The sequence below is a fragment of the Gynuella sp. genome (assembly GCF_050297175.1).
Taxonomy (GTDB): Bacteria; Pseudomonadota; Gammaproteobacteria; order Pseudomonadales; family Natronospirillaceae; genus Gynuella.
Window position 1 is genome coordinate 1 of sequence record NZ_JBNKSF010000052.1, and the last position, 57,671, is coordinate 57,671.

Sequence of the window (57,671 nt, forward strand, 5' to 3'; positions counted from 1 at the left end):
TCGGTAGCGTTGTAAGTGCTGTTATCCAGACTGACACTGTGGCCACTGGGCGCGGTAGCATCCAGGGTTGCGGTATCAGTCACCGCCGTCGCGGCATTACCGGCTGGATCGGTCACCACCACAGAAATGGTCAGGGTGCCGTCACTCAGGCCGGAAATGTCTACCCCGGTAATCTGATCGGTTGCGGTGCTGAGCGTACCGGAACCAGTCACCGGCGTGCCGCCACCGGAACTTGAGATGCTGTAGCTGTAGCTCGCCCCCACTTCGGCACTGGCAAATGTAAAACTGGCACTGGCGGCATCGGTGGCGTTGTAAGTACTGTTATCCAGGCTGACGCTGTGGCCACTCGGCGCCGTGACATCCAGGGTTGCCGTATCGGTCACGGCGACTGCAGCATTGGCAGAGGTATCGGTCACCACTACCGACAACGTCAGGGTACCATCACTGAGACCGGATAAATTCAGGCCCGTGATCTGATCGGTTGCAGTACTGAGGGTACCAGAACCGGTAACGTTGGTACCGCCACCGGAACTGGAAACGGTGTAACTGTAAGTGGCACCTACTTCCGCTGAGGCAAAGGTAAAACTCTGACTGGATACTTCAGAAGCATTAATAGTACTGTCATCAAAGCTGACACTGTGACCACTCGGTGCCACATCGTCATTGACGGTAACGGAAAAGCTTTTTTGATAGCTGGTAGTACCGTCATGGGTTTGTATACAGATGTTATAACTACCCGCTGACAGACTGCTGGCTGTTTGCAGGTTGCTGCTGGAAATAGAAAAACTGCTGTTGTTATCATCACCGCTGGCACCACAACTGCCATTAGCAGAAGTACCATTGTTCACCAGGGAATAGGTATGCGAGTCACCACCGTCCGCATCTGTAGTGCTCAAGCTACCCACCGTAGCACCACCGCTCGTTGAACTTTGGTTGATTGTGTTGGCACTAAGGCCAATATTCGTTGGCGCGTTATTGCTACTGAGTGGAGCACCCGTACAAGACGAATCAAACGCACAACTATAGTTATGGGTAGTATCGGTACAGTAACCTGCGGTGCAGGTTGCGGTAAATTGAATTCCCGCCCAAGCACCCGAGCTTTCGCACCAAGCATCAACATCGCCACTTATTGCAACAGACGTCTTATTATTATTACGAATCGTCTTTTTTAACCACTTAACTGCTGAGATGATACTTTCATCTGTTGGTTCGTCTAAAACTGCTGAGCTTGTAGTCGCAACGGAACCAGATACGGAAAATGTGTTGAAACTTCGCCGGCTTTCAGAATAGCTGGACGATATCTCCTCCGTATAATATTTTTTGCGTCCATTGCCACTCCGCGACGAAGAGGCAACACTTATGCCTTGTGCCATCACCGGAGTATTGACGCCCAAGGCTAGAATAGGAACCGCCGCTAACTTGAAGCGACTGCTTTTAGTATGTTTACTTGCCTTAGAATGAAATATCTTGTTCTGACTCATAATTGTCACCTCTCAACATGGGTTGAGGCCGGTTTTTGACTATAGTCCTGGATAATCGAAGATCTGTGCGACTAAAGGATCGTCTATTTGTAATATTTCTGGAAACTTGCACTGAGCTATCACACCAATGTCATATATCTGATGCAAATCATCATTAAAGATCAGTTGTGAAATAATCTCGTTTGAATTCAAATCAAGCACCCAGATACCTGTCTGTGTTTCTTCAAACTCAGTTTTTAAAGGTAGAACGGTTTTGACATCCGAGCTTCGTGAGCGGGAAGTGCCGATAAATACCAGTGGACCATAAAACCCCAGTCCTCTGGTAAATCCGGGTAATTTTTGCAAAGTGGAATTTTCTCCAGTAACTGGATCGTACATACAAAACTCTCCGTAACCGGAGTTGCAGTAATATACTTTCCCACGATAATAACGTGGTGAATGAGGCATAAACAGCTCACTCACTAGAGTTTTATCTGTATCCACATCAATCAGCTGGCCAATCGGCAGCCGTTCTTTGCGCCATGCCGACGAATCATCTCGATCAGTAAAGCAGGTCACATAGCGTGGTTTACCATCGCGCATTGCCATGCCATTAAGATGGCAACGATCCTCTGGTGCCAAAGCACTGATAAAAGGAGGTTTCCATTTGGGAACAAAACTATAACCAGACTGAATCAGGGACAGACAGGAAAACTGAGAATTAACCACCCAGAGGCCTTCATCTCCCCAGGCAATATCGTGAACATTGATCATTCCAGTCACATGGGTACTGCTAGGCACATAGCAGCCGTCAACCAGTCCCACCGGTTCTAAATCTTCCACAACTGATGTGGTAATCCTAAAATCCACCAATTGCGAATAAATACCTAAAGTCAGACGGTTCTGATCAATGGCTAAGCCCATAGGCCGAGGAAAGGTTTTGGTGCTAACATGGAGTTGATTAGCATTGGCACGTACAATAAAAACTCTGCTTGCCTGATATGAGGTCAGCATAATCGCCACCTTCAACTCACTCAGCAACGGCGCAAAATTTCCACTGGCCAAGCAGCTAAAATCAGGTCCCGACCCTGACTCTTGTTTTTCTTCAGAAGCTACTGCTATATGACTCAATCAACTTCTCCTGTCGGTCGATAACCTGATTTTTTCTTATCAGATCTTTGTGCCAATACACTTGATACAGCCTGTTCAGCATTCACCAACCCATAGGGGAATCTGGTGGACACGTTACAGCAGGTCGTGTCATGGAGAAGAGGGTCGGCCGTTCCAATAAGTAAAGTTCTAAGTTCCTGGCTTGTCAATGTGGGATCAATACTGGCCATCAGTGCTAACACACCACTGACAACTGGCGCTGCACCTGAACTACCTGCAATACGGACAAAGTCTTCTGCTGATTTTGGGGAAGGAGTGGGCAACATTGTCGGCGCAGCAATATCGACCTTAACCCCATAATCACCTACCAAAACAGTATTAGCATGATCAACAAAGCCGACTGAAATTACCCAAGGCAAATTTGCCAGCGCTTCAGTGTCGTCATGATTATGACGGTCACGATTTCCTGCCGCAGCGACAAAGACCACCCCTTTTTCTTCATTACCATGATAATAGTAATATTCAATAACATCCTGAACAGGTTGGGTGGTATATTGCAGAGTCCAGCTGATATTAATGATATCCGCACCAGCCGCAATCGCCTGTAAAATGGCATGTATTATTTGTGAGCTCCATCCACCTGCCATCTGTATCGGTACAAAATCTGCTTCTGGAGCAACTCCATGATTCCCGTTCTTGTATTTATGAGCAAAAATAACACCAGCAACAAGACCACCATGATCAGCCCCTGGATGGCTGGGAGCTGCACTATTGAAGGTAGGCACAATATTAACCCCCTCCCAACTTTTATGCTGTAGCCTGAAACCATCATCAATGATTGCTACACTTACAGATTCCCCCAAAGTGAAATTCCAGGCAAAAGGTAAATGAATATCATCGGCCAGACTGAAGCTATTCATCTGATAAACAGGTTTTCCCCGCGCCAGTTGATGAGAAAAAAACAAGTCCGGCTGAGCATAACGAACCCAGTCCATTTCGTTTAAATTCTGACTAGTTTCGATCACCTGCCGCATCGAAAACTGATCAGGGAGTTCAACCAGAAACAGCCCATCTTTTTCACCTAAGTGAGCCAGGGGTTTCCAGTGCCATCCTGAGCTATATTGTTGTATATAGCGGGTTAAGTCGTCGCTACTGGTACGAACGATCAACCTGCGTGCAACGCCCATTCCGGTACCATCAATTAATCGGGCATAAAAGTAACCTGATGAGCCATCATTTCGTTCCGATACGGTTGTCTCAAACGAAAGCAGGCGATCACCATCATAGATTGTTATTGTACTAGCAAAACCATGGGCACTGACGGAAAATATGGCGCCCATACACCATGGTACAAGCTGCCTTGCGAACGACAGAAACTCGAGCATAAATCTATTCACTCGAAACAGGCACTAAATTGTTTATTCAGTGTAGTACCAAAGAGCATGCAATCAAGTAAGGTGATAACAGCTCCGTCTCATCTATTCGTCTCATATAAACTTATTTTCCGAGAACAACGAACACACGAGGCAGAGCAGGTAACGATCAATTACGCGCTGGATACATGCCATCCAGACAAATACAAAAATTAATGCATATAAAAGGCTGCATATTATAGTGCTCCTGATTGCCTCCGGCGAAGCCAATTGCTTTAGGGTGCATATCGGTTTGCTGTGGGCTGGGATCACCAAAAGCATTTGCACGTCCGCCGCCAACGTTCAATGATTGAGACAGCAACGAATCTTGAGTAGCGGTATACGTTATATTCGCTGGCGAGCTAATACCCGTATTTAGCTGCTGATGATCGTGGCTGGGAATTTGTGAAACACTCAAAGATGCGGTATCTGAGCCTGCCTTCTCTCCAACTTGTCTTGACGTTAGTCCTGGACCTGTGCCGGCATGCATTGGAACTCTTTCACTGAGGTTAGGCACTCCAAAAGTATTGACACCGTTACCACCATAAGAAACTCCCAACACACTGTACAGTGCTGCATTATTTCCAATGGTTAATAACTGGCCTGCACAGAATGACCAACCTCGGGGTGCAAAAGTAAAAGCTATCATTCTAACTTCACCAAGAAAAGGATTAGACATGGTTTACTCCTAGTTACGTGCTGGGAAGTCGCCAGTCAAGCAAATGATGAAACTCATGCATTGAAAAGGCATCATATTATTGTGAGCCAGAGAGCCACCGGCCACTTCCAAAGACTCATCTGCCAGTGATGCAGTCGATGTCATATTCGAAGCATCCGCATAATGTTGTTCAGAACCGATCACACTTTCTTGACTGGGTGTATTGACGTTGGCAGTGTTGGGTGAAACATTAAAACTGTGACTGTGTACGGGCATCTCAGTTTCGTCTAGCGTGACGATTTCAGTCCCTTGCTTCATTCCCTGCTGCCAGGGGATTGTCACTCCAGGCCCTATACCCATATGTACGGGTATCCTCCCTCTAAAATCAGGCAGGCCAAAGCTAGTCGTGCCATTACCGCCATAGGTGGTTCCAATTACGGCATACAGAGTGGTGTATTCTTGGATCGACAATAACTGTCCGTCACAAAAAGCCCAATACCTTGGAGCGTAGTTGCCACCAAAGATTCGTATTTCACCTACATAACTATTAGACACAGAAAACCTCCTTAATTGCGAGATGGAAACAACCCATCCATGGCAATGCAAAAGCGCATTCCCAGAGAAGGTTGAATGTTAAAATGACCCTGACTGCCACCTGCATCGGATATCATATTCGGATGAAGTGAGGTTAAACTACTCTGATTCTGGTCATCATAATAAAAGTAAGAGTTACTAGTAGTCACCGGAGTGGTTTGTGACAACATACGGTGAACAGGAACCGTCGTTTTTGATATCGGAAAATTGGTCGTACCGGGCGTCGTGTTAGCTTTTAGCGTATGTGTATGCGACGGCAGGTTACTCTCAGATAATGAAATAGTATCAAAGCCATATCGCAAACCAAGTGAATAGCCACCACCGGAAGATGAATCTCCAAGCGGCGTTCGCCCCCTCATATCTGGTAAAGCGAAAGTGTTACGACCATCTCCGCCATAAATAGCTCCTATTAATGCAGCTAGAGCCTGATTATCAGTAATGGCCAGAATCTGACCATCACAATTAGCCCAGGATCTAGGAGCAAACACAGTTGCCCACATCCTGATTTCGCCATAAAAAGGTATTGACATAGTTAATCTCCAAACTAAACATGAATGAGTAGTTTTACTTTGGATTGGTTATGAACCTTTCTTTCGAGATACGATAATTTCGTATTTATTGATATCATGTGGCGATAAGAACAACACTGCTTCACCAAAAGCATCATGACTGAGTTTATAGTTATTTTGCGGTAAGTGTTCATCCTCGCTGCCTTCCAACAATACACAAAAGGCATCAAATTCATCACCGTCCTGAATGGCCCTTACCACTTTTATCACCACCAGCTGATCAAGTTCATTGTCATGGTCATCACTGGCTTTTACTTTTTGACCAACAATAGACTGCAAAGTGTCATAGTTAAATTTATCCATCAGTTTCCCTCTTTTTAAGTTTAAGGGTGTAAGGACTAAAATTTTCTTCCACGAGTTCCTTAGAAACTCAAAAAACATTCTGATCTTATTTATCAACCTAGTCGGTTAATAATGACTCATGGACGCTTGCAGGTGTCAGATTCACCCCATGGGTTTATGTCCATACGCCCCTTTTTAAAATCGAGAGATTTCGCAGATTTCAAAAGGCGACATTCAAATTGATCAGAAGAACTTATTTGAATGCCTGGTTAATAGAGTCAGAGCCTTCTATAAACCTTCTCTTTTTTCGTACACACCGTGCTACAGGAAAAACATCTAACCGTAGTCACCCGAAAAATACGATAGACTCCCAAAAACATTTTTTATAGCGCCAACTGAACTCCGTTATTTCAGTCAAAACTGCTATAGAATCTTTGTGGCAGAGACAACCTGATATAATGTCTCACTGATGAAATATTTAAAGAGTCAGGAGTATCCAGGTATCGCATATAACCTTACACTAACCAGCTGTCTGTATTTTTTTGGGATACCAAACCATTCTTAGATAAGGTAATTGGACACTTTCAACCATAAAACCCAGTCGTTGATAAAGTCGTCGAGCACCAAAATTTTGTTCTAGCACACAAAGCGAAAAAGGAGTCATTGTTTGTTGGGCACAGTACATAAAGGACTGAATGGCGGCCCCTCCATAACCCAGTCCACGAGCCTTAGGTAACAAGGCAAGATCAACCAGACATATCTCATTAGGACCAAAATCTAACGTGGCGTTACCAACCGACTCGCCTTGTTTTTCGATAATAAAATACATCGCATTTGGATATTGGTCTCCATACCCTTGACTTTGAGCCCGCCATTGGAGATCAAGAATTGACTCCACAAAATCCTGCTCGGCATTGATCTGTTGAAGATCTTCTCTGGTGGATTTATATAACTGTTCAAGAAATGCCTTATCCGTAGGTTTTGAAGGTCTTATACTCAGTCCTTTGGGCAATTTGAGCTTGCTAAATTCCATAAGCTAAATTCCTGTTGTTGTTATAGCATTCCATAATCAGTATAGACAAATTGATATCATCGTAATTAAAAAAGTTAACAATTTTCTCATTCAATAGTAGGAGCCGATATGCAAAGTTTTTTTGTGTTATCAACAGGCCGGTGCGGGACACAGTGGTTATACAATACGCTGAGAAATATTCTGGAAAGTAATTTCTGGATTACTCATGAACCGATACACCTCCAATATGCTCCCTGTCATAACTCTCCTGCGAATCCATTGAATCAAAACAAAGAAGTACTGGAGAAACACCTAAATGCTATTCGTAATCATACTCATAACACTGGTCACTATATTGAATGTGGATTTCCTTCATGGCGTCACCTGGATTGGTTGTATCAGCAATTGGCGACTGATGTAAAAATAATTTATCTCCATCGCGACCCTACAGACACCGCCATTTCGTGGCTGAAACAAAATGCGTTTGTTCCCCCTATTCTTCCCCATATTCCAGAGAAAGAACTCTTCCATCCAGCGTGTGATGGCGCAAAGCTGTCACAATACACTTTTTTATGGTCAAACATGAGTCCATTTGAAAAAAACCTGTATTACTGGGCTGAAGTTCAATTGCAGGCGAAAGAATATAACCAACAATGGCCACAAGAAAACTGGCTGACAATTCGTTTCGATGAACTGTTTAATCACTGCACCATTAATAAAATATTGAGCTTCCTGCTATCAGACACCATGGTTCAAAATATAGACTACGCAGCAGTTGATAGTTTTTCTGGGATTCCTCAAAGCGCTTTTAACCGCAGGCTGATTTACAGGCATCCGGATATTCTGGCGATAGCCAGAGATCTTTCCTATTCTTATGACATTAACTAATTGGAAAAATTATTGACTATGGAGCCTGAAAATATCACTCGTACAATTACTGATTTTCTAAACTTGGTCAAAATTCCTATTGAATATTCTCAGTTATCAACACATACATTTCTACCGGGCATTCTGATTCATCAGGGAAGGTTGATCATCGATCTGGACAAACTGAAATATTCTGGTGATCTTTTACATGAAGCCGGACATATTGCCGTCACACCATCCGAAAAGCGAGAGCACCTGAGCGGCGACGTACATAAATGCGGCCATGGACCAGCAGAAGAAATGGCCGCAATCGCATGGTCGTGGGCCGCATGTACCAAAATCGGACTGGCTGCGGAGGTTTTATTTCATCCGGATGGCTACCAAGGAGGCTCAAAAAACTATATTGAATCTTTTTCCTCTCGTGGTGGTTTTGGCTACCCACTATTAGCGTATTGGCAAATGTGCCAGCCTGATAGTTACCCAACGATGGAAAAATGGTTACGTGATTAACATTGTTAAAACCGTAATACCAGCGGTTTATTTTGCAATCAATGCTGCTCCGGAATTTTGGCATTAGAACTGATAGCCTGCCCGATCAGCCGTCGTTACGCTTTCGTCAATCGCTATGAAAAATATCCAAATACCCCGCATTACGCGGTCATATTGAAATATTGCACTAACCTCGGAGAACGAGCCCGATTGGGACTTGCACCGTGAGGTAAAAACTGATGCCATACCACAAGCGACCCCGCCGGCGCTGCGATATTTTTAACCGTTAGCATACTCAGGTCCTGCTGATTGGGATCGGCACCTGGAGGCAAACCTGCCAACCAGTCTTGTAAATGGTGCTGAAATCCTGGCACACACCTGAACGCTCCCTGATCTTCAGCGACATCAGTCAGATAAATTAGCCCCTGGGTAGCGAATGTTAACGGCTTGGAAAAGTCTATATCCCAATGCAGGCGGGTACCGTGAAAACGAAACTGATCAGTTTCCGGTGGGTTAAAACCCACACGATCTATCGAGCAATTTAATAGATCCGTCTGCCATAAATCTGCAAATACACTTCGGGCTTTTTCAGACCGTCGGTTGGCATCCAGAAGCGGATGCCGATACAGCTGCACCATAATATTCTGCATGGCCGGATGCGGCTCATACCAGCTTCGTGGTTGCTCAGGATGTTTACCCAAAAACTGATATACCAAATCTGCGGTGGCCCGGCATTGCGACTCATTCAAAACGCCTTCAACGACCAGATAACCTTGCTTATGCCAGAATACCAACTGCTCAGAGTCGAGAAAAGACGGGCTACGTTTTTTAGGTGGTGTAGGGTTCAGCAAACGATTTATCACGGTATTAATATGATCGACACGCTCAGCGTCAAAGCCGTTACCATTGCAATCCAGCAGCCACTGCTCAAAAGTATTGAAATCTGTCGCTTGCTGGTACAAGAATTCCAAACATTCACCAAGACCCACTCCCAACAGATCGATCACCGTACGGTCCACCATCCATTCTTTATCAATGATATCAGGATCAAGCTGTCCAGACTTTTGCAGTTGTGCCTTGTGCCACAAGCGCTGCAAATGCCGAATACCCAACATACCCATATGCTGTGAAGATACAGGTTCAACTGCGACATGACGTCTGGCGGGAAAACCTATATCAAAACCAGGTGGCTCATCATTGGCAGCAGCGCCGAAAAGGTAGTTCATGGAAATCACATCCCCTGGTGCAAACTGTCCCTGATCAACCTTCATCGCAATACATAAAGACGATTCCCCGTCACGCAACCACAAGTCCTGATATACCTGTACTTCAGTACGGAATTTAAGCGCGTTATGGTCACCGGGTAATGGATCGGGAACATGAATCATCCCATTTAATATTTGAGTTTGGCCGTTTGCGATCGCAGTGGCTGTTTCGCGGTTAAGACACGCAAATGTCCCCAATGCTGTTTCAGTTGGTTTATCACACTCACCCAGACAGTAACGGTTGAACTGTCCTGCATTATACAGGCAGGCATCTAGCACAACCTGCTGCGGAATCAACACACTTTGAGCATCTCTGAGATACTGCTGCAGATGGCTGAAGATCAGCACCTGAGGTTCGTTCTTGAGCATCCAGTTCATGGTTTCAGAAAGTACAATGTCGAATCGTAATCCCTGCGGTGATTGCCAGACTGAGGCATCGGCGAGTGCTATCGCACGAATATTATTTTGAATCCCCAGGATCTCAACAACACGCGTGACGGCGGCGATATTCTCTTGATGAATATCCAGCAATGTCGCTCGTACACGGCAATCCCGAAGACCAGCCAGCACCGGCAATAGCAACACCCCATAAGGTCCGGTGCCCGCATAGAGGACTTCCACTTCTCCCCTAATGGCCAGTTGATCCTGGATGGCTCTGGCAACTGCGACTATAAATGTGTGAGTGCGCATCAGATCCTGCAGACATTTGGCAGCCTGGATGGGAGAAAGTGCAATACCGGATTGCAATGACATGCCCAGGCTTCGCTCCAGATGATCATTGGCAGAAATGCCGGTCAACCTGCCAAACGCTGTTACCAGGGCATCAATGTGCGGCCTGGCAAATCCAGCATCAGGCTCGGTTGCCATGAGTGCCGAAACATGTTCAATAATTTCATCCGCCAACTGCTCCGGCACAATCTCCATATCGATGTTGGGTAATACATCTTTATCGTTTGGTGTTGATTGTACTGTTGGCATACGTACTTCCTGATTGCGATTCTCAGTAACCAGATACGAGACATTCCGGACAAGAGGCCTGGGGGCGTTCTGGCATTATGGTAATAACCCTAACAAGCCGTGCATCCCTAACTGCCGAAAAGTCCATCAGTGAAATCAGCAGTGAACAGCACACCGGTACTTTCTTATTGTTATGAAATGAGCTTGGAATGCCATTCAGTAAAGCTCAACTCTGCGGAGATACCCAATAAACTCAATCGAAAGTACGAGCGGTCGGCGGAAATATAAATCCCCAAGCACGAGTTCACTGATGAGAATGTGTTCAGGGAAGTGAGACCTTTGGAGATAGTTCTAAACATTACTCCAAGCTTCGATGAACCATAACTTCCTTTGATATTTTCAAGGGCTTACCTGCTTAAAAATCAACGCTTTATGAGTGATCGATTGGCAGTCCTGTTGCCAGCACAGCTATGGATGACCTATCCGGTTTTTAGTGGTATTGGAAGCGTACTATGATCCTTAAAACATAATAGACATTGGGAAATGACTTGCATTCGTACTATTAACCCGACCTGTATACCGGCCGGGTTAATAAATGGCCAACGGTACGATTCGAACATTGGTCGCTTAAAACCTTTACTCAACCACCCGCCCCCGCAAAGCCTTCGTTCTACCTCTAATGGTTTTACGGTTCATGCGTTTCTGTTGGGAGCTGCGGGAAGGTTTGGTCGCTCTTCTGGCTTTTTGTTGCACGGCAGCCCCTTGGATTAACTCCTGTAATCGTTCCATAGCATCAGCACGATTTTTCTCCTGCGTTCTGAATCGCTGGGCTTTAATAACGATCACCCCCTCCTTGCTGATGCGCCGGTCTTTCAGAGCCAACAGGCGTTCTTTGTAAAACAGTGGCAGTGAAGATGCGTTGATATTGAAATATAAATGAATGGCTGAAGAGACCTTATTCACATTTTGGCCACCCGCGCCCTGGGCGCGAATAGCTTCGAGCTGAATTTCGTGATCGGGAATGAAAACCTGATTGGAAATTTGCAACATAAATACTAATGCCGGATCAAATTGATAAATGAATGTGGTCGATCTGAACAGCCTGCCATCCAGAGCTGAAAGCCACTTTAAATAAGATCATTATCCGTTAATGATACCTTGGGAATACCGGTCGACATCGCTTTATCACTGATCAGCTGCTGTCGCCACAATATGCACCAGGAAGTGAATTTCATCGCCCACCGCAATTGCGCCACCCATGGCCTTAAAAGGTTTTAATCCCAATTGTTCATGGGTTAACGTAAATTCAGCGATCGCTGTCAGATCGTTTTCATTGACTGTTAACTGACCCGGAATCTGAAAGGTAAATGATTGCCCTTTGATGGTCACTACCGCCTCAAAAACGGTATTTTTCTGTTGCTTAAGATTGATATCCACCGTGATAACCGGGAAATCTTCAGCATCCAGCAGTTTTTTGCTGAGCATGTTCTTTCTCGTGCCTTTGGCAGCACTTTCTTTAACCGTTTCCTCCCCCCAGATATCTGGATAACGGGCAGTGGTCTCAGGCCTGTCCACCAAAAAATCTGCGGGAGATAAGACTAATTCGGTTGTCGATGTGCCCTGCGGCTGATATTGAATCTGCCCGGTCAATGGACCCAGTTCGATGACATGCCGGTGCGAAAAGGCTTTAAGAGGTCCGGCACGACCGGTCAAAATATGAAAATAGGATTGTTGGCTGTCAATATTATATACGGTGGCCCAGGCTGATGAGCAGAAAAGACTCCATAAAAATACAATATAAATCAAAAAACGACTCTGTTTCATGGTCCTTGGCTCAAGGTTAAAAATACTATCCTAACATGTCGGTTGCAGATCTTGCCTGTTCTATCAGGATTGAATATCTCTAAACGGGTAAATTATGCGTTATTGGCATTGATCGGGTTCTTGATGGATGTTGGCGGTCGCCATGAAATCTTGTACTTGTGCCGCCCAACAGAACTGCAAACGATTATAAATATGAGCAGGGAAAACCACCCGGGTAACCCTGGCTTTAATGATAGCGATCCAGATAATAGAAAACAGTATTCAAACTCTCCGTATCATTGGAAGTACCATCTATGAGGGTTTTTCTTGGGATCCGGGTTGAAGGAATGATCAAACTATTTGCCATACTAATGCCATATGGTCACTTAAACACACAGATAGCAATGACCACTTCCCCAAGCCAACAATGTTTGAATTGCCATTCGCCAACAGCGCTGTGGAGCGTTAGGGGGCCTGTGAAAAATAGGAATAGTTTTGATGAAGGCGGGGAAGCATCACCCGCAACATCGCAACTTACGGGTGTAAATAAGGATGTGAGACGGGAGCTGACAGAAAATAGGCCATTTTCAGAGATTCTTTAGGAAAGGTTCACAGGTAGCTCGACTGCGAACAGGTAGTTTCTCGTTAAGTGTCATGCGTCAGGCCGACATCACAGAATCATCATCAAAACATCCAAACAACCAGTCATTAACCTCGCAGTCAATCACCAGATGGATACGATTCTGTTCACTGTCATTCCTGACTTCATGGACTTCCCCAGCATTGATATACCAGAGCTCTCCAACCTGCATGGGAACCGGCTGCCCTTTGACCATGAAATGAACGTTGGTATCACTCCATATAGGCAGGTGCAGGCGAGCCTCACCAGAATGCCACTCCAATCCCAGGTCACGATGGGGTTTGATATGCCCTCCGGGAGCTAATCGCATTAACCGCACCGATTTCACGGGACATTGGAAAGATGCCAACCAGTTTTGCAAAGATGAACATCTTTTCAGAATATCCAGATCTCCCCACTTTCCGGTGGATTCTATCGAAAACGCCTGCAATATGGGGTGACGACCATGATGTTCTTTGAGGGTTCTTAATGGCAGAACATCCCACTTGCCATCATAACCACCGGCATTAACGTGATCGACCCAACGGGCACACAGCAAGGTTCTGATTTCGTTTCTGATCTTCGTAAAATCTACCGGTAGATCCAGACGTGAAAAAAGCATTTTTTTCCCCTGGTGACATAAGTGAGTCTTACAACCACAGCCATATTAAAGACTAATTTTGAGTCTCGATATAATTACTAATACAAAAGTATGAGATATTAATTAGCATCCTTTCATAAATTTACATAACACCAATGCTTCATACAATTTATTAACACGACAAGAATATTTATCACCTTTATAAACCGATTATAACTGCCATTGGTTTTTTAAAAATTAGTAGTAAGCATTAGTGAAACAGACACTCCGACAGGACAAAATATTTATTCCATGAAAATAAAAAATCACGTAACTATTCCAGGGGGCCTCTGAAATCCATTAGGCATTTAATTCATAAACAAGGTCTTTCTCTGATTGTTTTGAGCTGGCAGTGATGACAACGCACTATTAACCCGGTAATTAATTAGGTTGTTCTGATCTCTTTGATTGTTGCCCGGAAAAATCTGGAGATATCGCACTAAAAGCCCTGATTTCTCAAGACCCGCATTGGCTGCAAAAATGGTGTAGTGGCATTTCAGTGCCTCCCTGCATCACACGATTAGCCTGGTATATTTAATTGCCAGGCTAATAGAACTTCAACCAGAATAACGGTACTGGCATGGTATCGATGAGGTGGGTCAGAGGCAGGATTTTTTTAGGGAACCTCTGAGAGCATTGCGGGGAAGGCTACCTGCAATTCCCCGACAAAAAAGACACTCACCAGTATATCTGACGAGCAATCATTGATGGCGACCAAACATGGCTGTCCAGTATACGGAGTAGGTTGTCTGAGAGGTACCATCCAGTATGGATGCTCCCATTTCTGTGTAGTTACTGCTCATAATATTGCGACAGTGTCCGGGGCTCTTGAGCCAGCCATCCATAACACTGGTGATACCGTTATAACCGGCAGCAATGTTTTCACCGACCCAGGAGTAATTATAACCTGCATCCTTGGCGCGATTCGCCGGTCGCGATCCATCTGAACCCGTATGATCGAAGTAGTTATTATCAATCATGTCTTGGTTATGCACTGTCGCGGCGCTGGCCAGCTTGCAGTTCCAAGTTAATGCCGGTACCGCTGGGAAATAGTCACCGCCGCAACTACGAGCCTGACTTCTTGCTTCATTATGAGCCGCCAGCAATTCGGCCTCAATGTCGGTGATAACGCACTCTGCGGTCTGACCACCGCCATCCCCACTACTGTTATCTTCACCACTATCGCCACCGTTTCCGGTTTTCTGCTTATAAACCGCCAGCAAAGTCACTTCTGTATAATCGGACGATCCATGCAATAGAACATAATATGGAATGTTGGTCTCTGTTAGCGCACTACAGCTTTCTTCGTTGCCTTTTAGGTAAGGGCGACAATCGAAGTTATTGAGTTCCGGTAGCGAACCGGCCCGGACGTATAAATCAGCATCGCCCGATCCGCCGCTGATTGTAAACGTCAGGTCTGTCGCATCTGCCGGCACATCAAGCATAAAGTATCGATCTTCTCCGAAGCTGGCTGTCAACCCGGTCACCGCTTGGCCGTTACTTAAACGAAGAATCTGCTGTTGTTCTCCATCCACAGTGGTATTACACGCGGTCAGGGGAATCAACATGGCCAGTGCACAATAATATGGGTTTACTATCTTATTCATAAAACCTACTCAGCCCCGTCAGGATCACTCATTGGCAAATGTCGCACGGTGACGACGATACACAAAAAGACCGGCAATGATGTTAGTAGCATGGATTTATGCCGTATTAACAATTGCCACAGGGTGATTATTAAAGGACAGTTGAGGGGATGAATCCCGGTGCTGGTTCATATTTTTTTAAAAAACCAGCACCGAAACAAATGCTCACATGGTATTTGGCAGTGCTACTGCTCAGGCCAGTGAAATGTCCGGGCCAAAGTGCCGGTAATGGGCAGTTTCTTACAAATCAGTGCACCTGTAAGGGGAAATTCCTCCAGCACTGGTGCCGGCACATCGACCCGGGCGGAAGTCACCGCCAGATAATCAAGCTCAGGCCCACAGAAAGTGCAGGAAGTCGGACTATAGACTGGCAGGTAATGCTCTTCTAACAATTTACCAGAGGGCGATAACTGTTGAATTCGCTGCCCCTGCCAGATGGCATTAAAAATACTGTTGTCTGTTGCCAGAGTCGATCCATCTGGTGTCTGATCATGACTGTCCAGTGTCAGTAACACTTCTGCTTCTCCCGATAGCGAACCATCCGCCGTTATCGGTTGACGAAACAAAGTATGCAGCCCGGAGTCGGCAAAAATAAAATGCCGCTCATGCCACAACATAGTATTGGGAATTGAAATGTCGGTTTTGATGGTTTCAACTTTGCCGGAAGGCGCTACTCGCACAATACATCCACGCTCCGCTTCCGGTGGTTCTGACATCAACCCCACCCAATAGCTACCATCCTCCGCCACGGCAGCGTCGTTGCAACGTACGCCTTTTTCCAACTGGGGAATCTCAATAATGTCATCCAGCCGCTGTTCGGTAATATGCCATTTGGCAATTCCTTTATTGGTCGCCAACAGCAGATAGTCAGAATCGTCGCAGAGGGCAACATGGCTGGCCTTAAATGGCAACAGGGTACAACTGACAAGGTCGGGGCGCTGCCATGGCATGGCAAACAGCTCAGAACACACAATATCCACCCAGAACAGGGTTTGCAGCTCAGGATGCCACAATATTCCCTCTCCGAGCTGGTTTTCTCCAGGCCATAATACCTGCCAATCACGCAACTCTGACATTTTTTTCCCCTCAAAATAAACTATTGCTATTCTCGTTTCTCAGGTAATTTGAATCAACCATTGAATACAGCAGAGACTGGACAAACACAATTTAGTTGCGTTACATTTCCGTTCCCAGCCATCCATCTGAGGTGTATGCCAGTGAACAACTAATCCCTTAAAGCATTGTTATATCTGTTTTATTGAGGATTGGTTATGGTTGCCCCTGTCTATATTTCGTTATCACATCTGTCATATCAGTTCACCAGTGGACTGACTCTTTGGAATGATCTGAACGCCAGTTTTAGTGAGCCGTTACAGGCGCTGGTTGGTATCAATGGTATTGGTAAGTCCACTCTCGGTCGTTTGCTGGCTGGAGAACTAACGCCATCCAGTGGTCAGATACTTGCCTCTGGGCGAGTGTACTATCTGCCGCAAAGGTATTTCGGTCATGCCAATGACCGGCTCTTCAAAGTACTGGGCGTAGAACATTTCCATCGCGCTCAGATGCATGTTGAAAATGGTCTGATGCAGGAAACTGATTATGATGTTCTGGAGCATCACTGGGACTGGCTCACTCGCTTAAAACAAACAGCTGACAACCTGAACATTACCTTCCAATGGGACCTGAACGACACCTGGCAACAATTCAGCGGTGGACAGCAGAGTCAATTGTTGCGACTGGCGGCGCTGTTTCAGCAGCCTGATTTTCTCATTCTCGATGAGCCCAGTAACCATCTAGATCGGGAGCAAAAACATAATTTGCTTGAGTGGTTACTCACCGATAATGGCATTGCCAAACTGGTCATTACGCATGATCGTTTTCTGCTGAATCATATCGACGTGCTGTACGAGCTCAGTAGTAATGGTTTGTTTCATCATACCGGTGGCCTTAAGCACTATCTCGACAACAGAACGCAGCGATTGCAAAACCAGCAACTGCGCCTGAATCAAATGGACCGGCAACTGAAAATGCAGCAACGGGCACTGCAGAGTACTGTGGAAAAAAGCCAGCGTCGCGCGGCCAGTGGCAAACGCAAAGCAGAGCGGCAGGACACCAGCAAGCTGGAAGTGGATGTCAATATTGATTCAAGTGCAAAAGGCCGGAGTTCGCAGCTACACCGCCATCAGCAGGCACTGGCCGATACCCATGCTCAGCGACAACAACGATATAGTGAGCTGGAGTGGCGAGACGACATTCGCATTGAACTGCCGAACAGTCATCTTTCTCCCGGCAAAAAAGTTATTGAACTACATGATGTGGTTTGCGGCTACACCGGTTTTCAAACACGCGCAGTCACCTTTGAACTGATTGGTCCGGTTCATCTGCAGATACAGGGTTGTAATGGATGTGGCAAATCAACCCTGCTCAATACTCTGCGTGGAAATCTGCCAGTACTGTCCGGTAGCATGAACCGTCATGTCCATATGGCTTATCTGGATCAGCAGTTGTCGGTATTACAGCCCGAACAAAGTAGCTGGGATAACTTTCTGAGAATGCACCCCAGGGCCAGCCCACAAACGGTGGGAACCACTCTGGCAGCCGTCGGCCTGAAAGCGGCGAAGCATGATATTGAGGTGAAAGATCTGTCTGGGTCAGAGCAACTCAGAGCCGCCATTGCGGCAGTTCTCATGGGACCGGAGACGCCTCAGTTGCTGCTGCTGGATGAGCCCAGCAACCACCTCGACCTTGAGACAGCAGACACGCTGGTCAGCGCTATCAATGCGTTTGCCGGCGCCTTGATCATCGTCAGTCACGATGACTATCTGCTGGCCAATATTCACGTCGATCAGGTCATCTGCATGTAGCTATGGGGGGAATGCGGGTGGCCACCATGCCAGAAGCGTGGCCGGGATCCTACTAATGCACCATGGCGAAGATCATCCGCTCATTCAAGATAGCAGCGTCATGTCAATGCCCTGCGCGTGGGATGCACGCTGTCCCGGCCCTCATCATTCAGATTGGAACAGACTCACTATGAAACGATTACTTTTTCTGTCAGTGGCACTGCTGGCATCCTGCAGTAGCACTCCCGAACTGGTGCAAACCGACGAATGTGCCGGTACCACTGAGTTACCCGCGGATTTTCAATCACTGTTCAGCGAAGTCGAAGACGCAGCCTTGCTCAACAGCGCTCTTGGCAGTGCCAATAATGGCAAACTCTGCCAGGGGCAGGTATACCAGCTAAATGCGGATGCCAGCCTGACACTGTTTCGAGCCTGGAACAGCACTAACCCTTACAGTCGCATGGGTGCCTGGTGGGCCTTGCAGAAACCGGCAGGCAGCATCGCTCAATATCGCAGTGATTATGAAATCTGTTATCAGTGGTCTGCGCTGGATGCACTGGTCAGCTGCGAGCTAAAACCCGGTACGAAAGTGGTGATTGGTAATGGGCAGAGCGCTCAATGTTCGCAGTATCTTACATATCCGGTGTCTGCCGCATTACAGGTTTATCTGCCGGATGCTGATCAGAGCATGATAAACTGCAGTACCGCTGAAGCAGTGTTTTTCTGGCAATAAGCCTACAAAGATCTGCATCATGAGCCATAAGAGGTTGCCATAGTCACAACCTCTGCACCGGAATTTTCCGTCAGTTTTGGTGAGGAAGGGGCCACGTTGTCGAAGCAAACGCGGGACTTGCCAAGCCTGTCGGAAAAGGCGCTCGACAGTATTGTAAGCGCCCTCTCAAAACACTCCCCCTATCAAGCCTCACACTCGCATCAGTACTGCTCGTTCAGATAACGACTGCGGATGTGTTCCAGGAAAAAATCAGGATTGGTTTTCTGGCCGGTAGCAGCCTGCATCATGTCCTGGGCATCTATAAAACAACCATGTTGCCAGATATGTTGTTGCAGCCAGTCACGAACAAACTGAATATCACCACGGGCAAAACGATCCTGCCAGTCCGGATTCTGCTGTTTGATGGTATGAAACAACTGCACTGAGTTTAGCGCACCAATGGTATAAGACGGGAAATACCCGAACGCACCATCGGTCCAGTGGATATCCTGCATACAGCCATCTTTATAGTTACCACGAGTATCAATACCAAGATAACGTTGCATTTTGTCATTCCATGCATCGGGAATGTCTTCAGCCTCCATCTCACCATTGATCAATGCACTCTCGATCTCATATCGCAAAACCACGTGCATAGGATAAGTAACTTCATCCGCCTCCACCCGGATATAACCAGGTTCAACCACCGTATAAGACTGCCATAATGCATCGCTGTTCCAGGTCTGAGTCTGCGGTAGTTTTTCATGCATAAGTGCAGTGAAATGCTGATTAAATGCCCGTGACAGAAAAATTTGTTTTTCAAACAGCAGACTCTGACTTTCATGGATACACATGCTGTTACTTTCGCCTACCGGCAGACCATTCCAGAGTTCCGGCAGACCAGCCTCATAACTGGCATGACCGGTTTCATGAGCTGTAGCCAGCAGAGATTGGGCAAATTCGTCATCGCGATAACGGGTGCAGATTCGCTGATCACCACGAACACCGGTACTAAACGGGTGGGTGCTGACATCGAGCCGACCTGCGCTGAAGTCAAACCCCAGCATCGCTGCCAGTTCTTTGTTCAGCACCTCTTGCTGTAATACGTCAAACGTGCCGCTGATCTGGATCGACTCGCGACTGCGCTGATGATCGATGACCTGCTGTATCAGAGCCGGCAGCTCAGCCCTAAGACGATCAAAGCACTGTCCTATGAACTGGTTGGAATCGCCGCGACAATACAAATCCAGCAGGGCATCGTAAGGAGTGTCACATTCGCCGTCGCTGGCCGCCTGACGCAACTGAGCCTCTTCTCGTGATAATTTCACAACCTCACGGAAATTCCCCAGAAAACCGCTCCAGTCATTATCGATACGCTGCTGCCGCCACGCATGTTCACACTTGGCTCCGGCGAGGGTTTTGGCATGTACCAGCTCCGCTGGTAAGCAACTGGACTGACGCCAGCGACGATGCATTTCCCGTAGGCTGGCCTGTTCATTGGCCGACAAGGATTCCCCTGCGGCCTGATCCAGCCATTCTCCGACTTCTGCCGCAGTCAACAGTTCGTGTTGCAGGCCAGCCAGTTCTGCCAGAGAGTTGGCTCGCGGCTGGTTACCTCCAGCAGGCATCATGACGGCCTGGTCCCAGGCCAGAAATGTCGTGGCATGATTCAACTGAAACAAGCGGTTAAAACGCTGGCAGAGTTTATGGTAATTCCGACTCATAATGTCTCCTGAAATGGCTAATCTGTAACAATTGGCTATGCTGATTAAAACAGTTAAAAAAAAAGCAGGCCCTATGTCATACGTCTTATTAGTGGACGATAGTCCGGTCATCCTTAAAATACTGCGTCATCTGGCAACCCGTATTGATCATCATGATGCCGTAGCTGCGGCATCTCTGAGTCAGGCAAAACAGATTCACCAACAAAACCCGGACAGTTGTTTTGCCGCTGTCGTGGATCTGACCCTGCCAGATGCGTCATCAGCAGATATCGTCGACTATTTTATCAATGCGAAGGTGCCGACCATCGTACTTACCGGCAACTTCGATGAAAAGCTGCAAAACCAATTGATTCAAAAAGGCATTGTTGACTATGTCCGTAAGGAAGGTCGTTATTCTTACGAATATGCCATCGATCTGGTGAACCGTCTGTCCCGCAACCTGAGAACACGGGTACTGGTGGTTGAGGATTCCAAGGCAGTTCGCAGTCATATCAGGCATTTACTGCAAACGCAATTGTTTGAAGTACTGGAAGCCGGTAACGGACTGGAAGCTCTGAAAGTATTAAAGCAACACCCGGAAATCAAACTGGTAATCACCGATTATGAGATGCCCGAAATGGATGGGTTCGAACTGGTGCTGACACTGCGCCATAAACTGGACCGTCAGGACATGGTCATTATCGGCCTGTCGTCGACAGAGGAAGCTAATACATCCACCCGGTTCATTAAAAACGGAGCCAATGACTTTCTGGCAAAACCCTTTAACAGTGAAGAATTTCATTGCCGCATTCACAGCAATATGGATAACCTGTATCTGCTGGAACGGGTACAGGCCATGGCCTATGAAGATGATTTGACCGGACTCCCCAACCGTCGCTGGTTTTATGAACATGCGGAACCAGCCCTGGCACTGACCAATCAACATCATAAACCGTTTTGTCTTGCTCTTCTCAGTCTTGATGAATATCAGGCACTCAATGATGCTTACGGCCGTGATCTCGGTGATCGGCTACTGACTTTTTTTGCCCGCGAACTACGCGAGTCTTTTCCAAAACAGATCCTGGCCCGCACCGGTGTGGAGGAATTTGCCATCGTATTTCCTGGTCAGGATCAGGAACAAAGTGGTGAGCTGCTCAATCGATTTAAACAGCACATTGCGGTGCAGGCAATTGAACACGGAGAGGAAGACATATTTATCACCTTTACCGCCGGCATAGCCAGTCAACCCGCCCGTTCGCTGGACAATTTCCTGCTTCGGGCCAATAACTGTCTACTGGAAGCCAAGCACGCTGGCAGCAATATGATCTTTGGAGAAGAATGAGAAGATAAGGTCTTTACTTTAATCATCCTGCAGATCGATTGTTTTTCCTGACCACATTTGTTATTTACGTGGCTTGTCCTCATTTTGCCTGATTCAAAGGGGCCCTCATGAAAAAAGCGCTGCTTCGCGGGATCCTGAATATTCTCCCATTAGTCATCTCTATCTGGCTGTTCTGGTCCATTATTGAAACATTGGATGACTTGGGGTTGTCGTTGCTGCAGTTGCTGGGCTGGTCGACACCATGGCCCGGAAGCGGCTTCGTCCTGATTATCGGTCTGATTCTAACCATTGGCCTGGCATTCAGCGTCAGCCCTATCGTCTGGTTGTATCAGCGGATGGAGGTGCAGTTACTGCGGTTTCCATTGTTTAAAACTGTATATGGTTCGATCAAGGACCTGGCGTCACTGATGAACCGCAACCCCACCCAGAACAAACACCGGCAAACAGTACTCATCAAACAACCCGGCGGCCACTATATTGTCGGTTTTGTGACCAGCGACCATGTGCCTTCACCACTGACAGAGGCTCTGCCCGATGAGCCGGAAGAGTGGGTACCGGTATTGTTTCAGCTCAGCTATCAGATTGCCGGAGTAACGATACTGGCGAAAAAGTCTGATCTGATTTATGTGGACTGGTCTTTTGAAGAGGCCGTTCGTTTTATGTTGACCGCCGGTATTTCACAGACCGGCAGCCAGACGACCAAGGGGGGATAATGATTAAGACCGTAATCGTTGGTTACGGCTATTCTGCCAAAACTTTCCATCTGCCGTTTTTAACGCTGAATAATGCTTTTGATGTGGTTGGATTCGTATCATCAAGGCCAGAAGAAATCCTGGCCACCTACCCGGTAACCCAAATCTTTTCGCAACTGTCAGAATGTCTGCAGAGACTGAAACCAGACCTTGTCATTGTGACCACACCTAATCATCTGCATTTCAGTCAGGCAAAGAGTGCGCTTCTAGCAGGTGCCCATGTGGTGGTGGAGAAGCCATTTACGCTAAACACTGCTGAGGCTCGGGAGCTCATTGAACTTGCACGCCGGCAACAGAAAAAACTGACCGTTTTTCACAATCGCCGCTGGGATGGAGATTTTCTGACGGTGAAAAAACTAATTTCTTCCGGCAAACTGGGAGAGGTTAAAATATTCGAAAGCCGCTTTGATCGCTTTCGACCACAAATTCGCAATCGGTGGCGAGAAAATGCGGGACCCGGATCTGGCATTTTTTGGGACCTGGCGCCGCACCTGATTGATCAGGCGATCACGTTATTTGGATTACCTATCAATACCAACTCTCAGCTTTATACTTTACGCAAATCAGGCGAAAGCACCGATGCTTTCCATTTAACATTGAGTTACCCCGATAAGGTCGTTTATCTTTCCTCCTCACCCTTTCAGGCTGGCGACAATGAACGCTTTAATATTCAGGGAACTCTTGGCAGTTTTCGAAAGTACGGACTGGATCCACAGGAAACACAGTTAAAACAGGGCCTTACCCCCGGAACTGATGAGTGGGGCATGGATAAACTGGAATATTATGGGACTCTTTTCACAGAACTAGAAAAAAACTCTCTGAAAACTGAAATTGGTTGCTATGAACAATTCTTTCTACAACTGGAAAACTCTATCCTGAATAACGATGATGAACCGGTCATACCCGAAACCATTATTCCCGTTATTGAGATGATTGAAAATTCCATAACATCAATATAAGCAAACATTATAAGAAGTACTTTAAATACCACTCTATTACGCAGAAAAACTTATAGAAATCATGTTAAATGGAATTGATTGTTAACAATAAAGAGTCCGACAACATAGACAAAAAACCAGAACGTTTCTGAGTATCGTCGGTGACCAGGTCAGTAAAATGGTTTTGCGGGAAGCAGGAGCTTATAAGACATAAATGATTAATTTGAGCAATTTTTTTAACACGGTGTTGGTAATGCCGGTATTTTTTCAGAAGATCTTTAGCAGACAATTATTACTTAATATCAAAGCCATGATAAGTATTGATTTCATAGCAACAAGATCAACAGGAATATCTTCTCGACTCACCTCCCGATGTACATCATCACGAAGGCAGCCATTACACAGACACAGATAGATCTGGAAATAAAGGATTACAAAATGGAAAACAGAACCTGCCAGTACCATACAGATAGAATGATAAAAGGTAATGCCCGTACTGTATTTAATATGAATGATCAATACACTTTAACAAATGGTATTACTGGTGTGATTCAAATGACAGCCGGACAGCAGCCATGCCGGAGGTACTGTGCCTAAGTCTGCTGAAATCAAAACACTCATCATCCTGATTGCATTTACGTTGATTACGGTGATTGTTTATTCTCTGGGATCGTTTAATACCACTCTGGACCTGCTTGACCCGGAAGAGGGATTCATGATTATCCCCATTCAAAACCACGGGGCCTCAATCAAAAAAATATACAACCATAAGCACCGTCTGGAACTGATCTGTCATATTGATGACCCCAAAGTCGAAAGATTCTGCGGCTTTACAGTCATGCTATCTGATGATATGCGCCACGGCCGGGACTTCTCCCACTTCCAAAAAATCAGGTTCCAGGCCACATACAACACCCCTCAGGTAGAGAAAGGCATTCGTATCTACCTGCGTAACTTCAACCCTGATTATTCCCGGCTGAATGAGCCGGTGACGATCAAGTTCAATTCATTTATGTTACCCCCTCCAGATGGCAAACCGCTGACGATTCCCATGAATCTTCTACAGGTCGAAACCTGGTGGATAGCTCTGCTGAAGATGAATCTTGAGCATGCCAGGGTAGAGCTCAACAATGTATCGATGGTGGAGGTGTTGTCGAATTCCATAACGAGTACCGGTGATTTTGAGCTGACTGTCGATCAACTGACGTTTCAGGGAGAGCTGATATCAGGTTTTAATCTGGCCAAAATCCTGTTGGTCATCTGGTTTGTCACAGCCATCGTACTGCTCAACAGCAATCGCCTGAAGCTTCAAAAAGCCATAATCAGTGACCCATTGACCGGCGCACTGAACCGACGCGGCCTGCTTCATCACTTCGAGCGGATGAAGTCATCCGGTGACTATAAAGTCACTACAGCATTCTATGTCAACCTGGATAACTTCAAGCAGATAAATGACAGCCTGGGACATCAGATCGGTGATCATATCCTGAAATGCATCAGTCAGCGTATTCAGGCACTGCTGACAGAATACGAACCTGATCTGCTGACACGCCCGGCCTTTGGTCGTTTTTCCAGTGATGAATACCTGATCATTTTTCATCATCTCAGCCAGGAGCAGCTTCAATGGATGGACTGCCGTCTGCATCAGGCCATCAACGAACCAATGCACTACGAGCAGATGGATCTTCAGGTCTATGCCAGTATTGGTATAGCTGTTACAAACAAACCAGATACATTTGATGAATTGTTCACCCGGGCCGATACCGCCATGCGTATCGCCAAACAGAGTGGCAAAAACCTGAGCCGGATGTTTGACAGTGAAATCTATGCCATTCGACAGGAGCGAATCAAGCTCGCGGCAGATCTGCGACAAGCGATCAACCTGCAGGCTTTCGAGCTACTCTATATGCCTATCTTCGCTTCAGACACCCTGAAAATTAAGGCTGTGGAAGCGCTCATTCGATGCAACTATGAACCGATCAAACATATTGGTCCGGAAGTGTTTATTCCAGTGGCAGAGGAATATGACCTGATTCAATCAATCGACCTGTGGGTCATAGAAACCATTTTCAAGCAGTTGCAGAACAACCGGCAATTGAATCAGTTTTCAAACCTGAAATTCAGCATTAACATTTCCGCCAAGGAACTCTATAACGTTAATTTTCCCAATATTCTGGCTGAGTGGATTGCGCGCTACGACGTGGAACCAGCCATGGTTGAGCTTGAAATCACCGAAACCTGTCTGGTCGATGTGGGCGACAGTGTGATCAATAATATCAATCGACTTAAAAGACTGGGCTTCTCAATTGCGCTGGATGACTTTGGCACCGGTTATATGGCATTCAATCAGTTGAACCTGTTCCCTGTTGACACCATTAAAATCGATAAAAGTTTCGTCAATTCTTTTGATCCGACCAAACAACAAAGATCAGTAGCCATCGAGGCAGTACTGTTGCTCGCAGAATCCTTTAACCTGAGAACCGTTGCCGAAGGTGTGGAAACACAGGAACAATATTTGTATCTGAAAAAACAAAAGTGTCAGTTCTTTCAGGGTTACTTCAAAAGCCCGCCGCTGGACTGGCAGACACTCTGCCAACGCTGGCATCAATTAGAAGCTGCTTGCCCCAAAGAAAACCGAGTGCTAGGATCACCAGCATGAACGCATATATCTTATTTAACATTTCATCAACCACCACCACCTCAACCACGGAGTTGCTTGGGGGGTAAGGTGTATTGATTTTAAAAAACTCTCTGAGCGCAAGCCAGGGAGTTTTTTTATGCCTTCGGTTTTGTGTTCAGAGTTTGAAAACCACTGGAGGCAAGTATGAAATCCCATCGCGAAATCGGCGAAAAACTCGATCTGTTCCACTCAGAACCCCAGGCACCGGGCATGATGTTCTGGCACCCTGACGGCTGGCGGTTATTTCAGAATATTGAAAACCACATGCGCTCTGTTTATCTCGCTAATCATTTCAGCGAGATACGGACTCCACAGTTCATGAAAAAAGAGCTATGGCAGATATCCGGCCATCTGGAGAAGTTCGCCGACAATATGTTTATTGGCGGAGACGCGGATATGCCGAATGACTATGCACTAAAGCCCATGTCCTGCCCGGCACATATCCTGTATTTTCAGCGAGGCGTTCACAGTTACCGGGAGTTACCAATAAAGTTGTTTGAGTTTGGCCTGGTGCATCGCAATGAACCTTCCGGGGCACTCAATGGCTGTCTGCGCTTGCGCCAGTTCACTCAGGATGATGCCCATGTTTTTTGTGACTGGCAGCAGGCCGAGGCCGAGATCATTGCCTTTCTTGAACGGGCGCAGCAGGTTTATCGGTTGTTTGGTTACCGTGAGTTTCAAATTAAAATATCGACTCAACCGGAGAATGCCTTCGGCTCGGACGAAGATTGGCAACGCGCGGAACAACTGCTGGCTATAGCCTGCCAGCATGCCGGTCATGGGTTTGAATGGCAGGTCGGCGAAGGCGCTTTTTATGGCCCCAAAATTGAAATCAGTCTGCACGACAGTATGGGACGCGAATGGCAATGCGGCACAATTCAATGTGATTTCAACCTGCCACAGCGGTTTGATCTGTCGTATGTCAATGAACAGAATGAATTTATCCGGCCGGTGATTCTGCATCAGGCCATGTATGGTTCTATCGAACGATGGATAGGTATTCTGCTGGAAAGTTATCAGGGCATACTTCCAGCCTGGATTCACCCGCTGCCGGTTGCCGTTGCCGCAGTCACTGAAGCCAGCCGTGATTATGTGCAATCACTTCAACAGCAGTTACATTCAGCTGGAATCGCCTCTCGTGTTGATGTCGGTTCAGGCAGCGTCTCGCGAAAAATCAGGCGATTTTATCAGTACCATGTTCCCATCATGATCATTGTTGGTGAGCAGGAAGCCAAACAGCAGACTGTGCAAATACGGCTGAGAGGTTCAAAAGAGGCCATGAAAACACTGAACCGTGATGAACTGGTATCGTTTGTCCAGCAACAGATCCATCAACCTGTCACAGAGGTTTGAGTAAGCAAACAATACGACCGGTTTCTCGAAAGCCCATCGTTTTATGGGCCTGTATGCTGTGGTGATTGGTCACCTCAGCATCACTGGCCAGCTCGGTAAACCCCTGCTGACGGGCCCATTCTTCCGCTGCGGCCATCAACATCCGGCCATATCCCTGGCCACGCATATCGCTATCGATATACCAACCTTCGACGTAGGGTACCCGATTATGGGTACTGCCTTCAGCATAAGCGCGGATATTCAGTTCGATCATGCCACCGAGTTGTCCATTACTCCGTTCCAACACCAACACGGTGGTAAGGTGCAAAGGGCTGCCTGAAAAATACTGCGATATCTCCGCTGCAAAGTCGGCCTCGATATCCGGCCAAAGCTGCTCGCGCAAACGACACCATTGCTCTGCATCACGCACGTCAACCGGCCGCACTTTCATAATCTTAGTGACGCCTCAGACGCTGCATCAGTTCTTCAACACTGTTGAGCACCACAAGTGAACGGGTTACTTCAGGCCAGGCAAATTCGTGACTGATCATATTATCGAGCAGCGAGATAAAAGCGTCGTAGTAACCAAACAGATTCAATAAAAAACAGGGTTTTTGATGATAGTTCAGCATGTGCCAGGTCCACACCTCAAACAGCTCTTCCATGGTACCGGGTCCACCGGGCAGAGCCACGAACGCATCGGCCATATTCATCATCTGCATTTTTCGTTCATGCATGTCTTTCACGGTATGCAATTCGGTCAGTCCCATGTGGGCCATTTCCCGGTCTACCAATGCTTCGGGAATGACTCCGTACGCTCTGCCGCCATGGGCCAGAACGGCATCCGCAACAATCCCCATCAGACCCGAATGACCACCACCGAACACCAGGTCCCAGTGATGTTCAACCATACTTTGCCCCAAGGCCTTGGCTGCCTGGGCATAACGAGGGTCTTTACCGGGTTTGGAACCACAATACACCGCCAGTTTCATAGCTAATCTGTCCAATGCTGAATGTTCCATTCAGAGTAACATATTTCCATTTAACGAAAATACGAACGGAAGAAGGAAGTCATGATTACACGGCAATAATTGCTGCCGAACCTGACTTCAGAGCGATTGCGAGAAGCAATCGCGAGAGTTAGAGCAGGAGTGGGCCCGGAGAGAAGAGATCCCGTACAAATCTATCTGCACGGGATGTTACCAGGCCGTTATTCATTCAAATGCACGTTATTCCAGAGCCCCGACAATGGCATCCACGATTTCCGGATTAATCTGCGCACCGGTATGACGATCGAAAATACTAAAGCCATAGGCATTGGCATAACCATTGTCCCAGTAGACAGGCACCATGTCGTGCTCGACTGCGGATTTGGAGATATATTCATTCCAATAAACCCGGTAGCGCTCGTGACCACTCACCGCAGGTCTGGAAATCACACCATATTCACCCAATATGACACCAATACCACGATCCACGAAATGAGACTTCATTTTCTGGAACTGGCTGTCCACATAGGATTCATTGGCCCAGGTTTCAGTCACGTTCGGGTCAGTGGCCAACGCTCCCCATTGGGTAATATTGCTGTTCTCATTCAAAGTGAAGTTATAGGGATCGTAGTAATGCACTTCCATCAACATTCTCTCCGCGACAGTATCAGTCGGGATCTGAGCAAAGTTCACGGTATGATCAATATTGGTATTGAAGCCCTGTACCACCAGGTAACGGTCAGCATTCTTGCCACCTGTTTCACGCACGGTGGTTATAAATGTCTGGTTAAAGCTGTTTTGTACGGTGTAATACTCGTAAGTTGGAGTCGTATAATCGCCTTCAACCATGACTTCATTGGTACCCGCAAACAGTAAACGATGATCGTAGTCGCGGAAGTGAGTGGCAATCTGTTTCCACATAATCGCCAAGCGGTTGTTTACATAATCCTGCTGATCATACGTCGGTTGCATCCAGCCGCCGTCCCAATGAATATTCATGATGACATACAGGTCAGCATTCAGCGCATAATTAACCACTTCCTCCACCCGATCCATCCAGGCATCAGTAATGGTAAAGTTGGATGCATTAGAGAACTTGCTCCAGGCCACCGGCAGACGCACAGTATCGAACCCTGCCGCTTTAACAGAGTTGAACAATTGCTGGTTCAGCAGAGGATTACCCCAGTTGGTTTCGCCACCCGTCGCATCCAGTGAGTTACCGGCATTCCAACCAACTCCCATCATGTCGGTCAGTTCCACAGCGGATGGTTCATTACCAGAGCCGTTATCTCCGCCATTGTCACCGCCGTTATCACCTCCGTTGTCTCCGCCGTTATCGCCTCCGTTGTCTCCGCCATTGTCACCGCCGTTATCGCCTCCGTTGTCACCTCCCGCAACGACGCAGCTGGTGATGGTTCCCATGGCATTATCACCGTTGCCTTGAAAACCGAATTCTGTCGATTGACCGGGCTGTATTGTGGCATTCCATTCGAGACTATTGGCGGTATAAGGATTACTGCCTGATAAATTGACATTCCAGGAGTTGACGATAGTGGTCGCGGCGGAATAGCTCCATTCAACCTCCCAACTGGTGATAGCCGTCGTGCCGTCATTGGTAAGTTCAATGGCGCTGGTGAATCCTGACCCCCAGTCATTGATGACTTTGTATTCACACTGCACAGCCTGAACCTGATATGACAGCAACGATGCTGCCACAAGCATCCCACCAGCCTTCAGAGCTCTCAGGGATGTTTTGAGTTTATGGGAAAACATAGTGATTATCCTTTGGAATATTATGACTAACAAAATCTGAAACCCGATATAGCCGCAATGCCGTTAAAGATACTTATCGCAGCTCTAGAACAGAGGCGCATCGTTGACCGGCAATAGATATACAGACACAACAAATCCGGTTGGTAGCGTTTTATAAAATCAGAAAATTTTTCTGCTGCCGTATCGACTATTTTTTATGGCGATAAACGATACGTGATCACAACGTTGCCTGACATAGCTTCATACTAATGAATGAAAACCCGTTTGATATCATGATCAGGCTCGTCATCAACACACTATTTTGTATTACGGGTTTATAGACAACATTGTTTATAAGTTAATGAAATAAAAGATTTTTTTGTTTTTAAGGCAAAAACGATACGTTTATTTTTTTATAATCGCCCTTAAATCTGTGATTGAGTTCGCGGCAGGACACAGTTAACAGACCATGTCAGGAGCAAATTTCGATAAAGACATGTACCGTATACCCGATGTTTTCGAAGCAAAAAACCTGAAAATTATGAAAAAAGAGAAATAGCATCGATCGGCAAACCGATGCATGCGATTGAAGATGTATGACCTGATGACCAAAACGGCCTTTGATCATCAGGCCGGCAGGAAAACAGTCTGCTTAAAATTCACCCTGCAGCCAGATCACCATGTCGTCGATTTTCAAGTTCTCCCATGCGGGCGATATCACTTGCGGATCAGCATTATTCATACGCTCTTGCAGCGTTTTCAGGCTCCAGTCCCCTTCAATATGCAGCCTTCTGGATTCCCACTGAATACCGCGTTGCTGCCACAACGACGCACTGGCCCATGATCCCTTATCCTCGATAAAAACCGGATCAGCCTGTTGATCATTATTCAGATCAATCATAAACAGGTGCCAGTCGATTTGCCGATTGCCGCGCCACTCCTCGCGATCGTTATAAAGAGCCTCCAGAAGCCCCTCTGGAAGCTCTGCTTGCGGTGGATATACAGACAACTGTCGTTCAAACGACTGCAGTAACAAGCCTTCATCGACCTCTCTGTCACGCCTATGATATTGGCTGTCTGCCAATGCCAACAGCAAAGCATCATCATCACTATACTGTTGTTTCAGTTGCTCAGCAGCGAGAAAACCGGGCAGTCCCAAATGGTAAAATAAATACCATGGGTCAATCGCACTCACATCATGATTTTCTTCATATCGGGAAATTTGATCAGCCGCACTTATTTTACGTAAATCGATCAAGGGTGAATTTAACAGGACCAGCGAGACAATCAGCATGATCCCCGCAGCGTTATTGGTACGTCCAATTTCCGTCGGCCAGGCATCCCACCGACGCAGAATATGCCAACTATAAGACAGCACCAGGCTTGCCAGAAACGCCCAGATCACAAGCGCCCAGCCACGCTCAACTGTAACCCCGTATTGCTGAATACGGAGATACAAACCATATGCGGCAATCAGGGAGAAGACCGGTAGCAACAGACAAGCCGCATAAATTATCCGATGCAACCAGAGACCATAAATCCGGCGATCTCCACACTGATAGACTGCGTTCAAGAAAAACAGCAGACACCCCTGCAGAGATAGAACCATCACCGTACCTTTACCGGTATTCCACAACGCCTGTAATCCGGTAAACGGCAAGGCCAGTAGGAACAGCACAGCCATGATCACCAGCAATGGCAACAACCACTGACTGAAAACCCGCAACAAAGACACCAAGGTATCCAACAACGATTCCAGTGACCGAAACAGAATAATGCCACCCGCGAATGCCAGTGCTAGAACCGGATAGTAAAACCATATACGGTCGAACAGTTCACTGAAGAAATCGATACCGATCAGCTTGAACAACTCCGCCCACAACATCATCAATGCCCAGACAATCAGAGTAAAGAACATACTCAATAACAGAATGAAGAGGTTACGCCAGACGGAGTGAAACAACGGTGCATAGCAATTTGACTGTCTGTCAGCCCAGCGTTGTAAATAGCTCTGACCGACAAAACACAAAATGGTGATACTGCAGATGAAGTTAAATTTAATGTAATGATCGTACAACTGATCAACGGGCAACAATTGCAGACCAATATAGGTCGCCAGACTGGCCAGCAAGACTGTCACTATGGCCAGGCCGATGTACATCCGCCGACGATTATCGGTTCGCAGACCCAACTGCAACATACAAGGAATGGTAAGTGTGAGGCTATATAGAAGAAACAGCCAAACCGGTTGTTCGAAAGGCCACAGCTGCGCATCCAATTGCACCCCCAACGCCCCAAGAGCCAACCCCTGGAGCAATCCGGCCAGCAAAATCGTTCGCCGTGGAATAGTGACTATATTCATATCGATCTCAAAGTCCTTATCAATGGTTTTTTCCTGATTAACTGCAAATAGACGCGATGTTCGGGTATATGGTTGAGAACGACCAGAGGAATATTTGAATAAGATCGGTGCAGAAGCCAGGACAAGGCAAAAGTCTGTACCCAATCCATAGAGATCAGATGTTTAACACTGCTTGGGCAACGCTGATCATTATTCACAGAATGCATAGCTATTTTCATGGGAATCGCGCTCCATGTTACCCTCTACGGCTGCAAACAACGCGAGCATCTACTTAAGGAACCTCTGAAAAATGGCCTATTTTCGCGCAGGACGTTGTCAGCCCCATCTCACATCCTCATTAACACTCGTAAATTGCGGTGTTGCTTCCTCGCCGGCATCAAAACTATTCCTATTTTTCAGAGGCCTCTTAACTTTATGATGCAGCAAGATATAATCCAACGGCCTGGTAGCTTCGCTACTTTTTAATGACCATTCAGGAATCCCACACCGATTATGAGCGACAAGCCTGCAAATTTTTTAACCAATATCATTGATGCAGATATGGCGAACGGTAAACACAACCATATTGTTACCCGCTTCCCCCCCGAGCCAAACGGCTATCTGCACATCGGCCACGCCAAATCCATCTGTCTGAATTTTGGCCTGGCACAGCAGTATAACGGTGAGTGCAATCTGCGCTTTGATGACACCAACCCAGAAAAAGAAAGCCAGGAATATATCGACTCCATCCAGGCGGACATTAAATGGCTGGGCTTCCAGTGGGCGGGTGAAGTCAGGTATTCCTCTTCCTATTTCGATGCTTTATATGAGTACGCCCTGCATCTGATTCGTAATGGCGATGCTTATGTATGTGAACTGACACCTGAACAGGCCCGTGAATATCGGGGCACGTTGACCGAACCTGGGAAAAACAGTCCATTTCGTGACCGCAGCGTAGAAGAGAACCTTGAACTGTTCGAACAAATGCGTCGTGGCGATTTTGATGAAGGTCGTTGTTCTCTACGGGCCAAAATCGATATGGCCTCCCCCAACATGAACCTGCGCGACCCGGTGCTGTACCGGATCCGTAAAGTGGTCCATCACCAGACGGGTGATAAGTGGTGTATTTATCCCAGTTACGATTTCACCCATGGTCAGTCCGATGCCCTTGAAGGCGTCACGCATTCCATCTGTACTCTGGAATTTGAAGATCATCGCCCGTTGTATGAATGGTTCCTCGACAAACTGCCTGTCCCCTGCAAACCCCAGCAGTATGAGTTTGCCCGTTTAAACGTCAACTATACCGTCACCAGCAAGCGTAAACTCAAGCGGCTGGTTGATGAAAACGTAGTATCTGGCTGGAATGATCCACGGATGCCAACCATTAGCGGCATGCGCAGACGTGGTATTCCGGCTGCCGCTCTGCGTAATTTCTGCGATATGGTCGGCACCAACCGTAGTGACGGTGTGGTCGATCTTGGCATGCTGGATTTCGCCATTCGTGAAGAGCTGAACGAACATGCCCCACGGGCCATGTGTGTCCTAAATCCACTGAAAGTGGTGTTTACCAACATTGCCGAAGATCACCTGGAAATGGTGACCGCACCGGTACATCCGAACAAAGAGGAAATGGGAAGCCGCTCGTTGCCGTTTACTCATGAAATATACATCGACCGTGCAGATTTCAGCGAAGACACTTCGCTTTCACGTAAGAAATTCAAGCGTCTGGTCATGGGTGATTACGTCAGACTGCGTAGTGCTTACGTGATCAAAGCAGAAGAAGTGATCAAAGACGATCAGGGGGAAATTATTGAATTGCGCGCAAGCGTGGTAGAGGGCACCGTCGGCGCCAATCCACCAGAGGGCATCAAGCCTCGAGGCGTGATTCACTGGGTATCAGCCAGCAAAGGTGTTAAAGCGACCGTACGCGTGTACGACCGGCTGTTCAACCACGAGACACCGGATCGGGGCAATGACGACTTCATGCAACACCTGAACCCTCATTCTCTGGAGATTCTGGAAAACTGCTGGGTTGAACCCGGCCTGGAAGTATTACCACCAGAAAGCAGCTTCCAGTTTGAACGTGAAGGCTATTTCTGTATTGATCAATACGATTCCAGTTCGGAGCAGTTGGTGTTGAACAAGACAATTGGTCTGAAAGACGTTTGGGAACGCAAAGCTTCCTGACCTTTCCTTCGACAAAGTACAGTTCCGTCAACAATAACGACGGAACTGTGTTCTCCCGCCATAAACACTCTTCAGCATTTCACTTTGCCATCAGGCTGTATTCCAGCGGAACCATTAACTCACTACACACCACATGGCTCATCGTTGCTTCTCTGAAAAGATACAATGCTGGAAACACGTCCGGTCGGTTATTGTGAGGAGAACCAGGAGTTCATCAATGAATCCGCCGGCAGTCAAAAAAAGAGGCTCCTCGCAGAGCCGTTGAGATATGACATTCCAGGGGGAATCAGTCAATATTCCCGGCAGAATTTCGCCGGGTAAAGGGAAAACAGTTAACGACCTGTTCGTCTGAAAATCGCGAGCACCAGCAGCAGGCTCAGCCCACCAAATGCACCTGATCCATTGATTTTTACAGAAACACTATCTGTTGTGCTATCAGTGCCGCCGCTATCGTTGTCATCATTATGATTGTTAGCAGAATCATCTGTTATGACAGGAATCGTGACACTGGCAGCCTCAGAATTAAAATCGGACAGCTCTGCCTGGCTGACCTTAACCCAGTAATAGTAAGTCATGTCCGGATTGACCGTTGTATCGATATAACTGCGACTGTCTGCCGACAGCAAAGCAAGTCGCTGCCGGCCACCGGGATTTGAATCGACGTCCCGATAAAGCTGCAAGCCAGCCACACTGGCATCGCTAATATCCCAGTTTAGCTGCACCTCATTGTTATCATTCAGTCTGGCAGTTAATGCAATCGACGGGCTCACCGCACCGCCATCAGGGTTACCATCACCGGGATCCACCTGACAGTCACCGGTTGAGACCGCCAGATTGCTGTTATCTCCAGCCAGAGTGGTGACAATGTCTCTGACACAACTCGTCGCATCCAACGTATATGGATACGGGATCTCAATCGTTGTGGTAGAAACGACATTCGGACCTGCAGGAAATTCCCGCTCAGATGCACTCCAGGTTACCTTGTCGAATATATTTCCACTGACATCCCAGAATCCCATATCTGTCGTATAGAAAGTACCTATCGGGTTCTTCACATCTTCGAAATAGTTATTTTCAGCTTTTATTCGACCACCTATGCGGGGATTCATGGCCGATTTGGAAACATGCAGATAATAATTGTTGTAGGAATGGGCGGTGGCATAACGCAATAATGGCATGCGGGAATCCACTGTCTTATACCAGTTATGATGGAAAGTGATGTAGTTATTCTCATTGTCATTATCACTTGATCCAACCAATCCACCTCGACCGGAGTGATGCAGGTAATTATAAGAAACGGTGACATACTGAACACCGGCTTTCATATCGATCAGCGAATCGTAACCATCTTTTTCACCACCGGAAGCCTCCAGCTCACAGTGATCAATCCAGACATTATGAACATCTTTTTCCAGACCAATGGCGTCCCCACCATTGGAAATCGGCGAGCCTGATTTTTTCACATTGCGAATATGAATGTTTCTAATGACAATATTCGAGGACTCCCGAATATGAATACCAATCTCATCAAATATTGCCCCATCCCCTTCGCCGATCAGCGAAATATTACTGACCCGTTTAAACTGGATTGAACTATCGGTGGTATCGCAGCTGCCACTGAATTTTGCTGTATTATCATGACTGATCATACCACTGACATAAATGACCAGAGGGGTATCATCGGCAGCGCGATTACACATGGCTTCATGAATGCCTGCACCACTGGTCACATGAACAATTTCACCGCCCTCTCCACCGGTGGTACCACCATTCATACTGGCATAACCTTCGAGGGAGGCTGCTGCTGTTTCACTACCTAAAAAGATCATTCCCATACCAGTCAGCAACCATCCGCCTAACTGGAAAGACTTGTTCATGATCATTGAAATGCCCTCTGCTGGAATTCTTGTGTATCAGCTTTGTCTGAAGCTTTAACAAATATTGATAACACTAAAAATATTTTTAAGCAGTGAAGAATCTGGTGATTGTGATTTCTCACACATTTAAAAAGGCAGGATTTTGAACAAACTCCCATTTGTCGTTCAGGCACCCAAACCATTGGGCGAATGAACAAATGAAAATAACTGACTTAGAAATTAGCCTGACAACCAAAAAAAATCAGCAAAAACCTTTTAGGAAACCTTTGAAAAATGGCCTATTTTTCAAAGGCTCCTTCGTTGTCAGGCCATAATGGCTGCTGGACAATCAAGTACCAAACTGCGGCGAATTAATGACCGCCCTTCACGCCTGCTGCTGCGGGTTTTTTTAGGAATGCGGTCAGAATCATCAACAGAATGAAACCGCAGGCCAGCAGCGTAAACACATCTGCAAAAGCCATCAACCACGACTGCTGTGTAACCATCCCTGCCAATTGTTTGAGCGAAGCCAGCGAACCGTCCAGTCCGTGAGCGTCATAATTATGGCCAACAGCACCCAACCACCTTTGTACGGAATGATTTCCCCAATCAATCGACTCGCTGAGACGAGAGTAATGAAAATCTGTCCGCTGGGTTAGAACGGTATTGATAATGGCAAGACCGACCGCACCTCCAAGGTTCCGCATCAGATTAAACAGGCCCGAGGCATTATTGATTCGCTCCGGCGGCAGGGTTCCCAATGCAATATTATTAATGGGCACCATGCACATCATCAGCGATATACCGCGCAGAATCTGCGGTACAACCAGTTCATCATATCCCCAATCGGCGGTGATACCGGAGATCATATAGGTACTGACAGCAAACAGGGCAAAACCGATTCCCATCATAACCCGGAGATCAACGACACCCGCCAAACGACCGGCAATCGGTGCCATCAAAAACATGCTCAGACCGGAAATAAACATGGTCTCGCCAATTCGCAGAGCGTCATATCCCTGAATTCTTGCCAGATACAATGGGTACAAATAGGTTAACCCGTATAATGCTATCCCCACCATAAAGGTAAACAGTGACCCCACAGCGAAATTGGAATTGGTATACGCCCGCAAATCCACAACTGGAAACTCCGCTCTGAACACTCTGATAAAAAAGGCGATTCCACCCAGTGCCATAATGGCAGTTAGCATGAGAATTTCCGGGTCCTCAAACCAGTCCTTACCGTTTCCTTCTTCCAGCACATATTCGAGACAACCCAGGAAAACGGCCATGAACAGCAAACCCCACCAATCAAATTTCTTCATTAACCTGAAATCAGGCTTGTCGAAATCAATGTACTGCCAGGCCAGTAACGTCACCAGGATTCCGGGAAACACATTAATGAGAAATAACCAGTGCCAGCTCATCATATGACTGATATAACCACCGACCGTAGGACCAATCGTTGGCGCCAAGGTCGCAATCAGACCAACAATGGCAGATACAGTATTGCGGTGAGAACGGGGGAAAATTGTAAACGCAGCTGCAAATACAGAAGGAATCATACCGCCGCCGATAAACCCCTGAAATGCCCGGTAAATAATCATCTGATCAATAGAGGTTGCCGTTGCACACAACGCGCTTGATAGTGTGAAACCGGCTGCGGATACGGTAAACAGAACCCGGGTCGATAAAACCCGCGCCAACGTACCCGATAACGGCACCATGACGACTTCTGCAATCAAATACGAAGTTTGAACCCAGGAAATTTCGTCGGCACCGGCTGCCAGCCCCGCTCGAATTTCGGATAAGGATGCCGACACGACCTGAATGTCGAGAATCGCCATAAACATACCAAACACCATCACCGTGAAGGCGATGATGGTTCTCATGGAAACCGGTTCTTCACCAGGAGGGTGTGTACTGACTGTGACTGTAGTGGAAGCCATGATCAGTCAACATTGACCAGTGAAGTCATAGTTGCGGTCCGGGTATCGATATCCACCACCACACTCAGACCAGCCCGCAGATACCCTTTATCCAACTCTGATCTGGGAATGCCAATACGCACGGGAATACGCTGTACCACTTTGGTAAAGTTCCCTGTCGCATTTTCAGCCGGCAGAACAGAAAACACCGAACCAGATGCAGGGGATAACGATTCCACACGGCCTTCAATGTCCATAGAACCAAATGCGTCCACATGAATTTTGACTTTTTCACCTGGGGAGATTTGATCAATCTGAGTTTCTTTGAAATTGGCTTCAATATACAGATCATTGGCAGGTACTAAAGAGGCCAGACTGGCTCCAGCCGAAACCAAATCCCCTTTCTGCACCGACAGATTGCCGATCGTTCCGTCATAAGGAGCCTTCAACACGGTAAATGCCAGGTTACGTTCCGCCTGCTCTTTGCTTAACTGCAGAGATTTCAAAGCCGCCACAGCCTCATTACGTTGAGCAGTCAGCACAGAGATATTGGCTCGCGCAGCCTCAATATTGGCATCGGCACCCACTAGCTCAGCTTTGACTTCATCCAGGCTGGCATTAGCAGAATCCAAAGAGGATTGTGTGGAATAGGCTTGTTCCTGCAACCGGGAAGCCCGCTGCACCGTTAATTCGGCAATATGTACCTTGGCCTGCAATGCCAGTTTGGCAGCCTTGGCCTGCTCCAGACTTGCATTAGCCCCTACGATCCGGGCATCAATGCTTTTTATCGCCAGATTCTGGCTGTTGATACTGGCATCGGTCTGTTCAGCAGCAATCCGGTAATCACCGTTATCCAAAGTTACGAGTACATCCCCGGCCTTAACCCGCTGATTGGCTTTCACATTGACCTCATCAACATAACCAGTCACCTTAGGTGAGATGATAGCAATGTCACCTTCAATATAGGCATCATCTGTGGAAACCATAAAACGACCTTCTGTCCACCACTGGTATCCATACCAACCACCTGCTCCTAGAACCAGCAACATTATCAACGGCATGACAACATTGTGTTTGCGTTTGCCTGCACGCTTCTGTTCCGGCATCGCTCTTGTCTCCACCTGCTCCTCTTGCTCAGAAGATTTCTCTTCCAAAGCCTTATCCGTACTTTTGAATCGTATGTCCTGATCCGATTTTACATTTTTCAGTACTGTCATCACCCGCCACCCAGCAACAATCATAATTTATCGAACCATACGGTTCGGTTCGATAAATTAGTGGTATTTTTGTCTGAGATCAAGTATTAATCGAACCAAGTGGTTCGAATTTTTTGAAATTCATCTACAATAGCTGTCACTAAAACCAAATAAATTAGTTTTGTTATGAATAAAGCAGAAAAACATACCCGGAAGGCCGCCGGAGAAGACCCCATAAAGCGGATGCAGATTATGGATGGCGCCAGGCAGGTCTTTATGAGAATGGGCTATGATGCAGCCAGCATGAACGACATCACCCGGGAAGCCGGAGTGTCTAAAGGCACGATCTATGTTTATTTTCAGAATAAAGAGGATTTATTTTCTGCACTGGTGGAGTTGGAGCGGGAAAAGATGTTGGCCGCCACCCGCCTTTCTCTGAAATTCAATACGCCGATCGCAGAAACTCTTCAGCAATATGGTGAGACCGTCGCCAAGCTGCTGACGAAGAACAGCTATATCAGACTCATGCGTATTCTGCTTGGGGTTATTGATCGTATTCCTGAACCCTCCGGGAATTTTTTGTCCTGTATGCCAATGACCAGTCGGCTCGTTCTGAAGGAATATCTGCAAACTCAAACCAGCGCCGGGTTACTGGATATCGACGACTGTGAGCTGGCATCCCAACAGTTTATGGACCTTGCCTATGGTGGCTTAATCAAAAAACAATTGTTTTGCCAGGCAAGTTGTGAGCCTGAGATCGATGAAATTCAAAGAGTCGTCCGCAGCGCAGTCAGACTGTTTATAGCCGGTTACGGCAAGGGAAGCTAACCATTGCGACTCAATCAGGAAATACCCTAAAAACTGTTGGCCGCTTTGTTGTTGGCAATAACATAAAAACTCTCCAGCGTTTGATCACTGGACTTCATGGCCCGCAGTTTTTGTATCATCCGCGCACTCAGAGTGGACCCCCGGGTAATGAGTACAATCCCACGACTGCTGCGTACTTCACGAGACAGCACCATCCCTTCTTTCAAGTCAGCCAGAACCATGCGTATTTCATTCGCGGCAGCGCGATGACTAACCCGCTGAATGGCTTCTTCCAGCAATAACACGACATTGGGGTCATAGTTAATACCAGATAATTTATGGATGCGATCTATCGCATCTTTCTCGCTGACCAAACGCTTAACCATCAATCCTTCAGTCAGCATGAAAAAATCTGCTGCCACTGCCAGAATACGACTGCCAATTGGAATTTGTTCCCCCACAAGTTTGTCGGGATAACCTTTACCATTCCAAGTCTCACGATGATGCAGAATAATATTGGCCTGATCACCCAGGTAATCAACCGAAATTAATGCGGCATGTCCGTATATTGGATAGCGTGAAAATTCATAACGTTCTTTTTGATTGAGTTCTGTATAAGGTTTATCGAGACAATGGTAAGGCAGTACCAGTTTTCCCAGTTCGTGCAAGTGACCAGCCTGCTCAATAATTTCTATTTCGCTTTCCGGCAAATCCATTGAATCTGCGAGAATTTCAGACAATTCAGCAACCTTCTGAGAAAAACCCTCTTTCGTGCCAGGGTTCTGATTAATGATATTACTAAACAACTTAACAAAGTTTTTATAACTCTCCTTCAATTCCCGGTATGACTCATCGAGCATATCCGCTGTCTGCTGCAACTCTGAAGTTCGGGCCTTAACTTTCTCTTCCAGCGAATGGTTCATCTGGAACAGCATTTCGTTCTGGTTCCGGGTGATTTCCAATAACCTAAGCTTTTCGATCTGCAGACGCTTCAATCGTAATGCGTCATAGACAATATTTTTTAGACCATCATCATCCCATGGTTTGGAAACAAAACGACTGATCCCACCATTATTGAGCGCTTTAATGATCGACTGAAAATCTGACTGACCAGACAATAGAATACGCATGGTATCCGGCTGCATTTCGCGTGCCGCAGACAAAAATTCAGCACCGTCCATATTGGGCATTCTCATGTCAGACACGATGACATCTATCTCTTGCTGTTGCATGATTTCAAGAGCTTCTGCACCACTGCTGGCAAAAAACAGCGCGTAAGTTTCCCGACGAAACAACCGTCTGAGCGAACTCAGGATCTGGGGCTCATCATCGACGAACAGAACATTCAGTTCTGCATTTTCCGTGAGCAGCGGTTCATAATCAGAAGTATTGGTATCGACATTCATATAACTTGCTCGATAGATTGATAATCCCTGATTGAATCGATCAATATCCTCTCAAGATCCTCAGCTGAAATCTTTAACCCATCCAGATTGTGTTGAATGGTCTCAGATACGAAATCGCACCGGGTAATACCGTAACCCAAGCCAGTTGCCAGCGTATGGGCAACCACTATGGCATGTTTATAGTGGTTATTCGCCAGCTTGGGCTTTCGTACATCAAACATGTGTTGTTCTATATCCGTGGGCAGCGCCCAGACTTTACAGGCCATAATCGCAACCTCGACATTACTGAGACCATCAACAAGCTGCTCCCGCATACTGCCAGGATCTTCGTGGTCCAGAATAGCGGCCAGCTTGACTGGATAAACTTCATTTAATACCAGGTGTCCCAGGTCGTGCAGGAATGCATTCAAATAAAATTGATCGGTATCCTCATGTATATAGGTTGCGATGTAGCGACAAATGCAGGCAACCATGAGCGAGTGCCGCCAAATACGGGTGCGAATTTCCTCATTGGGTCCAAATGCTAACCCCTTCACTAATGATGCCGTGATGATTATGTTTTTCAGGGTGCTCAAACCCAATATCATGACAACTTCTTTGAGGTTTGAAACCTCACGATAAAATCCATAAAACGATGAATTCGCTATTTTCAGCGCCAGTACTGTGAGACTGACATCCTGTGCAATATGTTCTGCCACCTTTTCCACAGAAGGGGTGTTACTGTCCAGCTCATCCATAGCTCTCAAGGCAGCACTACTGAAAGGCTTCATCGCATGAAGTTTCTCATGCAGGGTTACAGCGAGCTCCGTACTATCCATAAGTTTCCCCTACCGCGCTGATTATTATATTTTTTAACTTCATCATCGCAGAGTTATGTTCATAACGCTGGAAACGCTGATTTATTTCCCTCTGCAACTCATCGTGCATTTGCTGTGAGCTGCTTTCATCCACAATATCAACAGTCAAAATATTGCGATTGAGCAGTGCCTGGATAACCTTATCACTTAGCTCCGCTCCTTTTTTTAGAATACGAACATTGTTACTGACGATATCGTTCGCCAATACCATACCAACCTTTGCATCAGCAATATTAATCTTCATCCTGATGTTTCTCATAACCGATAAAAATAAAACCGGAAGCTCCGGAGTTACTTTCAAAATTACTAATCGCATATACCAGGGTTTGGGGTCCGGAAATAACAATCTCTCTAAAATCATCCGGCCCGGGATGACTCGATATCACACTGGTAATTTCTTTGGGCAATACCTGAGCAAACGGCATTCCGACCAAGGCATGTCCCTGAGCAAAAAAAGAACAGGCCTGCTTATTTGCCTCTACAACGATACCGTCATCACCGAAGCAAACTATAGACATTGGTAATGAGTCGATTATGTCCTGTGAGGTCTGCAAGGTCTTGATGTTCATTTTCAGAACTCTGGATTGCTGGGCAACACTTTTTTCCAATTGCTCATTGATATGCTTAAGGCGCTTGGAAAGCTCATCGTTTCGAGTCTCCATTTCATAAATCTCAAACGCGGCTTCGACGGCCTCTATCAACTCACGATCTTCCCAGGGTTTAGTTAAAAATTTATAGATACCACCGTTATTAATAGCATGGGTCAAATTGTCAACATCATTGTATCCAGTCAACATGATGCGTACTGTCTTTGGATAAAGCTCTTTGATCTGAGTAAACAGCTCAGTACCATCCATATTCGGCATCCGATGGTCAGACAATATGACACCGACGTCCTTCTGATTCATGACATCCAGTGCTTCAAAACCGTCACCAGCAGTCAATACTTCGTATTGTCCAGAGCGAAAAACACGCTGAATACTTTTTCTAATGTTGGTTTCATCATCAACGACCAGAATTGTTCGAGCCATCCATATATCACTCTTAATTTTTTTAGACTATCTTGAGTATAGAGTTTTTCTCAAATACCGTTTTTACGATGACAATTTGTTACAAATTTTCCTACAACGATACGTTAATTGCCGAGTACCGCATTGACCCCGCCAGAAAAGGGAGTCTGCCGGTTTCTACTGCAAATGAGTGGATCCGCCTTGAGACCCATAAGTGTCCTCATTGTCCAATTAATGAGGAATATTGTCCGATCGCAGTGGATCTGGCAGCAGTTGTGGAATGCTTTAAAGACAAGATCTCCTATGACCTGGTTGATCTGGAAGTCACAACAGAACATCGTACTATTTCTCACCAATGCAGTTTTCAAAGGGCTCTGAGTTCGCTAATCGGCCTGATCATGGCATCTGGTGAATGCCCCTATACTCGTTTTCTTCGCCCAGTCGCCAAACATCACTTACCTCTGGCATCCAACATAGAGCAACTGATCCGGGTTTTGGGTAACCACTACATCAGTCACTACATTCAACAGGATTATATTTCGGTCAACAATCTGGAAAGTTTGCACCAAAACTATAAAAACCTTCATATTGTGAACATATATATCGCCCGCCGCTTACAGCTTGCGTGCGAAGAAGATGCCAGCATAAATGCGCTGGTCCATCTGGACCTGATCGCTAAAAATGTGGGTGCCAACATCGAAGACAAGTTTGAAGATATAAAGGAACTGTTTGAATTATGAGAAAAATCAGCCACCAGTTGACCGGTTTCATGATCATGCTGTCCATTGCAGTGATACTGGTTTCCAGTGTGGTTACGACAATCATTTCTAAAAGACACGCAGAAGAAAACTTTCTGATACTGTGCGACAGTCTTGTTAGTCACGTACAGAACTTTGACTTTAGTGCTGTACCGCAAACGATGCACAGTCCTTATCTGGAAATATTGGATTTTTATTTTGACCTAAGCAATTCCCTGGCGTACATCGCTTTCGTCGATCAAAACAATCAACTTACGGGATATCGTTCAAACGCAATGAGTAAAGCCGTCCTACATTCAGAGATTACGTCTTTACCACCACACCCGGATGCTTTTTATCAGGTAGAGGTCGACAGCAGGACTTTTCCGAATATTAAAATATATATCGGTTTCCACAACCATGCATTAATCAGGGAAATCCACTCCGTCGTCATTACGACATTAATCACCACGGTATTAATTATCGCGTTGGAAATACTGGCATTGACGTTGTGGCTTCGAAACACAATATCAACGCCGATCAACCAGATTACTTCGGGCTTTGAAGCAGCGGATTCTGATATTCGTCTGATCGCCCAACTGCTAAGCAACACCGACGTGGACTACAACCGTCTCAAACATATTCATTTCAAACGCCCCATTCAGCTGCTCAAGCAAAAAACCGGCATGAAAAATGAGCTCGGTCGCATCGCCAGCGTACAGATTATATTTCTGCGCACGGTGGATCTTGCTCTGAAACGATTGATGATCATTCAACAACGGATCACCCGGCTAAATGAAGACCTGGAAACAGAAATCATCAGCCGTACGACTGCGCTGCAGAAAAGTAATCTTGCACTAAAAGAATCCATCGAGTCGATGAAAGAAGCCCAGTCAAAAATGGTGCAGCAGGAAAAAATGGCCTCTATCGGCCAAATGGCAGCGGGTGTCGCTCACGAAATCAACAATCCCATTGGCTATGTCACCAGTAACATACACACAATGATGGAATACATGGCGGAACTGAAAAATTATCTCAGTAACATTGAAATTGAAATCAATGAAGCCATCGACCTGGAAACCCTGCGAGAGAACATCAACCAACTGAAAGCCAAAGCAGACATCGAATATCTACTCAGCGATTCGTCAGACCTTTTGGGTGACTGTGCCGAAGGAGGACAGCGGGTCAGGGAAATCGTCAATAACCTGAAGAATTATGCCCGTACCGACCAAAATGCTGAAGACAAGGAACTGCTGGTAATTAATGATGTCATACACAGCACTTTGCGATTGGTCCATAACGAAATTAAATATAACTGTGATGTCAAACTGGAACTCAATGCCAAGGGAATGATTTCAGGTCACTTCGGACAACTTAGCCAGGTAATGACCAACCTGCTGGTAAATGCCGCACATGCGATTAAAGATAAAGGAAAACACGGTCTAATCCGCATTCAGTCATGGGACCAGGACAACGCCATATTGGTGGCAGTGGAAGATAATGGTAAGGGGATTCCAAGCGAAAATATTTCCAAGGTATTCGAGCCATTTTTCACCACAAAAGAGGCCGGCAAAGGTACCGGATTGGGGTTAAACATTTCTTATGACATCGTCGTCAACAAACACTTTGGTGATATCATCTGCGAAAGTGAAGTTGGGCAATGGACCCGTTTTACCGTTATTTTCCCGAAATCAGAAGAGAACAAAAATGAAGGCACTAGTGAAGATGTTCACGCAGCCTAGCAGCTCATTATGTTTATTATCAGGACAATGAAAGTGGCGAAAAGCAGCCTGGCTGTTAGTGACAGGCTGCTGTATCGGATTTAATATCGGCAGTTAAAGCACTTCAATATTGATCGTCTGTGTTTCCATGCCTTCACAGGAAACAGTCAACTCCAACATTCCCGCCTCTAACTTGGTTTCAACATAGGTGGCAATAGCACCACCTGACAATGCCACTTTAGAAGGGCCGAGAATCCGCCCAGGACCTTTCAGGCTCAATTCCACAACGGGATTCCAGAATGCCATCGGGTTACCTGCCTGATCCAGGCCTTTGATCACGATACGGGTAGCATCTTTTACACCCGCAGATAATTGCTGGTGATCTGCCTGAACCGAAAGTGTGTGTGGTACCGGATCACAGGCATAACGGCGTTCAATGACCTTCTCGCCATCCACATAACCAGCCATTACAACTTCTGACCATTCCAATCCCCATGATCCCAATTCGCTTGGCGTGACACTACGTTCATCAATGATCACTGGCGCATGCGGCAGATGCTCGAAAGTTTCACGATCAGGATAAATACGGCGGACATCACAATCACCATACTGAAATTCAATATAGTCGCAGTTGGTCAGCACCAGCAAAGGCATGACACCACCAATGGAACGCTCGCCACGGCTCCAAAAGGTGGCTGCCTGTAATACAGGTTTGACGGTTGGGTCCATCTGACTGGCGTACGCGTAAGCTGCAAATTTTTCAATACGGAACATATCCGTAATTCCGTGATAACAGATGCGATCACCAGAGCCAAAATCCTTGTGGGTGTTGTAATCGAAGAAACACCAGCCGATACAACCACTGATTCCGGAATCGCCATACATGCGGTTCATAATGCGCAAATGACGCATGGTGTGTTCGTGCTGTCTTTCTTCCTGATCAAAACGCTTGGTCGGAAACATGTGACCGTTAAATTCGGTCACGATATACGGAACCTTATGATCCAGACCAGTCACCTCCTGCTGATCCCGCAGGATTTCATCCTTACCCTCATGAATGAAATCATTCATGGTGTATACGTCTTCCAACAGGTTGCTTTCGGTAATGAAACGCACCCCACCGGTCTGACGGGTTGTATCCAGCTCATGGGCAATGGCATTGGTGCGGGTATACAGCGTATCATCGTCCTGACTTTCATTGACCCGAACACCCCACATGATAATGGATGGATGGTTCCAGTCGCGCCGGATCATGTCGGAGACATCCTGACACACCAGATCCTTCCACTCACCTTCTCCCAGATGCTGCCAACCGGGAATTTCTTCAAACACCAGAAGACCAATACGATCACAGTGATCCAGAAAATACTTTGACTGCGGATAGTGAGAAGTGCGCACCAGATCAAACCCGAGATCATATTTAATTATCTCGGCGTCTTTTTCCTGCGCCCTCTGCCCCATGGCATAACCCACATAAGGCCATGACTGATGGCGATTGATACCACGGATTTTCAGTGGCTTGTTGTTTAGTAAGAAGCCCTCCGGCGTGAACTCTGCAGTTCTGAAACCGAAGTTCTGCTGCCAGCAATCATTACCGGCATCACTGCTCAGTTCGCATTCGATCTGATACAAAGCCGGGTTACCGGGCTCCCACAGTTGCATGTTTTCCAGCTCGTTCAAGCTTACTCTGACCGGGGAGCCATCCAGCATATAGCACTTGCCCAAGTTACTCGCCAGGACTTCCCCGGAAAGATTCTTCAGATTCACCTTGACTTCAATTGCACCATTATAGTTACCAGGGTTACGGAAGAAACAATCGACTGTAACGGATTTTTTCTCTGCCAGAGTATCCTGGGTTTCAATTTTCAGATTGGCGATGGATACTTCATCCGTCACCAGAAGGCGTACATCACGGTAGATACCACCATAGGTCAGATAATCTATCTGCCCGCCAAACGGGGGAATATCCGCACGTTCACTGGCATCTACCATGACCGTCAACAAATTGTTCTGCCCATTTTTCAGAGCTTTGCCAAGATGCACTTCAAAGGGAGTATAACCACCTTTATGTTCTTGCAGCAGTTGTCCATTCAGATAGACCTGACAATAGGCCATCACACCTTCAAACAGCAAATACGCTTGACGCTTGCCGGTCACTGACTGCAATAACTCAGGCGTCAACTGTAATTGATAGGTGTACTGTCGCTGATAACATTTTTCATCAAAATAGTTGAACGGTAATTCTTCTACCGTATGTGGCAGCAAAACGTTCTGATAGTCTGCAAAATTTTCGGCAGTGGTATCAGACAGCTCAAAACCCGCTTTAAAACACCAGTCTTTATTCAATAATATTTCTGTTCTCATAATGTACCTACTGCTTAATTGAACCAAGCATGCCTTGCACAAACTGCCGTTGCATGGCAAAAAACACAATCAATGTGGGAATAGTGGCCAGTACCGTACCAACCATCACAGCCCCATAATCCGGGGTATACGCTGAAGAGAGCGACGAAATAACCAACGTCATGGTTTTCATTTCATCTGACTGCAACACAATCAACGGCCAGAGGAAGTTATTCCAGTTAGCCATAAACACAATAATGAATGCCGCTGCATACGTGGAACGCATGATCGGTATGTATATAAAGAAAAATATCTGCCATTCATTCATGCCATCCACTCGGGCCGCTTCACGTAACTCCGCAGGAAAAGCTTTGGAACTCTGACGAAAATAAAAAATGATATATACCCAGGCAACCGTGGGCAGTACCACTGCAATGTGGGTATCCAACAGACCACTTTTGGCAAACAGGGTAAACAAAGGGATCATCAAGGCGGCAAACGGAATCATCATGGTCAACAGAATAACCTGATAAACCCGCTCACGAACTCTCGACTTGAACATCTCAAAACCATAACCGGCCAGAGAAGCGACCAACAGTGTCAAAAATGTCCCCATGACAGCCACTTTGGTGGTATTCCAGAGCACCCGGCCCAGGTTCACCTGCTCGTTAAAGCTATTAAAGTTGTTGATCAGGTTGCTGCCAAATGACATGGACCCGGAAAAGATATCTGAGTTGGTATTGGTGATGCTGACGATCATCCAGAAAAACGGAAAAATGGACAAAAATGCAATGATCACCAGAAACACATAAGTCGGTATCAGATCGCGCTGGGTTCTTGAAATCATTTTTCTCTCCCGACCACCTTAAACTGAAGGACAGACAACAACGCTACAATCAATACGATCACATAGGAAACCGTGGCAGCATAACCAAAATTGGGCACAAATTTGAAAGACAGGTTATAGATATACATCGACAACGTGATAGTTGCGTTTGCAGGCCCACCGACCGTGATATTCATAACCTCATCAAACAACTGTAGAGTGCCAATGGTTGAGGTAATTGTGGTAAACAGGATAACCGGTTTGAGCATCGGTATCGTAATCTTGAAAAATTTATGACGGGCGGATGCACCTTCAAGATCAGCGGCTTCATAGATAGAACGATCAATATTCTGCAATGCCGCCAGATAAAAAATCATGTTATAACCGGTCCAGCGCCAGGTGATGGCAATAATAATGGTGACTTTGGCCCAGAAAGGATCCGTCAGCCAGGGTATGGGCTCGGAAATGACCTGTATGGCCAATAAAAAAGAATTAATCAGACCGTTGTAACTGAACATGCTTTTGAACAACACCGAATAGGCCACCAGCGATGTCACGCAGGGTAAAAAAATCGCCGTCCGCAAGATCCCCCGAAATTTCAGATTGGGGTTATTCAAGGCATTCGCCAGAACCAGCGCCAACAGAATCATAATTGGCACCTGAACGATCAGGAAAATAAATGTATTTTTTAACGCTGTCAGAAATAATGGGTCATTAAACAGTCGAACAATATTACTGAAACCGCCAAAATGCGTGACCACTCCCATTCCCACTTGGGTGGACAGCCACAAAGATTTGAGCACTGGATAAATACTGAACAGTGCAATAAGTACAAGTGAAACTGATACAAATGCCCAGCCATTGACGTTCATAAAACGATTCATAGGCGTGGTTTGCTGCCGTGCCATACACCATACCTCTAGTACAACTGGAGGGTCCGTCAATAACGAACCAGGATTAGGTAGATTAATGGTCGGAGGCTGCGGTAAGACATATCAGCGTTAACTGACCCAAAGCCCCAGGAACATATGACTTTGGGATCAGTATTACTAAAACAGTTTATCGCAGAACCAACGACCCGACGATTACAACTCTGATTCGTTATTGAACCACAGATGCAGCCTGCCGCTGGGCATTTTTCAGAGCCTGATCAACACTACCGCCCTGTAACAAGCCAGGAATTTGTGCAACCAGTGCATCTCCTACTTCATAGGTGTACAGACCGAAATTGAGGGCCGGTACTTTTTTCAGCCATTTGCTGAAGGAAAGGAACTCAGCCTGTCCGTCAAAGAAAGGATCTTTGGTGGCATAAGCAGGTCCGGTTTGGGAAGGCAGGTAAGTACCCACTGCGCCATGTTGTACCAGAATATCCTGATAGAAATCGGTATCACCGGCATAGATGGTTCTCAGGAAATCGATCGCTTCTTTTTTGGCCTTGGAGCTGTTCATTACATACCAGCTTGAACCACCCAGGTTTGACGCATGAGTCGCACCGGCAATATTCAATTTTGGAATAGGAGCAACACCCCATTTGCCACTTTGCTCAGCCACTGATTTTACCGAACCGATAATCCAAACACCGGTTGTCACGGTGGCTACTTCACCCTGATTGAAAGTGGATACCCAGTCGGCCCAACTGTTACTTGGACGAACGATACCGCTGGCAAACAGTTTCTGAATGGTACTCATAGACTCAGCCAGTACCGGATTGGTGTCCAAGGCTGGATGACCTTTGTCATCAAAGAACCAGGAGTTGGCAGAATGCATCATGATACGCAGAATACCAGAATCATTGGGATCCAGACTCAGCATGTAGGTACCGGTTTTTTCTTTAACGGCTTTGCCGATTTCAATAAAACGGTCCCAGGTCAGATCGCTCATATCTTCTTCTGTATAACCGGCTTTTTCCAAAATGTCGCGACGATAGAACAGCCCGGTCACACCAGTATCAAACGGTACGCCATAGACTTTTTTGTTCACGGTCATCAACGACACTTTATATGGTGCGAAATCTTTGTAGTTGATTTCTTTGGTCAGATCGGCAAATGATCCAGGGAATGATTGCAGATACTTCTGCGCATTATAGTCCTCAATCAAAACGATATCCGGCAATGCTTTGGTGACCCCTGACGCCAAGTTGGTGAGCAGCTTCTGCTCTACATCAGCTTTAGCGAAATCGACAATTTTAAATTTCACATCAGGATGGTCAGCTTTATAACGCTCTGCAGCCTCTTTCATGATGGCAATATTAAAATTGGGATCCCATGCCCAGACTGTGATTTCTTTACCGGCTGCCCAGGCAATGGCCGGCATAAAACATAGAACAAGTTTAGCAATCAATTTAGTTGGAATACGCATGGCGGCTTCTCTTTTATTTGTTGTTAAGTCCCACCGTCCGATCACTCGGACCAAAGGGCCTGATAACAGGCTTTGTAAGTATCGACCAAATTAGCTGGTCACTCAATAAAAATTTACCAGATATCAGTAAATATTTACTATGAGATTTTGCCTGTCAACGCCATGTCCATCATCAGCCCGGTTAGACAGCTTTGTTAGGGCAACTTTGGCGCCATACCAGATGGGTTGGTAACACGACTTTCTTGGGAATGGTACGGCCATGTAACCGTTCGATCACCAGATCAACGGCCGTTTCCCCCATCATCTCCGTATAGACCTTGGCGGTTGTGAGTGTGGGGTGCATATGCTGGGCGGTGGGGATGTCATTAATACCAATGACAGCAATATCTGCGGGGATATTGATACCGGCTTCGTGGAAGGCTCTCATAGCGCCAATGGCAAGGCTGTCATTACCTGTCAGCACCGCCTGCGGCAGTTTCTCCAGGTCCAGCAACTTTTTGGCTTGGGAATATCCCTCCAACGGTGTGAAACCTTCTGTAAAAACGTGCTCCGGCCGATAAACATCATGCTCGGACATGAACTCAATAAACGCCTTCCGCCGCTTTTCACCCAAGGGGGTATCAAACTCTGCAATGATCTCATAACCGCCGATGTAGGCGATGTTGCGATATCCCAGGCTCCACAGTTGTTCAAGTATCATCCGAACCGTTCGATCAGGATCAATCACCACACTGTCAAAGGTTTCCTCAATGGGTGATGAATCCACAAAAACCAGATTCTGACACATACTCAACATCCACTTTGAATCGTGGGTTGAATAACGGCCAATTGCGATCAGGCCGTCCATTTGTTTGAGCACCTCTTCATCGGCAGGCAAATCACGATATATCTTATTCAGGCGGATGCCCAGCTGCTGACAGCGATGCTCAATGCCCAGACGCACCCCAATGTAATAGGGGTCTTCCAGTTCCTGAGCCGGCGATAGAAAGTGTATTAGAGCCATATTCAACTGGGGCTGATGACGACTCTGACGGGCACGCTGACGCGGCGGAGCATATTCCAGGCTTTCTGCGATTTCGAAAATTTTCTTTTTTTTGGCCTGCGAAATCGACAGGGTACTGTCGTAATTCAGCACCCTGGAAACCGTTGCAGGAGAAACCTTCGCTGCCAGGGCGATATCTTTGATAGTGGCCATAAAATATACAGCAAAACCATTGATTTGGAGGGAGTAAATTATTTAACCAGACCTGGTAAATTTTTACTATGTCAAAACGAAAATTTCCTTCGAATTATTCTGCGAAAACGCCTTAAACGACCTCTGGCTCGGGCAGCCTCTGCAATGGTCGGTTTGGACAACTCTGACGCCAGATCAATTGCGTCGGCAACACCACTTTCTTAGCAATCGTCCGCCCATGCAATCGCTCCATCAACAGATCAACAGCGCTCTCTCCCATCATTTCCATATGAACTCTGACAGTCGTAAGAGATGGGTGCAGATATTGCGCGGTGGGAATGTCATTAATCCCCAGCACGGCAATATCTTCAGGAATGCTCAGCCCGGCCTCATGAAATGCACGTATGGCACCAATCGCCAGGCTGTCATTTCCTGCGACCACCAATTCAGGCATCGAATCAAGTTGCAACAACCTACCGGCTTGATCATAACCATCCTGAAGGGTAAAACCCTGAATACATATATTTTCCGGTCGGTCCAAACCCTTGGTAGACATAAATTCCAAAAAGGATCTGCAGCGTGCCTCGCTGTGACACTGATCGACCTGATTAGGAAGCGCATAACCACCGATGTAGGCAATATTGCGATACCCCAGCGCCCAAACCTGATCCAGCATCGCCTGCATCAGGTGCTCCAGGTCAATCACCACACTGTCAGCCCAATCATCGCCCGGGGATGAGTCAACAAATACCAGATTCGGACACAGCTCATATATTCGCTGCGCATCCGCACTCGAATAACAACCCGTGGCAATCAGGCCATCCAGAGTATCGAAAGCCTCATGTCCATGCGCTGGATCCAGGTATATCCGCTGTAGAGGAATACCCAGTTGCTGCAAACGCTCCTCCACTCCCAGTCGTAACCCGGTGTAGTAAGGATCCGAATCATGTAACTCTTCGGTTGGGGAAAGATAATGCAGCAGTGCAATATGCAATTTTGCGTTCGGTCGGCGACCGCGCTGCCTCGGCGGAACATAATTCAGTTTACCGGCAGCCTCCATGACTCTTTTTTTAGTCGCCTCTGAAATAGACAAAGACGCGTCATTGTTCAAAACCCTGGATACAGTCGTCGGTGAAACTCCGGCTGCCTGGGCAATGTCTTTTATAGTAGCCATAAATTATGCAGCAACAGTCAATATGAAATAGCAGAAATTATTTAAGCAGACCCGGTAAATTTTTACTATTCTTTTGATCGGGCTTAACAGATCCGATTTATACACTAAATCGTTGATTTTGCCTGAATTGACACCAATAACATGGGTTCGCATTCTATCGAAAAGGTCCTGGTACATGTTCAAAACGACAGTTTCTCTGGCTGAACGTTTTTTTGCTATGGAATCAGCTGGAGGTTTACTTCTGGTCGGTTCTGCAATCCTGGCAATGCTGCTTGCCAACTCTCCAATCGCGGCATACTACGACCTGCTGATTGAGACACCCGTAGTATTGCAGGTAGGCGCACTGGAAGTCGCCAAGCCCTTACTGTTGTGGGTTAATGACGGTCTCATGGCTATTTTCTTCTTACATGTGGGCCTTGAACTAAAACGGGAATTAATGGATGGTCAACTGTCCGGTCCCGGTCAAGTTGTTCTGCCGCTGGCTGGAGCTATCGGCGGCATGGCTGTACCTGCTCTGTTTTACACCGCATTCAATTTTAACGATCCGGTCGCCATGCAGGGCTGGGCAATACCAGCAGCAACGGATATCGCCTTTTCTCTGGGTATTTTATCCCTGCTGGGTGCCAGGGTCCCCACCAGTCTGAAATTATTTCTAACCTCTCTGGCCATTTTCGACGATGTCGGCGCTATTATTATTATTGCAGTCTTCTACAGTGCACATATCTCTATGATCTCGCTGCTCATTGTAGCCGTCTGTATTGGGTTACTGTGGCTGCTCAACAGCAACGATGTTATGGCGAAAACCCCTTACCTGATCGTTGGTATGATCATGTGGGTAGCCACCCTTAAGTCAGGTGTCCATGCCACTCTGGCTGGAGTCGTACTCGCGCTGTTTATTCCACTTAAGAACCCCAACCCATCCCAGCCATCTCCTCTGAAAGACCTTGAACACGAACTGCATAGCTTTGTGTCATTTTTCATTTTACCGTTCTTCGCATTCTGTAATTCCGGCATTCAACTCACCGGGCTCACTTTGCAACAGGTTGTACAGGGTATTCCCGCTGGTATTGCCAGCGGCCTGTTTCTGGGAAAACAAATCGGAGTCATGGGCTTCTGCTGGCTGGCCATTAAACTGAAACTGGCAAAACTGCCTGATCAGGTTCACTGGGGATCATTCTGGGGCGTTGCAATTCTGTGCGGAATCGGCTTTACCATGAGCCTGTTTATATCTTCTCTGGCATTCGAAGATGGCGGCAGTATTCAGGTAATTGATCGACTTGGAATCGTTATTGGCTCCCTGTTATCCGGCATTGCAGGGTACCTGGTACTGAAATACAGTCTGAAGGAACAACACGGCCAAAAATCAGGTTAATCCAGCGGCTTCTGCCACATCTGTGCCGTGCCGGCTTTGGGGTCCAGCTCATAGCCGGCGAATCCGAATCTGCGATACGCCTTCCGGGCAATCTCATTCCCTTCCAGAACCTCTAACGTTAGCTTACAACAGTTTCGTTGGCGCGCGACCTGTTCCACAACGGTCAGCAATTGCCGGGAAATTCCTTGTCCACGATAATCGGCGTGCACTACAACATCGTGAATGTTTACCAACGGGCGGCATTTAAAAGTGGAAAACCCCATAAAACAATTAACCAGCCCAACTGCCTCCTGCTGTTGATAACACAACAGTGAAAACGCACCAGGTACTGCTTGGAGTTTTTCGACCAAATGGCTACGAACATACGAGCTCAACGGCTCGCCACCTCCCATCGGATCATGGGCATAATGATCCAGCAGGTAGACTAAGTCATGACCATGCTGCGGATTCTGATAATCGGCAAAAATAATACTAAAAGACATGATGTCTATATGAAAATGAAGGTCTGACCGATCTTTGCCACAAAGACCGGTGCCGACAGTTTATGAACAACCAATATCACATTTGTGATTGAATATAATTTTCGAGACCGGTCAGTTTGATCAATCGCAACTGCTGTTCCAGCCAATAGGTATGATCTTCCTCGGTATCCTGTAGCTGTTGCAACAACATATCGCGAGTGACGTAATCTTCAGCCTGTTCACACAGTGCGATAACCCGCCGTAAAGATTTAACCACGCTGTATTCCAGTTCCAGGTCATTCTGCAGACAACTGGTGACATCGGTGCCCACATTCAATGGTGAGCGTTTACTCAAATCCGGTTTACCTTCCAGAAACAGAATGCGTTTGATCAGTGCGTCTGCGTGTCCGCGCTCTTCTTCCATTTCGTGATTGAGACGCTCATAAATTTTGGAGATGCCCCAATCCTCATACATGCGGGAATGAATAAAATACTGATCGATTGCAGTCAATTCACCTTCCAACAATACATTGAGTTCATTGATGATATTGCTGTCACCTTTCATTCTGCCTCTCCCGTTTCCACTAAAGCCGGTTAGTATAGCCTTTTTTATTGAAAAAACTAAAACACCTCATTAAACCAACCGGTGACAATCGTCCCTGTTGGTTTAATGAGCATTATAACGCATTGTTATTTAATAATTTTTTGCCAGTATCCAACATCGATCCAGCGGTCAAATTTGAAACCAACCTGAGGAATTTCCGCAACTTTTTTTAAGCCAAATTTTTCATGAAGTGCCACACTCGCGGCATTCGGCAAAGCAATTCCACCAATCAAGGTATGGATGGAGGTCTGCTCTAAGCGGTTTAATAATTCTGTGAACAACTGAGTTCCAAACCCTCCGCCAGTAACCTGATGATCCAAATAAACACTCGCCTCGGCCGTATAACGATATGCTGCCCGCTCCCGAAATACACCGGCATATGCATATCCGACTACCTGATGATCCTGCTCAATGACAATCCATGGTAAATTAAGATCTTCTAATTTAATAATACGCTGACACATCTCTTCAGGAGTCAGACAAATCTCCTCAAAAGTGATAACCGTGTTAAGTATGTAGTGGTTATAAATTTCAGCGATACGCTCAGCATCTTCACACGTAACATTACGAATCATGTCAAAAATCCTTTGAAAGCTATTGGATGGACTAAAATTTACTGACGCCTGTCTCAACAATTTTGAGCAGAGTGATCTATCCTAAATACTTGTGACCTGCTGATTCAGCAATAGCCATTGAAATCAGTGACACCATGGCCAACCCATTTGAGCAGCCAGAAGGCTAAATGGCCGTTTCCCCAGGCATTTTCGGCCGGCTGGAATTAATGACAGACAGCATCCATTCTTTAGGATATAGAATAACCGGAACACACAATGATCAATCTCGCCATTTTTGGTACAGGCCGCATCGGCACTGTTCATGCACTGAAC

General features: G+C 46.5%; 50 protein-coding genes (1 of these 50 running past the window's edge). 15 read left to right on the forward strand and 35 right to left on the reverse strand.

The features are described from left to right. The 8 genes from ACQY6I_RS20000 to ACQY6I_RS20035 form a co-directional block, all read right to left on the reverse strand. Window positions 1-1,481: hypothetical protein (locus ACQY6I_RS20000; RefSeq protein ID WP_428243279.1), on the reverse strand; the 1,481-nt coding region annotated here is incomplete at its 3' end. Window positions 1,482-1,520: 39 nt separating this feature from the next. Beyond that, window positions 1,521-2,591, reverse strand: a complete 1,071-nt coding sequence (locus ACQY6I_RS20005; protein ID WP_428243280.1) for a TIGR03032 family protein — start codon at window positions 2,589-2,591, stop codon at window positions 1,521-1,523. Then, complete coding sequence (locus ACQY6I_RS20010) at window positions 2,588-3,757, reverse strand: S8 family peptidase (RefSeq protein WP_428243281.1); 1,170 nt, start codon at window positions 3,755-3,757, stop codon at window positions 2,588-2,590. The genes ACQY6I_RS20005 and ACQY6I_RS20010 overlap by 4 nt, the downstream gene beginning before the upstream one ends. 355 nt (window positions 3,758-4,112) lie before the next feature. Beyond that, window positions 4,113-4,661 (reverse strand): phage tail protein, encoded by a 549-nt coding sequence (locus ACQY6I_RS20015; RefSeq protein WP_428243282.1) that lies wholly within the window; start codon window positions 4,659-4,661, stop codon window positions 4,113-4,115. A gap of 9 nt (window positions 4,662-4,670) precedes the next feature. Continuing rightward, window positions 4,671-5,195 carry a phage tail protein gene (locus ACQY6I_RS20020; protein ID WP_428243283.1) on the reverse strand — a complete coding sequence of 175 codons (525 nt, stop codon included), beginning with the start codon at window positions 5,193-5,195 and terminating at the stop codon, window positions 4,671-4,673. 11 nt (window positions 5,196-5,206) lie between these two features. Continuing rightward, window positions 5,207-5,764 (reverse strand): phage tail protein, encoded by a 558-nt coding sequence (locus tag ACQY6I_RS20025; RefSeq protein WP_428243284.1) that lies wholly within the window; start codon window positions 5,762-5,764, stop codon window positions 5,207-5,209. A gap of 48 nt (window positions 5,765-5,812) precedes the next feature. Then, window positions 5,813-6,106, reverse strand: coding sequence for a DUF6916 family protein (locus ACQY6I_RS20030; RefSeq protein WP_428243285.1), 294 nt, complete (start codon window positions 6,104-6,106; stop codon window positions 5,813-5,815). 499 nt (window positions 6,107-6,605) lie between these two features. After that, a complete protein-coding gene (locus ACQY6I_RS20035; RefSeq protein WP_428243286.1) occupies window positions 6,606-7,118 on the reverse strand; it encodes a GNAT family N-acetyltransferase in 513 nt (170 codons plus the stop codon). A 108-nt stretch (window positions 7,119-7,226) separates the two neighbouring features. Here ACQY6I_RS20035 and ACQY6I_RS20040 point away from each other — a divergent pair, with 108 nt between their 5' ends. Together ACQY6I_RS20040 and ACQY6I_RS20045 are read left to right on the forward strand one after the other, a co-directional pair. Beyond that, window positions 7,227-7,985, forward strand: coding sequence for a sulfotransferase domain-containing protein (locus ACQY6I_RS20040; RefSeq protein WP_428243287.1), 759 nt, complete (start codon window positions 7,227-7,229; stop codon window positions 7,983-7,985). Beyond that, window positions 7,986-8,474 carry a hypothetical protein gene (locus ACQY6I_RS20045; RefSeq protein ID WP_428243288.1) on the forward strand — a complete coding sequence of 163 codons (489 nt, stop codon included), beginning with the start codon at window positions 7,986-7,988 and terminating at the stop codon, window positions 8,472-8,474. It abuts the gene before it with no gap. A gap of 140 nt (window positions 8,475-8,614) precedes the next feature. On the opposite strand, the gene ACQY6I_RS20050 is transcribed toward ACQY6I_RS20045, so the two are convergent. The 6 genes from ACQY6I_RS20050 to ACQY6I_RS20075 all read right to left on the reverse strand — a co-directional run bounded on the left by ACQY6I_RS20050 (window position 8,615) and on the right by ACQY6I_RS20075 (window position 16,459). After that, window positions 8,615-10,696, reverse strand: coding sequence for a phytanoyl-CoA dioxygenase family protein (locus tag ACQY6I_RS20050; protein ID WP_428243289.1), 2,082 nt, complete (start codon window positions 10,694-10,696; stop codon window positions 8,615-8,617). 615 nt (window positions 10,697-11,311) lie between these two features. Further along, window positions 11,312-11,725 carry an alternative ribosome rescue aminoacyl-tRNA hydrolase ArfB gene (gene arfB, locus ACQY6I_RS20055; RefSeq protein ID WP_428243290.1) on the reverse strand — a complete coding sequence of 138 codons (414 nt, stop codon included), beginning with the start codon at window positions 11,723-11,725 and terminating at the stop codon, window positions 11,312-11,314. Window positions 11,726-11,860: 135 nt separating this feature from the next. Next, complete coding sequence (locus ACQY6I_RS20060; RefSeq protein ID WP_428243291.1) at window positions 11,861-12,499, reverse strand: YceI family protein; 639 nt, start codon at window positions 12,497-12,499, stop codon at window positions 11,861-11,863. A 638-nt stretch (window positions 12,500-13,137) separates the two neighbouring features. Next, entirely contained in the window at window positions 13,138-13,719 is a 582-nt protein-coding gene (locus tag ACQY6I_RS20065; RefSeq protein ID WP_428243292.1) for an aspartyl/asparaginyl beta-hydroxylase domain-containing protein, read from the reverse strand. Between the two features lie 719 nt (window positions 13,720-14,438). Next, complete coding sequence (locus ACQY6I_RS20070; protein WP_428243293.1) at window positions 14,439-15,344, reverse strand: CAP domain-containing protein; 906 nt, start codon at window positions 15,342-15,344, stop codon at window positions 14,439-14,441. A 224-nt stretch (window positions 15,345-15,568) separates the two neighbouring features. Then, window positions 15,569-16,459: an SMP-30/gluconolactonase/LRE family protein gene (locus ACQY6I_RS20075; protein ID WP_428243294.1), complete on the reverse strand. Its 891-nt coding sequence runs from the start codon at window positions 16,457-16,459 to the stop codon at window positions 15,569-15,571. A gap of 195 nt (window positions 16,460-16,654) precedes the next feature. On the opposite strand from ACQY6I_RS20075, the gene ACQY6I_RS20080 reads away from it, so the two are divergent. Further along, on the forward strand, window positions 16,655-18,247 hold the full coding sequence (locus ACQY6I_RS20080; RefSeq protein WP_428243295.1) for an ATP-binding cassette domain-containing protein: 1,593 nt from the start codon (window positions 16,655-16,657) through the stop codon (window positions 18,245-18,247). A gap of 169 nt (window positions 18,248-18,416) precedes the next feature. Beyond that, window positions 18,417-18,959 carry a hypothetical protein gene (locus tag ACQY6I_RS20085; RefSeq protein WP_428243296.1) on the forward strand — a complete coding sequence of 181 codons (543 nt, stop codon included), beginning with the start codon at window positions 18,417-18,419 and terminating at the stop codon, window positions 18,957-18,959. 200 nt (window positions 18,960-19,159) lie between these two features. Here the strand turns inward: ACQY6I_RS20085 and ACQY6I_RS20090 are convergent, their stop codons facing one another. After that, window positions 19,160-20,662 (reverse strand): carboxypeptidase M32, encoded by a 1,503-nt coding sequence (locus ACQY6I_RS20090; RefSeq protein ID WP_428243297.1) that lies wholly within the window; start codon window positions 20,660-20,662, stop codon window positions 19,160-19,162. 73 nt (window positions 20,663-20,735) lie between these two features. Between ACQY6I_RS20090 and ACQY6I_RS20095 the strand changes: the two genes are divergently transcribed. From ACQY6I_RS20095 to thrS, 5 genes are all read left to right on the forward strand, one after another. Beyond that, window positions 20,736-21,983, forward strand: a complete 1,248-nt coding sequence (locus ACQY6I_RS20095; protein WP_428243298.1) for a response regulator — start codon at window positions 20,736-20,738, stop codon at window positions 21,981-21,983. A 107-nt stretch (window positions 21,984-22,090) separates the two neighbouring features. Then, complete coding sequence (locus ACQY6I_RS20100; RefSeq protein WP_428243299.1) at window positions 22,091-22,696, forward strand: DUF502 domain-containing protein; 606 nt, start codon at window positions 22,091-22,093, stop codon at window positions 22,694-22,696. Continuing rightward, a complete protein-coding gene (locus tag ACQY6I_RS20105; RefSeq protein WP_428243300.1) occupies window positions 22,696-23,694 on the forward strand; it encodes an oxidoreductase in 999 nt (332 codons plus the stop codon). Before ACQY6I_RS20100 ends, ACQY6I_RS20105 begins: the two co-directional genes overlap by 1 nt. 568 nt (window positions 23,695-24,262) lie before the next feature. Further along, on the forward strand, window positions 24,263-26,332 hold the full coding sequence (locus ACQY6I_RS20110; RefSeq protein WP_428243301.1) for a putative bifunctional diguanylate cyclase/phosphodiesterase: 2,070 nt from the start codon (window positions 24,263-24,265) through the stop codon (window positions 26,330-26,332). Between the two features lie 165 nt (window positions 26,333-26,497). After that, window positions 26,498-27,706: a threonine--tRNA ligase gene (thrS, locus tag ACQY6I_RS20115; protein WP_428243302.1), complete on the forward strand. Its 1,209-nt coding sequence runs from the start codon at window positions 26,498-26,500 to the stop codon at window positions 27,704-27,706. Here the strand turns inward: thrS and ACQY6I_RS20120 are convergent. The 4 genes from ACQY6I_RS20120 to ACQY6I_RS20135 form a co-directional block, all read right to left on the reverse strand. After that, window positions 27,693-28,136 carry an N-acetyltransferase family protein gene (locus ACQY6I_RS20120; protein ID WP_428243303.1) on the reverse strand — a complete coding sequence of 148 codons (444 nt, stop codon included), beginning with the start codon at window positions 28,134-28,136 and terminating at the stop codon, window positions 27,693-27,695. The two genes, thrS and ACQY6I_RS20120, sit on opposite strands and share 14 nt — an antisense overlap. Before the next feature lie 4 nt (window positions 28,137-28,140). Then, entirely contained in the window at window positions 28,141-28,677 is a 537-nt protein-coding gene (locus ACQY6I_RS20125) for a TIGR00730 family Rossman fold protein (RefSeq protein ID WP_428243304.1), read from the reverse strand. Window positions 28,678-28,914: 237 nt separating this feature from the next. Beyond that, the gene (locus tag ACQY6I_RS20130) at window positions 28,915-30,447 is read right to left on the reverse strand and encodes a cellulase family glycosylhydrolase (RefSeq protein WP_428243305.1); all 1,533 of its coding nucleotides are present in this window, start codon (window positions 30,445-30,447) and stop codon (window positions 28,915-28,917) included. Between the two features lie 631 nt (window positions 30,448-31,078). Beyond that, window positions 31,079-32,788, reverse strand: a complete 1,710-nt coding sequence (locus ACQY6I_RS20135; RefSeq protein WP_428243306.1) for a DUF4153 domain-containing protein — start codon at window positions 32,786-32,788, stop codon at window positions 31,079-31,081. Window positions 32,789-33,280: 492 nt separating this feature from the next. Here ACQY6I_RS20135 and ACQY6I_RS20140 point away from each other — a divergent pair, with 492 nt between their 5' ends. Beyond that, complete coding sequence (locus ACQY6I_RS20140; protein ID WP_428243307.1) at window positions 33,281-34,954, forward strand: glutamine--tRNA ligase/YqeY domain fusion protein; 1,674 nt, start codon at window positions 33,281-33,283, stop codon at window positions 34,952-34,954. Window positions 34,955-35,286: 332 nt separating this feature from the next. Here ACQY6I_RS20140 and ACQY6I_RS20145 read toward each other — a convergent pair whose 3' ends face one another. The 3 genes from ACQY6I_RS20145 to ACQY6I_RS20155 all read right to left on the reverse strand — a co-directional run bounded on the left by ACQY6I_RS20145 (window position 35,287) and on the right by ACQY6I_RS20155 (window position 39,955). After that, on the reverse strand, window positions 35,287-36,831 hold the full coding sequence (locus ACQY6I_RS20145; protein WP_428243308.1) for a hypothetical protein: 1,545 nt from the start codon (window positions 36,829-36,831) through the stop codon (window positions 35,287-35,289). A gap of 350 nt (window positions 36,832-37,181) precedes the next feature. Beyond that, on the reverse strand, window positions 37,182-38,759 hold the full coding sequence (locus ACQY6I_RS20150) for a DHA2 family efflux MFS transporter permease subunit (RefSeq protein WP_428243309.1): 1,578 nt from the start codon (window positions 38,757-38,759) through the stop codon (window positions 37,182-37,184). A gap of 2 nt (window positions 38,760-38,761) precedes the next feature. Continuing rightward, window positions 38,762-39,955 carry an HlyD family secretion protein gene (locus ACQY6I_RS20155; protein WP_428243310.1) on the reverse strand — a complete coding sequence of 398 codons (1,194 nt, stop codon included), beginning with the start codon at window positions 39,953-39,955 and terminating at the stop codon, window positions 38,762-38,764. A 165-nt stretch (window positions 39,956-40,120) separates the two neighbouring features. Here ACQY6I_RS20155 and ACQY6I_RS20160 point away from each other — a divergent pair, with 165 nt between their 5' ends. After that, window positions 40,121-40,762: a TetR/AcrR family transcriptional regulator gene (locus ACQY6I_RS20160; protein ID WP_428243311.1), complete on the forward strand. Its 642-nt coding sequence runs from the start codon at window positions 40,121-40,123 to the stop codon at window positions 40,760-40,762. 26 nt (window positions 40,763-40,788) lie between these two features. On the opposite strand, the gene ACQY6I_RS20165 is transcribed toward ACQY6I_RS20160, so the two are convergent. Genes ACQY6I_RS20165 through ACQY6I_RS20180 form a run of 4 tightly spaced genes read right to left on the reverse strand, consistent with a single transcriptional unit; the run spans window position 40,789 to window position 44,035 of the window. Continuing rightward, window positions 40,789-42,147, reverse strand: coding sequence for an HD domain-containing phosphohydrolase (locus tag ACQY6I_RS20165; protein ID WP_428243312.1), 1,359 nt, complete (start codon window positions 42,145-42,147; stop codon window positions 40,789-40,791). Beyond that, entirely contained in the window at window positions 42,144-42,965 is an 822-nt protein-coding gene (locus ACQY6I_RS20170; RefSeq protein WP_428243313.1) for an HDOD domain-containing protein, read from the reverse strand. The genes ACQY6I_RS20165 and ACQY6I_RS20170 overlap by 4 nt, the downstream gene beginning before the upstream one ends. Further along, window positions 42,958-43,248, reverse strand: coding sequence for a hypothetical protein (locus tag ACQY6I_RS20175; protein WP_428243314.1), 291 nt, complete (start codon window positions 43,246-43,248; stop codon window positions 42,958-42,960). Before ACQY6I_RS20175 ends, ACQY6I_RS20170 begins: the two co-directional genes overlap by 8 nt. After that, window positions 43,238-44,035 carry a response regulator gene (locus ACQY6I_RS20180; RefSeq protein WP_428243315.1) on the reverse strand — a complete coding sequence of 266 codons (798 nt, stop codon included), beginning with the start codon at window positions 44,033-44,035 and terminating at the stop codon, window positions 43,238-43,240. The genes ACQY6I_RS20175 and ACQY6I_RS20180 overlap by 11 nt, the downstream gene beginning before the upstream one ends. A 68-nt stretch (window positions 44,036-44,103) precedes the next feature. On the opposite strand from ACQY6I_RS20180, the gene ACQY6I_RS20185 reads away from it, so the two are divergent. Together ACQY6I_RS20185 and ACQY6I_RS20190 are read left to right on the forward strand one after the other, a co-directional pair. Then, a complete protein-coding gene (locus ACQY6I_RS20185; RefSeq protein ID WP_428243316.1) occupies window positions 44,104-44,754 on the forward strand; it encodes a DUF6901 family protein in 651 nt (216 codons plus the stop codon). Beyond that, window positions 44,751-46,493 carry a sensor histidine kinase gene (locus tag ACQY6I_RS20190; RefSeq protein ID WP_428243317.1) on the forward strand — a complete coding sequence of 581 codons (1,743 nt, stop codon included), beginning with the start codon at window positions 44,751-44,753 and terminating at the stop codon, window positions 46,491-46,493. Before ACQY6I_RS20185 ends, ACQY6I_RS20190 begins: the two co-directional genes overlap by 4 nt. A gap of 93 nt (window positions 46,494-46,586) precedes the next feature. Here ACQY6I_RS20190 and ACQY6I_RS20195 read toward each other — a convergent pair whose 3' ends face one another. The 6 genes from ACQY6I_RS20195 to ACQY6I_RS20220 all read right to left on the reverse strand — a co-directional run bounded on the left by ACQY6I_RS20195 (window position 46,587) and on the right by ACQY6I_RS20220 (window position 54,347). After that, window positions 46,587-48,836, reverse strand: a complete 2,250-nt coding sequence (locus ACQY6I_RS20195) for a glycoside hydrolase family 2 protein (protein WP_428243318.1) — start codon at window positions 48,834-48,836, stop codon at window positions 46,587-46,589. Window positions 48,837-48,843: 7 nt separating this feature from the next. Next, complete coding sequence (locus ACQY6I_RS20200; protein WP_428243319.1) at window positions 48,844-49,662, reverse strand: carbohydrate ABC transporter permease; 819 nt, start codon at window positions 49,660-49,662, stop codon at window positions 48,844-48,846. After that, complete coding sequence (locus tag ACQY6I_RS20205) at window positions 49,659-50,549, reverse strand: carbohydrate ABC transporter permease (protein WP_428243320.1); 891 nt, start codon at window positions 50,547-50,549, stop codon at window positions 49,659-49,661. The genes ACQY6I_RS20200 and ACQY6I_RS20205 overlap by 4 nt, the downstream gene beginning before the upstream one ends. A gap of 193 nt (window positions 50,550-50,742) precedes the next feature. Beyond that, window positions 50,743-51,999, reverse strand: a complete 1,257-nt coding sequence (locus ACQY6I_RS20210; protein WP_428243321.1) for an ABC transporter substrate-binding protein — start codon at window positions 51,997-51,999, stop codon at window positions 50,743-50,745. 181 nt (window positions 52,000-52,180) lie between these two features. Next, the gene (locus ACQY6I_RS20215) at window positions 52,181-53,194 is read right to left on the reverse strand and encodes a LacI family DNA-binding transcriptional regulator (protein ID WP_428243322.1); all 1,014 of its coding nucleotides are present in this window, start codon (window positions 53,192-53,194) and stop codon (window positions 52,181-52,183) included. A 112-nt stretch (window positions 53,195-53,306) separates the two neighbouring features. Next, the gene (locus ACQY6I_RS20220; protein WP_428243323.1) at window positions 53,307-54,347 is read right to left on the reverse strand and encodes a LacI family DNA-binding transcriptional regulator; all 1,041 of its coding nucleotides are present in this window, start codon (window positions 54,345-54,347) and stop codon (window positions 53,307-53,309) included. A 175-nt stretch (window positions 54,348-54,522) separates the two neighbouring features. Between ACQY6I_RS20220 and nhaA the strand changes: the two genes are divergently transcribed. Beyond that, entirely contained in the window at window positions 54,523-55,719 is a 1,197-nt protein-coding gene (nhaA, locus tag ACQY6I_RS20225) for a Na+/H+ antiporter NhaA (protein WP_428243324.1), read from the forward strand. Here nhaA and ACQY6I_RS20230 read toward each other — a convergent pair. The 3 genes from ACQY6I_RS20230 to ACQY6I_RS20240 all read right to left on the reverse strand — a co-directional run bounded on the left by ACQY6I_RS20230 (window position 55,716) and on the right by ACQY6I_RS20240 (window position 57,359). After that, window positions 55,716-56,201 (reverse strand): GNAT family N-acetyltransferase, encoded by a 486-nt coding sequence (locus tag ACQY6I_RS20230; RefSeq protein ID WP_428243325.1) that lies wholly within the window; start codon window positions 56,199-56,201, stop codon window positions 55,716-55,718. The genes nhaA and ACQY6I_RS20230 overlap by 4 nt on opposite strands. Window positions 56,202-56,277: 76 nt before the next feature. Then, entirely contained in the window at window positions 56,278-56,745 is a 468-nt protein-coding gene (bfr, locus tag ACQY6I_RS20235; RefSeq protein WP_428243326.1) for a bacterioferritin, read from the reverse strand. Between the two features lie 125 nt (window positions 56,746-56,870). Beyond that, window positions 56,871-57,359 (reverse strand): N-acetyltransferase family protein, encoded by a 489-nt coding sequence (locus ACQY6I_RS20240; RefSeq protein WP_428243327.1) that lies wholly within the window; start codon window positions 57,357-57,359, stop codon window positions 56,871-56,873. Between the two features lie 255 nt (window positions 57,360-57,614). Between ACQY6I_RS20240 and iolG the strand changes: the two genes are divergently transcribed. Beyond that, window positions 57,615-57,671, forward strand: partial view of an inositol 2-dehydrogenase gene (gene iolG / locus ACQY6I_RS20245; RefSeq protein WP_428243328.1) — the 5' end (the start) only. The gene runs 939 nt beyond the window's last position; 57 of the gene's 996 nt are visible here — the first part of the coding sequence; its start codon is at window positions 57,615-57,617; its stop codon lies off the right edge, out of view.

Bases quoted from the DNA above. Each gene is read 5' to 3' on its own strand.
- ACQY6I_RS20010 (WP_428243281.1), bottom strand. From the start codon at position 3,757: ATGGGCGTTGCACGCAGGTTGATCGTTCGTACCAGTAGCGACGACTTA.
- ACQY6I_RS20015 (WP_428243282.1), bottom strand. From the start codon at position 4,661: ATGTCTAATCCTTTTCTTGGTGAAGTTAGAATGATAGCTTTTACTTTT.
- ACQY6I_RS20025 (WP_428243284.1), bottom strand. From the start codon at position 5,764: ATGTCAATACCTTTTTATGGCGAAATCAGGATGTGGGCAACTGTGTTT.
- ACQY6I_RS20030 (WP_428243285.1), bottom strand. From the start codon at position 6,106: ATGGATAAATTTAACTATGACACTTTGCAGTCTATTGTTGGTCAAAAA.
- ACQY6I_RS20035 (WP_428243286.1), bottom strand. From the start codon at position 7,118: ATGGAATTTAGCAAGCTCAAATTGCCCAAAGGACTGAGTATAAGACCT.
- ACQY6I_RS20040 (WP_428243287.1), top strand. From the start codon at position 7,227: ATGCAAAGTTTTTTTGTGTTATCAACAGGCCGGTGCGGGACACAGTGG.
- ACQY6I_RS20050 (WP_428243289.1), bottom strand. From the start codon at position 10,696: ATGCCAACAGTACAATCAACACCAAACGATAAAGATGTATTACCCAAC.
- arfB (WP_428243290.1), bottom strand. From the start codon at position 11,725: ATGTTGCAAATTTCCAATCAGGTTTTCATTCCCGATCACGAAATTCAG.
- ACQY6I_RS20060 (WP_428243291.1), bottom strand. From the start codon at position 12,499: ATGAAACAGAGTCGTTTTTTGATTTATATTGTATTTTTATGGAGTCTT.
- ACQY6I_RS20065 (WP_428243292.1), bottom strand. From the start codon at position 13,719: ATGCTTTTTTCACGTCTGGATCTACCGGTAGATTTTACGAAGATCAGA.
- ACQY6I_RS20070 (WP_428243293.1), bottom strand. From the start codon at position 15,344: ATGAATAAGATAGTAAACCCATATTATTGTGCACTGGCCATGTTGATT.
- ACQY6I_RS20075 (WP_428243294.1), bottom strand. From the start codon at position 16,459: ATGTCAGAGTTGCGTGATTGGCAGGTATTATGGCCTGGAGAAAACCAG.
- ACQY6I_RS20080 (WP_428243295.1), top strand. From the start codon at position 16,655: ATGGTTGCCCCTGTCTATATTTCGTTATCACATCTGTCATATCAGTTC.
- ACQY6I_RS20085 (WP_428243296.1), top strand. From the start codon at position 18,417: ATGAAACGATTACTTTTTCTGTCAGTGGCACTGCTGGCATCCTGCAGT.
- ACQY6I_RS20090 (WP_428243297.1), bottom strand. From the start codon at position 20,662: ATGAGTCGGAATTACCATAAACTCTGCCAGCGTTTTAACCGCTTGTTT.
- ACQY6I_RS20095 (WP_428243298.1), top strand. From the start codon at position 20,736: ATGTCATACGTCTTATTAGTGGACGATAGTCCGGTCATCCTTAAAATA.
- ACQY6I_RS20100 (WP_428243299.1), top strand. From the start codon at position 22,091: ATGAAAAAAGCGCTGCTTCGCGGGATCCTGAATATTCTCCCATTAGTC.
- ACQY6I_RS20105 (WP_428243300.1), top strand. From the start codon at position 22,696: ATGATTAAGACCGTAATCGTTGGTTACGGCTATTCTGCCAAAACTTTC.
- thrS (WP_428243302.1), top strand. From the start codon at position 26,498: ATGAAATCCCATCGCGAAATCGGCGAAAAACTCGATCTGTTCCACTCA.
- ACQY6I_RS20120 (WP_428243303.1), bottom strand. From the start codon at position 28,136: ATGAAAGTGCGGCCGGTTGACGTGCGTGATGCAGAGCAATGGTGTCGT.
- ACQY6I_RS20125 (WP_428243304.1), bottom strand. From the start codon at position 28,677: ATGAAACTGGCGGTGTATTGTGGTTCCAAACCCGGTAAAGACCCTCGT.
- ACQY6I_RS20130 (WP_428243305.1), bottom strand. From the start codon at position 30,447: ATGTTTTCCCATAAACTCAAAACATCCCTGAGAGCTCTGAAGGCTGGT.
- ACQY6I_RS20135 (WP_428243306.1), bottom strand. From the start codon at position 32,788: ATGAATATAGTCACTATTCCACGGCGAACGATTTTGCTGGCCGGATTG.
- ACQY6I_RS20140 (WP_428243307.1), top strand. From the start codon at position 33,281: ATGAGCGACAAGCCTGCAAATTTTTTAACCAATATCATTGATGCAGAT.
- ACQY6I_RS20145 (WP_428243308.1), bottom strand. From the start codon at position 36,831: ATGAACAAGTCTTTCCAGTTAGGCGGATGGTTGCTGACTGGTATGGGA.
- ACQY6I_RS20150 (WP_428243309.1), bottom strand. From the start codon at position 38,759: ATGGCTTCCACTACAGTCACAGTCAGTACACACCCTCCTGGTGAAGAA.
- ACQY6I_RS20155 (WP_428243310.1), bottom strand. From the start codon at position 39,955: ATGACAGTACTGAAAAATGTAAAATCGGATCAGGACATACGATTCAAA.
- ACQY6I_RS20160 (WP_428243311.1), top strand. From the start codon at position 40,121: ATGAATAAAGCAGAAAAACATACCCGGAAGGCCGCCGGAGAAGACCCC.
- ACQY6I_RS20165 (WP_428243312.1), bottom strand. From the start codon at position 42,147: ATGAATGTCGATACCAATACTTCTGATTATGAACCGCTGCTCACGGAA.
- ACQY6I_RS20170 (WP_428243313.1), bottom strand. From the start codon at position 42,965: ATGGATAGTACGGAGCTCGCTGTAACCCTGCATGAGAAACTTCATGCG.
- ACQY6I_RS20175 (WP_428243314.1), bottom strand. From the start codon at position 43,248: ATGAAGATTAATATTGCTGATGCAAAGGTTGGTATGGTATTGGCGAAC.
- ACQY6I_RS20180 (WP_428243315.1), bottom strand. From the start codon at position 44,035: ATGGCTCGAACAATTCTGGTCGTTGATGATGAAACCAACATTAGAAAA.
- ACQY6I_RS20185 (WP_428243316.1), top strand. From the start codon at position 44,104: ATGACAATTTGTTACAAATTTTCCTACAACGATACGTTAATTGCCGAG.
- ACQY6I_RS20190 (WP_428243317.1), top strand. From the start codon at position 44,751: ATGAGAAAAATCAGCCACCAGTTGACCGGTTTCATGATCATGCTGTCC.
- ACQY6I_RS20195 (WP_428243318.1), bottom strand. From the start codon at position 48,836: ATGAGAACAGAAATATTATTGAATAAAGACTGGTGTTTTAAAGCGGGT.
- ACQY6I_RS20200 (WP_428243319.1), bottom strand. From the start codon at position 49,662: ATGATTTCAAGAACCCAGCGCGATCTGATACCGACTTATGTGTTTCTG.
- ACQY6I_RS20205 (WP_428243320.1), bottom strand. From the start codon at position 50,549: ATGGCACGGCAGCAAACCACGCCTATGAATCGTTTTATGAACGTCAAT.
- ACQY6I_RS20210 (WP_428243321.1), bottom strand. From the start codon at position 51,999: ATGCGTATTCCAACTAAATTGATTGCTAAACTTGTTCTATGTTTTATG.
- ACQY6I_RS20215 (WP_428243322.1), bottom strand. From the start codon at position 53,194: ATGGCCACTATCAAAGATATCGCCCTGGCAGCGAAGGTTTCTCCTGCA.
- ACQY6I_RS20220 (WP_428243323.1), bottom strand. From the start codon at position 54,347: ATGGCTACTATAAAAGACATTGCCCAGGCAGCCGGAGTTTCACCGACG.
- nhaA (WP_428243324.1), top strand. From the start codon at position 54,523: ATGTTCAAAACGACAGTTTCTCTGGCTGAACGTTTTTTTGCTATGGAA.
- ACQY6I_RS20230 (WP_428243325.1), bottom strand. From the start codon at position 56,201: ATGTCTTTTAGTATTATTTTTGCCGATTATCAGAATCCGCAGCATGGT.
- bfr (WP_428243326.1), bottom strand. From the start codon at position 56,745: ATGAAAGGTGACAGCAATATCATCAATGAACTCAATGTATTGTTGGAA.
- ACQY6I_RS20240 (WP_428243327.1), bottom strand. From the start codon at position 57,359: ATGATTCGTAATGTTACGTGTGAAGATGCTGAGCGTATCGCTGAAATT.